Source organism: Shewanella sp. (assembly GCF_047975355.1).
GTDB lineage: Bacteria > Pseudomonadota > Gammaproteobacteria > Enterobacterales > Shewanellaceae > Shewanella.
Genome location: NZ_JBKEDJ010000045.1, coordinates 57,672 through 115,342 on the forward strand (window position 1 = coordinate 57,672; position 57,671 = coordinate 115,342).

Below are 57,671 nucleotides of genomic sequence, written 5' to 3' on the forward strand. Positions count from 1 at the left end.
CGTCAGCTATCGCAGATCCCGGTGGATCCGCGTTTAGCGCGTATGGTGGTGGAGAGTCATCAGCTGGGCTGTTTGCAGGAAGTGCTAGTGATCGCCGCGGGTCTGTCGATTCAAGATCCCCGCGAGCGTCCCATGGATAAAAAGCAGGCGTCCGATGAGGCCCATCGCCGTTTTGCCGACCCCCATTCAGATTTTGTTAGCTGGGTGAATCTATGGCAGCACTTAAAAGAGCAGCAAAAGGAATTATCCGCGAGCCAGTTCCGTAAAAAATGCCGCGACGAGTACTTAGCCTACCTGCGTGTGCGCGAATGGCAGGATTTATATACTCAGCTAAAACAAGCGGTTCACGATTTAAAGTGGCGCTTAAACGACACACCAGCCAACTACGATGCGCTACACCGTGCGCTGTTATCGGGTCTGCTCAGCCATATCGGCTTTAAGGACAATAACAACGAATACTTAGGCGCGCGCAATCGTAAGTTTTTTGTGTTCCCAGGTTCACCGCTGGCGAAAAAAGGCCCTAAATGGATTATGGCGGCGGAGTTGACCGAAACCTCTAAGCTGTTTGCTCGTTGTTGCGCCAAAATTGAGCCAGAGTGGCTCGAGCCGTTAGCGGCGCATCTGATTAAGAAGAATCACCTAGAGCCGCATTTTGAGGCGAAACAGGGCAGTGTGATTGCCTTTGAAAACCAAGTACTCTACGGTTTGACCGTAGTGCATCGCCGCCGCGTGCAATACGGGCCGATTAATCCTGTTGAAGCGCGGGAAATATTTATCCGTAGCGCGCTCGCCGAAGGGCAATTACAGACCAAAGAAGCCTTTTTTATCGCTAACCAAAAGTTATTGGAAGACGTCGAAGCACTCGAGCACAAGTCCCGTCGCCGCGATATTTTAGTCGATGAACAAGTGTTGATGGACTTTTATGAGCCGCGTATCCCCGAAGGTATCTATAACGCGCCTAAGTTCTTTAGCTGGTGGAAGGAAGCGCGCCGAACTCAACCCGATCTGCTCGATTTTAATAAGTCACTGCTCATGCAGCGCAGTGCCGATCACATATCGGCGCTCGATTTCCTCGATACTTGGCACAAGGGCAATATTCGCCTACAACTGAGTTATCACTTTGATCCAGCTGCGAGTGATGATGGCGTCTCTGTGCATATTCCGGTGGCGCTACTTAATCAAATCGATGATACCGATTTCGATTGGCTGGTGGCGGGAATGCGTGAGGAGAAATGCGTCGCGCTAATTAAATCCCTGCCAAAGGGGCTGAGACGTAACTTTGTGCCTGCGCCCGATTATGCCCGTGCCTGCGTGCAGGCGATGCAGCCCTTTAGCACCAGTTTACTCGACGCCATGTGCAAACAGCTGCTGCGTATGAGTGGCACCCGCGTCAATCCCGAAGATTTTGATGTTTCGCAGATGCCAGCGCATTTGCAGATGAACTTTAAGATTGAGGACGACAAGGGCAAATTAGTGGCACAGGGGCGGGTACTCGATACCTTGAAGGCCGAGTTACAGGGCGTGGTCGCGAAGGCGATTCGTCAAGTGGCGGATAAGGGGATTGAAAAGGAAGCGCTCATCGAGTGGTCCTTCGGCGACTTACCTAAGCAATTTGAGCAGCGTAAGGGTAACTATCAAGTGCGGGCTTTCCCCGCATTGATTGACGATAAAGATTCAGTTGCCATCAAATTATTTGATGATGAATTTGAGGCACAGGCAGCGCATCGTCAAGGTCTACGTCGCTTGTTGTTACTCAACATACCTTCACCCGTAAAACACCTGCAACAGGCACTGCCCAACAAGGCCAAACTGGCGATGTATTTCAATCCATTTGGCCAAGTGCAAATTTTAATTGATGACATTATTGCCGCAGCGGTGCAGCAATTGCTTGATGAAAAGGCGCTGGATGTGCGCGATGCCGCTCAGTTCGAGCAAGCCAAGGATTGGGTGCGCCAAGAGCTGAACCCTACAGCCGAGCAAATTGCGCTTAAGGTGGAACAAATCCTGACGCTTTATCAAGGCATTAAAAAGCGGACTAAGGGTAAAATTAGCTTAGATATCGCTTTTGCGATGAGTGATATTCAAAGCCAATTAGATCAATTAGTGTTCAAGGGGTTTGTCGAAGCCTGCGGTTGGAAGCGTTTAGCCGATGTGGCGCGTTACTTAAAAGCGATTGAAATCCGCATCGATAAATTACCTGTAGACCCGACACGTGACCGCTTGCACATGCAGAGTCTCACTAAAGTGCAGGAGGCTTTAGCGGCGCAGCTTGCTAAGGTGTCACGCTCACAGCCCGTGCCTGCGGCACTTATTGAAGCGCGGTGGATGATTGAAGAATACCGTGTGTCTTGCTTTGCCCAGGCGCTGGGAACGGCTTATCCCATCTCGGAAAAACGCATCTTAAACCATATTATGCTGAGCTAATGCGTAGACGTGATACTGATTGAATGAGTTGATTCAATAAGTTGAGCGTTACATTTCATCTGTAAAATCAAAAGCCGAACCTTAGGGTTCGGTTTATTAGCTGTGTTTTTCGCAGCTTTCACTCAGTAAAACCTATTTGCGATCAAACGCTTTGGCGGTGATGATTATTCACCACGGCACGATTAAAAGACCGCTTAGCCTAATGGGCATATACAAATTCTTTGCCAAACAGTTTGGCACAATTGCGCGTTTAACGACTTAAGATTGGACTGGTTATCGAGCAAATGAAATAGGGGATTTGACTGTAGTTTGACTGAACTTATCATGACGAAAATAGCCACTTGCTCGATGCATTAGGTCGATTTACTTGATGTTAGGGTCTTTCCTATACTCCTTTTACCTACCCCTTTGTACTCCTTAAGGTATATTTTGTTTAAAAAATACCCTTTCAGCTTGCGTAGTACCTATCATTTTCCCATGCTTTAGTAATTGGTTAATAAAAAAACATAACCAATCAATCGTTTTACAATCTAAAAAAACGCTTAAAAACCATGATCTAACTAAATCTATCGTCAAATTGATGATCTGGATCAAGCATCCAAGGGTTTACCGATTTGGAGGTATACAGTTTGTTAACACCTTAACGCTATGATCATTTTGTCGATCAAAGATGCAATAGAAATACCTATAAATCCTGCCTTGGTCAGAGTCTACATTGCAGGAACGAACCTCTTGGAGGACGCATGAGTGCTAACAGCGCAGCAGAAAAATCCTTAGAACTGAAGATCTTTATCTTTTTAACCGTATTTCTCGCCCCCCTCTTATCCGTGTTGATGGTAAGCGGGTTGGGATTCGCCATATGGTTTAGTCAAATCTTCACTGGCCCACCGGGGGCAGGTTGAGTCAGTACAGAATAATAACAACAGAATAAAACGGAGTGTCGGATGAGCAAAGAGCTTCATATCACGAGTCTGGTGGTGCAAGTCATGCCACATAAAATGGCGGATGTTAGGCAACACATTATGACGATTGAAAATGCCGAACTCTCTGTCAATAACGAAGTGAAACTCGTTGTCGTACTTGAAGGTGACTCCCAACGTGCCTTGATGGACGGTATCGAACAGATAAATGCCATTCCTGGCGTCTTGTCCGCCACTATGGTTTACCACCAGAGTGAAGAGCTCGAAGAGGGTGAAGAATGAACATGAATAGACGTGACTTTATCAAAGCAAATGCGGTGATTGCAGCGGCGGGTGCCGCAGGTTTAGCGCTGCCGGCATCGGCGAGCAACTTAATCACCAGCTCAGAGCAAACCAAATTAGAGTGGAATAAAGCGCCTTGCCGTTTCTGCGGTACGGGGTGTTCTGTGATTGTTGCGACCCGTGATGGCAAAGTGGTTGCCACCCATGGGGATGCCAACAGCGAAGTGAACCGCGGCCTTAACTGTATTAAGGGATACTTCCTGTCGAAAATTATGTACGGCAGCGATCGTTTGACCACACCAATGCTCAGAATGACCAACGGCAAATACGACAAACACGGTGAATTTACTCCCATTAGCTGGGATAGCGCCTTCGACATCATGGCGCAAAAATGGAAAGAAACCCTAAAAGCCAAAGGCCCAACCGCCGTTGGTATGTTTGGCTCGGGCCAGTGGACCGTTTGGGAAGGCTACGCCGCGGTTAAACTGATGAAGGCGGGCTTTGGCTCTAACAACATTGATCCGAATGCGCGCCACTGTATGGCGTCTGCCGTAGTGGGCTTTATGCGTACCTTCGGTATTGATGAACCTATGGGTTGTTACGATGATATGGAAGCGGCCGATGCCTTTGTGCTTTGGGGCTCGAATATGGCTGAAATGCACCCCATCCTTTGGACGCGTGTTACTGACCGTCGTCTGAGTGCACCCCATGTAAAAGTGGCCGTGCTTTCTACCTTCGAGCACCGTTCATTCGATTTAGCGGATATCCCGATGGTGTTCACGCCGCAAACCGACTTAGCCATCCTTAACTTTATCGCTAACTACATCATTCAAAACGATAAAGTAAACTGGGACTTTGTGAAGAAGCACGTTAACTTCCACCAAGGTACTACGGATATTGGCTATGGTTTACGTCCAACCCACCCATTAGAGCAGAAAGCCAAAAATGTGAAAACGGCAGGGGATTCTACTCCGATTGATTTCGATACCTTCAAGGCCTTTGTCGCCGAATATACGGTGGAGAAGGTCAGTAAGATGTCGGGTGTGCCTGAGGCTAAATTGATTGAATTGGCCAAACTCTATGCCGATCCTAATACCAAGGTCACCTCGTTCTGGACCATGGGCTTTAACCAACATACCCGCGGCGTGTGGTGTAATAACCTTATTTATAACATCCACTTACTGACTGGTAAGATTTCGACTCCCGGTAACAGCCCGTTCTCGTTAACCGGTCAACCTTCAGCCTGTGGTACGGCCCGTGAAGTGGGGACTTTCTCCCACCGTCTACCCGCCGACATGGTGGTGACTAACCCTGAGCATAGAAAACACGCCGAAGAAATTTGGAAGATCCCAAGTGGCATTATTCCGCCAAAACCCGGTTATCACGCCGTAGAACAAAACCGCCGCTTAAAAGATGGCGACTTGAACTGCTACTGGGTGCAAGTGAACAACAATATGCAGGCAGGCCCGAACATCAATGAGGAAGGTTTACCTGGCTATCGAAATCCCGCCAACTTTATTGTGGTATCCGATGCGTACCCAACGGTCACGACCCAAGCTGCGGATTTAATTCTGCCGACTGCCATGTGGGTCGAAAAAGAGGGCGCCTATGGTAATGCCGAGCGTCGTACTCAGTTCTGGCACCAGATGGTACAGGCGCCGGGCGAATCCCACTCGGATCTGTGGCAGTTGATGGAGTTCTCTAAGCGCTTCACCACAGACGAAGTTTGGTCGAAGGAAGTGTTAGAGGCTAACCCACAATTTAAGGGCAAAACCTTATTTGAAGTGCTGTACCAAAACGGCAATGTGGATAAGTTCCCACTGACAGATACCGATCCTAAGTATTTGAACAACGAAGCGAAACATTTTGGCTTCTACGTCCAAAAAGGCCTGTTTGAAGAATACGCGACCTTCGGCCGCGGCCATGGCCACGATTTAGCACCCTTCGAGGCTTACCATGAAGCCCATGGTCTTCGCTGGCCAGTGGTCGATGGTAAAGAAACCAAATGGCGTTTCCGTGAGGGGAGTGATCCCTATGTCAAAGCTGGCACAGGCTTCGAGTTCTACGGTAAGCCCGATGGTCGCGCGGTGATCTTTGCCTTGCCCTATGAGCCGCCAGCGGAGTCTCCGGATGAAGAGTTCGATATTTGGCTATCGACAGGCCGTGTGCTCGAACATTGGCATTCAGGTTCGATGACGCAGCGTGTCCCTGAGCTTTATCGTGCCTTCCCTGATGCCGTGTGTTTTATGCACCCAGAAGATGCGAAAAAACGCGGATTACGCCGTGGTGATGAGGTTCGAGTGATATCACGCCGTGGTGAAATCAAGACGCGAGTCGAAACCCGTGGCCGTAACAAGCCGCCTGTGGGCCTAGTATTTGTACCTTGGTTCGATGCCAGTCAGCTCATTAATAAAGTCACCTTGGATGCGACAGATCCACTGTCAAAACAAACCGACTTTAAGAAATGCGCCGTGAAAATCGTCAAGGTATAAGGAGTACAGGATGAAAACATTCAAATTAGTCTCAGCATTTAGTGCGCTTGCCTTCTCCACCCTGATGATGACAAGCGTGACTGCGGCGAACATTCCTGAGGATAAGATCGATACCTTACGTCAGGCGCCAATCAACGTTGAGCCAACGCCACCCGCGATGCAGGCGGTTCTGAACAAAGATATCAAAGAGATGCGTAACTATCCGATGCAGCCACCGGTGATCCCGCACAAGATCGACGGCTATCAGCTCGATCTTAAGGTCAACAAGTGTATGTCCTGCCATGCCAGACACCGCACGGGGGACTCCCAGGCGCCTATGGTCAGCGTGACTCACTATATGGATAGGGATAACAACTTCTTAGCCGAGCTTTCGCCAAGACGTTACTTCTGCACTCAGTGCCATGTGCCGCAACTGGATGCCAAATTACTGGTCGAAAACGACTTTGTGGATATGGATCATCTGATTAAAGCCAACACTGAGCAGAAAAAACACTAGGAGTCAGCATGTTAGATAAACTTAAAAAGATCTGGCAAGTTCTCAATCGTCCGAGTGTGCATTACAGTTTAGGGTTTTTAACCTTAGGTGGTTTTGTGGCGGGGGTGATCTTCTGGGGGGGCTTTAACACCGCGCTTGAAGCTACCAACAAAGAAGCCTTCTGTATCGGTTGCCATGAAATGGAAAATAACGTCTATCAAGAGTTACAGTCGACTATCCATTTCACGAACCGCAGTGGTGTGCGTGCGACTTGTCCTGACTGCCACGTGCCGCACAACTGGACCGATAAGATTGCCCGTAAGATGCAGGCATCGAAAGAAGTGTGGGGTAAAGTGTTTGGTACCATCAATACCCGCGAAAAGTTTGAGAACAAACGTCGCGAGCTGGCCGAACATGAATGGGAGCGGTTAAAGGCAAACGACTCGCTTGAGTGCCGTAACTGCCATAACTTTACCTATATGGACTTTACTAGACAGTCGCCACGCGCCGCCCAGATGCACTCGACATCCTTGGCCAGTGGTGAGAAAACCTGTATCGATTGCCATAAAGGGATTGCTCACCATCTTCCCGATATGGCCGGGGTTGAAGGCTTCTAAACTCGACTCACATACCATCTCCAGCCAAAGGCCAAGTGCTCTCCACACTTGGCCTTTTTTATGGCGTAGATAAATCGTATGTGGCATAAGGCGGGATTGAGTTCGCTATCGCTTTTTCTGACTCGCTTCAGCCCCATTGCGCGTTATTAGGGGACTACTGACAATTAACTCTGCAAGCTGTAAGTAGACCAAATTTTAGTAATGCTACTGAGTTTCGAAAGGATTATGACATTTATAATGTGTCTAACGGGCTAGTTGTCCCCGCAAAATGTTGGCCAAGTACATGTGTATAGATTTGTGTGGTACTAACGTCGTTGTGGCCCAGTAACTCTTGAACACTTCTTATATCACGACCAGCTTGAAGCAAATGGGTTGCGAAGCTATGCCTAAACGTATGGCAGGTGACGCGTTTATTCATTTGAATATTATGCACGGCATTCCCGAGCGCTTTACGAATAACACTTTGATGTAAATGATGCCTGCAAAGTGTTCCTGTATAAGGATTGATACAGGTTGTGCTGGAAGGGAAAATAAACATCCACCCGTGTTGCCTAAACGCATTGGGATACTTGCGTTCTAATGCATTTGGCAGAGATGGACCTATCCCTTGTAGGTTGTCATTCTGTTGAATTTTAATAGCCTTTTCAATATATGTAGTGAGCTTTTCTGCGCATCTATGGCTGAGGATGGTTTGCCTATCTTTATGTCCTTTACCGTCTCTAACGGTCAGCGAAGCTCTCTCAATATCAATATCTTGGATACGTAACCTGAGGCATTCTGAAACTCTTAGTCCACTACCATAGAGTAGTTCTATTATTAGCCTATCGCGGCCAACAAGTTCATTTAGTATTAGTGAGATTTCTGATGGGGATAACACAGTCGGTAAATGTCTCTGTTTAGTGGCATAGCAAAAACCTAAATCCCCAAGCTCATGGTGCAAATGTTTCTGATACAAATAGGCTAATGCGTTAAGTGCAATTTTTTGTGTGTTGATGGCCACATTTCGTTGATTGCCAAGGAAGGTTAAAAATTGTGTCACTTCTTTCGTTCCCATTGTTTCAGGGTGACGCTTGTCGTGAAAGTTAATAAAGGCCTTGATCCAATACAGATAGGTTTTTTCCGTTCTAATACTGTAACCACGCATACGCATTTCTTCTTGAAGGCCGCTTAGAAATGGGCTTTTTAGACTCATGATAACCCTTGCTCTTAAATACTGTTATTTTATACAGTATTATTTAAGATTCCCGGATATCAAGGAAAATAGTGAAAAAATTTTGCGCGTTTGCACGTGTGCTAATTCATATAATTATTTTATATCAATATGTTATGTGTTTGCGGTTTGAGATAATAGGTTTGGAAAACGCGCATGCGCATTTTTCCAGATAGTATATTTGAAGAGAAGCTGATAAGTTATTTGCAATACAAGTAGTTAACTGTGCGCGTTTTCACTGGTCCAACGAGGTAAACGCGCATGCGCACTAATAAAATGTTATGATTTTTATTGGAGTATATACGTGACAATTAGTTGGTTAGAAATCTTTTCAATTGTATCTTCTTTGGTCTCATTGATTATCGGTGGTTTTGCTATTTGGTTATCTGTGCAGTTTTACAAAATGTCAGCAAGAAGTTCTGAAAAACTAGAACAGTCTTCAAATAACATATCTAATGCCACTGAGCGCTTAGAGATGCTGTTTGATAAATTGTATTCTGATACATTTTCTATGGTTAAGGATACGATGAATGATATGAGGCAGCATGTATGGAACTCTGATTCTGTTTTGAGCAAAGAAGAAGATAGAATTAACAAATTAAGAGAAGACCTAACAAAGGAAATTAACGCAGAATTGTCCAAAAAGCTAAAGGGACAGAATATTCCAAATATTGAAAGTAAAATAGAGGAACTGGTTGGTAAAGCTTTGCACAATTCCGTTTCATATGAGAGTGAACAAGGCTCAGTACAGTTATTAGAAACTATTACGAGGTTTGCCAATATGGGAAGAAAGATTACATTAACTTCATTGTGCGATCATCTTTCTGTCGAGGAAGATTCAATCGTTGGAAAATTGTTCCACTTCAAGAAGCAAGGCGTTATAGATTGGAGTGGAAGTTCACTGAGTGGAAATACTCTGATAACGTTCACTGGTTCAAAATCATAACAAACGCCTCAAGAGGGACTGTCAACGCGTGGCGTTTCCAGTCCCAATGAGCCGCTGTGGTTGCAGTTGTTGTGTTTGAGTTTTGTGGTAATGCGTTGTCAGCCCCTTAGGCGGGCGTTAGAGGCCACATCAATGTCCGGCGTTTTCCACATCAGACTAATGTTCGAATGGGGCGGAGGCTCTTTGTGGTGTGGAAATGAAGCCGCACTAAAAGAATTTGATGTCGGCCCAGTGGAAGACAAATTACCCCTAAGCAATGCAATGCTCGAACGGTTAAATGCATTATCGCAATGGCACGACACCGCCTTAAATTGGGAATATCCACCCGACCCAGGCCCTTGAAGCACCGATGAATATGCAAAGTTTGAGGCCGAAGCACTTACTTTCTTATCGGAACTTCAGGCAGAGCTTGGCCCTGAATTTGAAGTAGTTTATGAACCGAGTTAAGTGGCATCTAACTAGTGGTTCAAATCGCTCGCTCCGCTCGCTGGGACGGGCTAAAGCCCGCCCCTTAACCAAACGTTAGGCACTATGAATACGCTCATCTGCGAATCCAGACTAATGATCCTTGCGAACCGTATAGGGGTAATGTCTCTAGACGAATTAGCTGCATGGGCGGATGAAAAAATACTGAATACAAACGAACCTCCTAGCTTCATCATAGATATTGCTTTAGGAGAAATACCCGAAAGCCCCCGGGAACTAGATATCGTTCGCAACGAAATGGGTGTACTTGAGTGCTCGCAGTTGGCACAGATGATTTCAGAAAAGCTTTATAAAAAAGAAATCGACCTAAACGAGTTTGGGCTTCAATGTTATAAATTAGCTCTAATCGCGAAAGATCGTCCTCGCGAATTACTTCATTGGATTTCGGACGAAATCTATTTATGCAATGAAGGGGTCAAGTCTTTTCCAGAATCTGAAGCAATGATCAAAGGCGCAATCAATGAAATCGTGGCAATTAGCGCCTAACAATGCGCTCAACTGCCGCTCACTTCGTTCGCTGGACAGCCAAAAGCTACGCTTTTGTCTGCCCGTTAGCTTAATCGTTAGGTATTTCTGGAGTTGGTCATTAAATTTTTAGTTCAGGCGATCCAAAATCAAAGAAACCTCCAGCCTAAATATTACAAAATTACATCTTATGTTGGTGCAATTGGCTGCGCTCTGGGGCTAGCTTTCTTTTCGTGGCAATTTGAAAACTTGTTCGCTGTACTTAACTTAGATACTAGTGTTCCACTCCGTCAAATGGCTTCTGGTGTTGTATTTACTGGTTTAGTCGTAATGATCGTAAGTTTCGCTTTTGCTGTTTATTTTGGCGCTGTATTAGTTGCATTAATCTTTTCATTTTTTGCAGTGCTTTCAGGTAGGTTTAATGTAAAGCAGGCATTTGATTATGTATTTCTGTTTAAATACCCAGAGTCGTGGTATAAAAATACCTAACAAGCTAATTAATAAGGACAAAAAACAGTTGGCTGTTTTCGTTCCTCAACATTTTAGCCAACAATTTTTTGCCCATTATTAGGGCGTTATGGTTACTAAGGAAGTTTCGTGCGAATTTTAATTGCTCTCTTGTTTTTACCTTTGGCTGTGTTAGCAGGCGAGTCTAGACTCGTGAAACAATTTTTTGGCCAAGATGGCATTAAAAATAAAAGAGAAGTATATGCCGGTGAAATGTTGGAACATTATCTGGATAGACCCACTTTGGGCGAGACTTTGCCCAAAGGTATCGAGGTTAGCCTGAGAGCGCTTGAAAAAAATCCTCAAAGAGAGATTTATGCTGTATTGCTCTCAAAAGATGGTAGATCTCAAGACTGGTATATCTATTTAGTAAATGACCAAAACAAATGGAAAATTTCAGCAGTCAGGAATCTAGCATTACCAGGTTTGTTCTTTATGGTTTTGCAAGAGGTACAAATCAAAGCCAATCGAACAAAAGAAGAGGAGCATCAATATCAGAATATGCTACTTACTTTGCAATTAGATTCCGAGCTTAAAGAATTCTTGCATAAAAATATTGATAGCCTAAATACGATAGCCTTGGAGGCTAAAACAAGCCAGGAAAAGGCTACTGAATCCGCCAAACATTTAAATCTTAATTTTGTAGGCTATGAGTCAACCAGCGGCATCGTTGACGTCAACATAGGTGGGATTCTGGATAATTCAGTTGGGTATTTGTTTGTGCCAACTGGAACCGAAGTGCCAAAAATGTCAGACGATAATTATATCTATATTGAGCATATCGTTGGAAATTGGTATGTGTACAAGACAACGTAACCATAACAAAGCCAGCCAGAGGGACAGCCAAACCGCTGCGCGCTTTGTCTGCCCCTGCTGGCGGCGTTATGGAGTAATGCATGAACGTAGCACGTGATCTTCATAATAGATGGCTTGGTGGTGAACAGATTGCAGGTGTGAAATTTTCAATGAATGACTATGTCGTGATTGCATCTGGACGCCACGCCGGTCTATCTGGGTCTGTTGTGTCTGTAATTAAATTTGAGCCTAACCCACCTTACGTTGTAGAAACAGAAAAAAATGGGGACATTGAGGTCAGGGAAAGTGAAATTCACCATCCATAACAAGCGGTTGCAACGCCGCTCCAGCGCTTCGCGCTTACAAACTGCGGTTGAACCGAACGTTATATGCCTAAGGAAAGTTATGGTTAGCCAGCAAGCTATCTGCGCTAAATTTGAAGCGGAATTTGCGCCTTGTAACAGCGGCGATAAGCTAGGTATTGCGATTGAAACTATCGGTAAATTTCCTATCAATGGTCTGCGCCACATAGCTGAAAATGGAACTTGTGGTTGGTATATTTGGTGTGGTGAAGAACTTAGTGATGATGCAGATTTCTTTAAACCTCTGCACGTAAGTCACATCAGTAAGTACTTACCGGAAATTGAACAGTATCTTGGCTTGCCTTCTGGATATAGGTTTTTGGTTGCTACTGGTGTTGAGGATGTATGGCATGATCCTTCGCTTATCGGCATATAACAAGTTACTAAATTTCGTTCCGGCCACAAACAGCGTGGCCTCCACGGGACTGCCTACGCTACGCTGCGGCAGCCCATTAGTAATGCGTTAGCTTATCGGATAGAACGATGCTTTTAGAAAGATTAGAGAATTCATTAAATAAAGCGCTGCAGGAATCTTTAAGCTCTAGTTATTCAAAACCAAGATTTCTTCATTCTGCTAGAAGTAAAGCTTGGGTTAAACACCTTGCAGATTCATTTCGAAATGACTATCAGAAGACAGAATACCGAGTTTTTTCAGCAGATTATTCTCATAACAGAGGTGAATTTAAACTAAACGAATTGCTTTTTGATATCAGTGTCGTGAAAGTAATGACTTTATCTTCGGCATCAGGCCATAAACAGCTATCGTGTGTTGAGAGCATGGAGTGGGCTATTGAAAGCGAATTTCAAAAGAATGATAGCCGTGCATCGATAATCGATTTTAGTAAATTGGTAATGGCGCGCTCAAAAAACAAGCTATTAATACTTCCCCAAAGTAGTCAGATCAAAGAGTGGGCACTTTTAATATTAAGTAAGGCTGTTCCAGAAGATGGGGATAACTACTTTCTTGCATTTGTACCTCATCCTGATAGCTGGGAATCAAACACTAGAATTGAATTGTATTGTCATGGTAAAGATGGCTGGGAAGGAATAAGCTAACAAGCGCGTGCATGTGACCTTCGGCATTTGTCACCAAATTTGCTGGCGCAAATTTAGCGCCAAATACCTCGGCCCGTGACGCGGGCGTTAACCCATAGACATTTTTACCCTAAATTCACCTGATACAGCTGACGTCCCGATACGCTTTTGTCCCTTTCCACGCGCTCTTGCTTCGGCTTGTATGACACTTGAATACGTGAGGCACGTTCTTATCCAACGCATTTTAGTGGCGAGTATAAATCTTTATTATTCAATGCTTCATCTTTGCTGTGAAAGATTGGGGGTATACGCCAAGCTAGGCCGAAACGTTATTTCTCTCCCACAAAAAAGGCGCTAGTGCGCCTTTTTTGAGGAATAAATCTGGGGAGTAAAACAGCTCGCTTAGCGTTTATCCTGCTCAACTTGGGTTGATTTATCGCCATTCTCATTCGCCACATCCGCAGAATTATCTGCCTCGGGTGAGGAATTCGCTCGATTATCGGTCTTCAACTGTTTCTCTTTATCGTGCTGACCAAACTGTGGCAGTTTGAATTTGGCACTGTATTTCAGTGCGGCAAGATTGCTGGCAATCACTCCGACCACCAAAATAATAATGATCCACACTTCTAAGCTCGACATGACAACTCCTTATTGAGCAACGCCCTGATTAATCAACGGCTAAACGTTGTTCACACTTACGAATATCTTCCGGCGTGTCAACTTCGATAGAGTCGAAGGCGCTGATGGCGACTTTGATCTTATGGCCATGTTCTAAGGCACGTAGCTGCTCTAATTTTTCCAGATCTTCGAGGCGACCTAAGGGGAGGGCGGCGAAGGCTTGCACGAATCTGCGGGTGTAAGCATACACGCCTAAGTGCTTGTAAACTGGATAATCTTTGGTATCGCGGCCGAAGGGAATACGTGCGCGGGAGAAATACAGCGCGTAATAGTCGTTATCGAACACCATCTTCACATGCATAGGGTCGTCAAGTTCGGCTTTGTTGACAATTTCATAGCCGAGGGTCGCCATTTCAAACTCGCCTGGATGGCGTTCGAAGAGGCTGATCACTTGCTCGATGGAAGTCGGGTCGATTAGCGGTTGGTCGCCTTGAAGGTTGATGACTAAATCGTCATCCTTCAAACCTAATTGGTTAATCGCATCATTGATACGGTCTGTGCCCGATGCTGCATCAGGGCTGGTCATGACCACTTTACCACCGAAGCCTTCAACAGCGCTTTTGATGCGCTCATCATCGGTTGCAACATAAATATTGGTGAGGCCTTTGGCTAACGACGCGCGTTCGTACACGTGTTGGATCATCGGCTTGCCGTTAATCGGGGCTAAGGGCTTGCCCGGGAAGCGGCTTGAACCGTAACGCGCCGGGATTAACAGAGTCACATTCATTAAATTATCCTAATTTATCAAAGATATGCAGTGTAGATAGACAAAAGGGCTCACAACGAGCCCTTGTCATCTGCTTGAGAGCTTAAATGCGACGGAACAGAGCAGTCAACATTTCGTCAGTGACTTTCTCTTCCCATGTTGGGCCGTACACGTTTGCCCATAATGGCCCCATGCTCTTAGTCACGGCAACCATTTTCGCGATGGTTTCATCTGGCAGATCTTTACAGATGTTCTTCGGCAGAGTGATGTTGTGCTTCTTCATCATCAGACGGAATTCAGCCACACCTTCTGGGTAGAATTCTTCTAACACGTCGAAGGCGATACAGTTACCGATACCATGGTGGTAGCCGAGGATGTAAGACAGACCATAAGATACCGCGTGGCATGCACCCACTTGGCTGTAAGCGATACTCATGCCACCCATAAATGACGCCATCATCAGCTTGTCGTCTTTTTCTGGGTGATCTTCTAAGTACACTTGGCGGCAAAGCTCCATGGCTTTTTCGGCGTATGACTTAGAGAATTCGTTTAAGAAGGTACCTTCTAATGATTCAACGCAGTGGATATAGCAATCCATACCTGTGTAGAACCATTGGTCAGTTTCAACACCTTCGATTAACTCAGAGTCCATGATGATTTGGTCGAACACTGTGTAATCTGAGTTCAGACCCAGTTTACGCACTGGACCACACAATACTGCTGTGCGTGACGCTTCAGCACCGGTACCTGAAATCGTTGGAATACCAATGTGGTGAACCGCTGGGTTTTTGATTAAATCCCAACCTTGGTACATGGCAGAGCCGCCTGGGTTGGTCAGCATCAGCGATACCGCTTTTGCGACGTCCATGGTTGAACCGCCACCTAGACCCACTACGCTAACCGGTTGTTTGCCGTTGAAGGCTTGCACTTGTTCGGTCAGGGTGTCGATTTGCACTGTGCTTGGCTCATCATCTACGTTAACCCAAATCAGTAAGTCTTGGGCTTTCACTGGGATGCGTGCTTCGAGTGGTTTGCCTTGGTGAACGTCATCGACTAAAAATACCACGAAGTCATCGTCGGCCTTACGCTGTGCAGCTAATACTTCGTCTAATTGTGCGAAGGAGCCACGACCGAAGATCATCTTTTCAACTACTTTAAAATTTTTAAAACTCATTGCAAAAACTCCCGTTTAATTATTGGGCAAATGCTTTCTTAATGTTTTCAATACGCTCGGCAATCTGAGCATCGGTCCAAGACAATTTAATGAGCATGGAAATAGTGCGGCTCATAATGGCATCAGATTTCGGCACAGAAATTTGAGTATAGTCAGGTCTGTCGGCGATTAATGTGATTGGCAACGCAGCAGGGGCCTTAAGCTCCTGAATGTGTTTCCAGTTTTTCAGATAATGCCAGTTGTTCACGTACCAGTAGAAGCAACCGTCAACGCCATTCTCAGCCAGTTTTTTGCTGATCTCTTGGGTACGCGCTTCTGTTGGTAACATAAAGCTTAAGAAGCCCGCTGAATCACCCTCTGGATCGGGGATTTCGCGGAAGCTGACTTCAGGAATGCTCGCCATCGCTTCTTTAATGACTTTTTTGTTTTTACGTTGAATGTCGATAATGGTATCGAGTTTACGTAATTGGGCCAAACCTAAGGCCGCGTTCATTTCAGAGATACGGAAGTTCAGACCCATAATTGGGTGTGACTCGGCGCCACGGTCTTTACCAATATGGTCATGGCCGTGATCGGAGAACATATGGGCGTGATCGTAAATTTCGGTGTTATTGGTGATCACCGCGCCGCCTTCACCACAGGTAATGGTTTTAACAGAATCGAAAGAGTAACAACCGACATCACCGATAGTGCCTAGGGCTTGGCCCTTGTAGCTACCGCCAATGGCTTGGCAAGCATCTTCTAACAATACGATGTTGTGCTTAGCGCAGACGGCTTTGATTTCGTCCATCTTGGCCATAGAGCCACACATGTGTACTAAGTTCACCGCTTTAGTACGTGGGGTGATCGCCGCTTCAATACCTTCTGGTGATAGACACAGTGTCTCGTCGATTTCGGCAAAAATTGGCACAGCACCAGCCATGAAAATCGCTTCTACAGAAGCAACAAAGGTAAAAGGTGGCACGATAACTTCGTCGCCAGCACCAATGCCTGCCGCCATTAAGGCTGTTTGCAGCGCAGCAGTACCGCTAGATAAGAGGTGAGCATGCTTAACATTCATTTTCTCGCAGAGCAGTTGCTCCATATCGCGAGTCTTCCAGCGATCATTACGCATATGGTCGAAGTTATAACGGAAGGTAAAGCCGTGCTCCATCACATCGGCGACTTCTTGCTTTTCTTCTGGACCAAATAATTCAAAACCGGGCATGGAAGGTATCTCCTTAGAATTTGTGGCGCATGGTCGCGCTGCAATTAACTGGCGGATTATAACTGGGCTAAAGATCCCTTGCGATGTTTTATTGATGAAAATAAGGTCATGTTGACGTTTCGAGCTTAGATTTTGCTCACTTAACACTGTGTTATTGCATGTGTTCGTGCTTGCTAGCCCGTAAAGCTCGATTTAGTGGAAGAGTCAGTGGGATAAGTGTGGAATAAAACAGATGCTTATTTTCATTAGGTCAATCTTGCTTGCAGATTTGGTTTTAGCTATGGATTGCCATTGATGTTGCATGCATCAAAACAAAAACCTGCACGGGGCAGGTTTTGATGGGTAAACCCAGCGCGAATCGCGCTTTGATACTGAGGCAAGATTAGAGCTTTTGCGCGCGATCGACAGTCACATCAAGATCGGTCAATAGGCCGTTATCTATACCGTAAATCCAGCCATGCACCGCCAACTCTTGGCCGCGGGCCCAAGCTTCCTGCACGATAGTGCTGCTGGTAACGTTGGAAACCTGCTCAACCACGTTAAGTTCGCATAGGCGATCAAAACGTTTAGCTTCATCCATCTGCATTAACTCATCGTGATGGAGACGATACACATCGCGTAAATGGCCAAGCCAATTGTCGATAAGCCCTAAGCGTTGATTCCCCATGGCGGCACGCACACCACCACAGCCGTAATGACCTACGACCATAATATGCTTCACCTTAAGCACATCGATAGCGTATTGCAGTACTGATAGACAGTTAAGATCGGTGTGGATCACCATGTTGGCAATATTGCGGTGAACGAAGACTTCGCCCGGCATTAAATCGATGATTTGGTTAGAAGGTACTCGGCTGTCGGAACAACCAATCCAGAGGTATTCAGGGTTTTGCTGTTTCGCCAGTTGTTCAAAAAAATCAGGGTGCTCTTGGCGAATGCGTCCGGCCCAGCGGCGGTTGTTATCGAATAAGGGTTTAAGTAGTTTCATTTTAACCTATTGTTTTATTGACATATTAAAATGTCTTTATTGCCCTAAGTGATGCAAGCAGCACATTTTTAGCAAGAGTATATCAGTAAATTTACGCTTGCTGGTCTATCCAATGTGCCACTGTGCGGTGGCACCATGCAGGTTCGTGCACAGTTACAACACGTTCGCTAAAAACTGACCTAAATGTTCAGTGACAAATTCGGCTTGTTCCAGACTGGAAATATGGCCAGCATTGGGAATGTGCACTAATTGACTGCCATCGATGGCATCACTCATCAGATAACTCTCAAGCACACTGCGGGCCTTGTCTTCGACCCCGACCATGACTAAACAGGGCAGAGTAAATTGCTCGGCAAACTCCATAGTATCGCGGCGGCCAAAAATAATTCGCCCAAGCTTAACTATGCTAGGGATGGTTTCTGGCGTTTGGGCTGCCAAGTAGGCTTCAAAACGTAGCACTAATTCGGGATTATTTTCTTTGGTATTATCGGCGAAAAACAGTGGCGAAATGGCGCTGATAAGTGGTGCAGGTATGCTGCCGGCTGCTTGGATCATGTCCAGCATGCCATAATATTTAGCGCGGGTGATCTCTGGCTCAAACCCAATAAAACTGTCGAGCATCACCAGTGCATTGACGCGCGAGGGTGCTTTAAGCACTAGCTCGGCGCCCCACATGGCGCCCACGGATAAACCGATCACCGCAAATTGCTCGATATCAAGGGCGTCCATCAGGGTCAGCATATGCTCGCTGATGTCTAAGAGACTGTTGCAGCTTTCTGGGACGGCGCCTGATTGGCCGTGTCCCCAAAGATCCGGCACGATGCAGCGATACTGTTTACTTAAGCGGGCAATTTGCGGCGCCCACATGGCGCTATCCCAGAGGTAACTGTGGCCGAATAACAGCGTTGGGCCTGAACCTATATCGAGGTAACTGAGTTGGCTACCGGCGATGTTGAGTTGTTTTCTGTATGAAGAAAAATCCATAAAACCTACTTTTTTAAGATGAGCGCCGAGTATAAGGCGCCATCAAGTTGTGTGAATTGCTAAACCTTAAGGCTTTGCAATTCGATGTACATATTCCGCCACAAGCACAGGTAAACGGGCGAGCACCGCTTCTTTTAGTAACATATCGCTCTGCTGGAGAACCTGCGCTAAGGCCTGCACCTCAAATTGGGGTAACAGGGTTTGAGACACAGGGAAATAGCTGATATGCCAAGGCTCGGCGCTGACGGCGCTTTTACCGCGCTGAAAGGGAAAATAAAACCCAAAGGTTTTGGCATGCTGGAGTAGCCATTGATGCAAGTGGGCGCAGGGGCCGCCGTCGGTGTATTCGGCTTCCACTAAACGCAGGGATTTTACCTCGATTTGCTTGGCATCAAACACATCGATATCAGTGCCCCAGTGATGGCGTGACGCGCCAGGCAGTGCCGACCAGAGCAAAATCAAATCGACTAATTCATCATCGCTCAGTGGACTGATATCCACGGGCTGTTCGTTGATATCCAGCACTGCACGCTTACCGCTGGCCTTGGCGTTCCAAATGGCGAGTTGCCGGTCAAAAGGGCGATAGGCCGAGCAAATCGCCAGCTTAATCCCATCTTTGGCGGCGCTGTCTGCCATCGCCTTAAAGGCGAGGGCGGTTTGAGCCTCCAGCATGAAGCGTGTTTCGCTCGGGTGATGGGGACTCAGCAGTTCGACTAATTGCAGTCTCTCCGCTGACTCTTGTGTTACATCAGCGGATAAGTCTGTATTTAAGCCCGTGTCTAAATCGCTTGCTATACCATTCTCTATTCCGCTCTCTATTCCACACTCTATTCCATAGAGCTGGGCAGTATTGGCTAAGCGTGGCGTGGCGTTTAACACAGTAATTGTTCCAAAATCACTTCGTAGCACAGGGCTAACTGCTCCAGATCATCGACCTTTACACATTCATTCACTTTATGGATAGTGGCGTTCACTGGGCCGAGTTCCAACACTTTGGCGCCCGTTGGCGCAATAAAGCGTCCATCTGAGGTGCCGCCCGTGGTTTGCGGATCGGTATCATAGCCAGTGACCTGACGAATCGCATGGCGAGTTGCGTCTAACAGTGGGCCTTCGCCGGTTAAAAAGGGCAGGCCGTTGAAGGTCCAGCTGATGTCATAATCCAGTTCGTGGGCGGTTAATAAGGCTTCTACGCGCTCGATTAATATCTCGGCGGTCACTTCGGTTGAATAACGGAAGTTAAACATCACCTCCAAGGCGCCTGGGATCACGTTCGATGCGCCCGTGCCGCCGTTAATATTGGCGATTTGCATGCTGGTGGGCGGGAAGAATTCGTTGCCATTATCCCAATGGGTTTGGCTTAACTCGGCTAAAAATGGCGCGGCTTTGTGGATTGGGTTATCTGCAAGGTGTGGATAGGCCACATGGCCCTGAATGCCCTTAACGGTTAAGTTGGCGGTGAGACTACCACGGCGACCATTTTTGACCACATCACCGAGTTTTAGGGTCGATGAGGGTTCGCCTACTAGCGCCCAAGTGATTTTTTCATTGCGAGCTTCTAGGGTGTCGATAACCCGTGTGGTGCCATTGATAAAGGGGCCTTCTTCATCACTGGTGATCAAAAACGCAATCGAGCCGGGATGATTGGGGTGCTTAGCCACAAAACGTTCGGTCGCAACGATCATCGCCGCCAACGAGCCTTTCATGTCGGCGGCGCCGCGACCATAGAGGTAACCGTCAATAATGGTTGGCTCAAAGGGAGGGGTATGCCAGCGGCTCAAATCGCCCGCGGGGACCACATCGGTATGGCCGGCAAAACAAAATACTGGGCCTTCATTACCGCGACGCGCCCACATATTGGTGGTGTCTTCAAAGACCATGGGCTCAATATTAAAGCCAATGGCGGCGAGGCGTTCGGCCATCAGGGTTTGGCAGCCTTCATCCAGCGGGGTGACCGAAGGGCGGGCGATTAACTCTTTAGTCAGTTCGGTAACTGGGTGGGTGTTCGAAGCGTGCGTCATAGGGAAAAGGCCTTCTTATATTCGGCTTCGTTAAAGCCCACCAGCACTTGTTCACCCACGGTGAGCACAGGACGCTTGATCAGCGTCGGGTGGGTGAGCATCAGTTGAATGGCTTTAGCTTGGTCGATATCCGCTTTATCGGCATCACTCAAGGCGCGAAAACTGGTACTGCGTTTATTAAAGACGGTTTCCCATCCTGCAATTTGACACCAATGCTGAAGATCCTTTTCTGCTAATCCATCTTCCCTAAAGTCATGGAAGTTGACCGAAAGTTGATGGGTTTCAATCCATTTACGTGCTTTACGCACTGTATCGCAATTTTTAATACCAAAAAGGGTCAAGATGATGCTCCTATCGCGGGGCGCCGTTGGCACGCATTGATTTTGCTCGCATTGTGGCATTGTGCGCTGGATGCCACAAGGGGGATATAAGGTTGTGTGGGCGGTAACTATTCAGAATACGGCTAGGAATAGCTGGGCAAACAGCGACGAAAGCTTAAGCGTCAGTTAAGTATTAGCTTCTAGTCTAAGTATTGAGCCTGTCTATTGAGCCTAAATCGACAAGGGGATCGCGATGAATATCAGTGCAAGCAGCCCAATGTTAGCGCATAGCTATGCCGCCAACCGTTTGTCTTCACCCTCTGTGTTACAAGCTCAGTTTGCACCTGCCAAAGTGGAAGAGGTGATTTAGACTGCCCAGGAGCGAACCCATGGGATGGGTAAAGGGGAATCGATTGATACCTATGCTTAAAAATGACATGAATAAAGAAAAGCCGAGCAGTTGCTCGGCTTTGTGTTTTAGGAAGCGATGCTAATCAAAGACATAAATCTGATTAGAAGCTCATCTCTACCGCTAAATAATATTCACGCCCAACAACGTTGTAGTAAGAACGTGGGTAGTGCGGCCAAGAGTTTTGGGTTTCGTCAATTTCAGGGCCTGCATCGAAGATATTATTAATCCCGCCAGAGAACTTAATCGCATCGGTTAACATATAGCTGGCGGCCCAGTTCACTTCGACATGGCTGTCGATAGTGACGGCATACTTGTCCGCTAAGCCATTGTTAATGAATGCCTCTTTACGCTGGCCATTCATGCTATCGGTGTACTTGATCAGCAGGTTGGTAGCGAAGTCATCGTAGTTCCAACCGAGATTTAAGTTACCACGGATTTGCGGGGCAGAGCCGTCACCATCGATCAGATCTAATGGCTCAGAATCCGGAGTTAGTTGCTCCTCCCATTTCAGCAGATAGGTGCCTTCTAAGCGTGCGCTTAAATCCCCAAGGCCTGAAGTTTCATAGCGATAGCCAACCGAGAAGTCGATCCCCGAGGTTTCTTGGGATGACATGTTGATGGCTTGAGTATTCACTTGAATTAACTTGCCGCTTGCATCGCGGAAAATCTTATCGGCGAAGGCGTCCGAGTGATCCAAGATATACTGGGCGCTTGGGCTATTGACTAGGTTGTCGATTTCAACAATCCAGTAGTCCAAGGTTAAATTGAGATCGTTATAATCCCAGACGATGCCAAGGTTATAGTTTTTACCGGTTTCCGCTTCAAGCTCAGGGTTTGCACCGATAGTAATTGGCAGTGAGTCAATCTTTTCACAAGCAGGGCCCGTACCACCTGCGGCTTCACAGGTTGGGGTGTCGATCACTGTGCTATAGGCTGCCGTTGGCTCACCAAATAAGCGCTGCATATCAGGCGCACGGAAGGTTTCGGCGTACAGACCGCGTAATAACAGATTATCAATTGGGCGATATTCTACCGCCACCTGTGGGCTAAATTGACCGCCGACATCGGATAAATCGTCATAGTAGTCGTAACGACCCGCAAGGGTGACTGTGAGGTTTTCGATCACAGGCACAGCGACTTCGGCATAACCTGCGTATTGCTCACGTTCACCCTGGGCGCTGCTACCGCCTTTGCCAATTACGCCACCATTACTGGTGAAACTATCGGACTTGTCGTAGAACCATTCTTTACCGTATTCGACACCCACAGCATAAGCTACTGTGCCTGCTGGTAATTCAAAGGCTTCGCCACTGATCCCCGCGTTAAGGTTCGACAGGGTGGATTGCCCCTTCTTGCCGCCTTGGAAATCCAGCATTGCGGCATCTTCCGCCGAGATCACATCCAGCAGCGAATTGCCGTTTGTGCCTGCGGTAAGGTAGTTCCACATGCTTTGGTAGGTTGGGGAGCCCTTAGTGGTGGAGTCTACCGTTTGGCGGGCAATCGACCATGAGGTGTCGTACTCGATAGTATCGGTGAGGTAACCTTTGCTGCCTAATAAGAAGGAGAAATTGTTGGTCTCAAAATCAGAGGTCCGCGGACCTAACTCAGACATACGGCGAGTGTAGTAATAATCACCATCGGCCGCTCCTGCAAAATCTCCGCCGAAGGCGGTATTTTTATCGAAGACTTGCGATAATCCATTTTGTTCATCAAGGATGGTGACGTTATTGCCAGACACGTTGAACATAAAGTCTTCGCCGACCGTTGCCGATTCAATCTCAGTGTAGGTCGAGGCGTGAGTGTAATCGAGGCGCGAGTATAGCTGATGATCGTCATTTAAATCTTTGGTGAGATTGATCATGGTAGAGTAGCGTTTCTGCTCAGGAGAGAAGTCACGCTGCGCTGAGCGATCATACCCACACTTACCATTGGCCATCATCACATAGCCGCGTGCATCACATTCTGCAGCGCTTAAGCTCTTGAGTAATTTGCCATTGCTATCCACAAGGTTGGCGCCATAGGAGCTGTAACCAGCATAGTAGTTACCAGGGACAATATCGGTTCCCCATTCTGGGCGGTCTGACGCTTTTAACGCTTGGCGATCTTCATATTCGGCGAAGAAGGTCAGGTTCGCTTTATCACTGCTGACACCCGTCATAAACGAGAATTGGTTATTCTGCAGGCCACCGTCGAAGGTATCTGAGTGACGGTATTTGAAGGTGCTTTGTTCAACGTCTTTTTTCAAGATGATGTTGATAACACCGCCCATCGCATCTGAGCCGTAAATTGCCGAGGCGCCTGTGGTTAAGATTTCAATACGCTCAATGGCTCCTAACGGAATATTAGCTGTATCGACAAAACTGTCGGTGCCGCCAGCGCCAAAGGGATATTTAGGCACACGTTTACCGTTGATCAGCGTCAGCACACGTCCGGCGCCCACACCACGCAGGTTGACGGCAGACGCCGCCGGGGTAAAACCGTGGACTTCCTGCTGCGTCATCGAGCCGCCTGAGTTTTGCGACAGGTTGCCTAATACATCTTGCACTGAGTTAAAGCCACCTTTTTCGATGTCCGCGGCGCTGACCACCACGATAGGGGAGGCATTCTCAAGATCGGTACGTTTAATGCGTGAACCCGTTACCTCGATACGCTCAACTTTATCATCGACAACAGCCGTTTCATCGGCGGCAAAAACCAACGGCGATAAGGATGTTGATACTAAAGCGAGTAAACTAAAACGAACCGCGCGTGCCACGGTTGTTTGCGTAGTCATATTTTCATTCCCTTTGTTATGCCGTGATGATCAGGAAGGTTTTCATCATGGCTTATATTTATTTGCAACTGCCCTCCATAGCCGGAAAATTATCATTAACAATTTTAATATCAACCGCTTAATTGTTGTTTAATGGCTGCAGTGGTGTTGCATTTGTAATATTTAAAAGGCTAATTAAGCGCAATTAAAAATAAAGAGTGGCGGTACGGCGTGCGAAATTGGCAGGTTGTATCTTAATGTAACTCAACATTGTCTTTACAATATCAGTTTTATAAATGAATGTTCGGGATTAAGCGGTTTTAAATAATGTGATCTATCTCAAGCTAGTATTGCAGCAGTAAATTTAAAAGGTCTTATTAAGTGTTTAAAAATGCACCTTAATTTAGGCTTAAAAATACAATTTAACATTTTAATTTTGCCAAAATGGTCAAATTTCTAAATTTCAAAACTCTCAGTTTTAAAATATTCGAATTTATCCATAAATCTGAAACACCCTGTCACGAATAAAGATAATTTGTATTTGACGATGTTGGGATAGTGTCTAAAAAAAATCGGTTTATACTTAAGCTGCTTAATTAATATCTAATTAATTAGCTATGCTTAAAAAGGCTGCTTTATTGCAAACGCTGCATCTTGATTTAGCTAGGAGCAAAAGGTCGATAAATCTGTTTGCTATCATGTATAGTGAGAACCATTACTGGGATAAAAACCGAGGTCAGCGGATCGGCGCGAGAGGGTATCGCTGATGGCTGGCAGATAGAACGAGGTGAATGTGAGAATTAATGATCTTAGGCTTTTTTTGTTGGTCGTTGAGCTAGGTAGCTTTGCCGCCGCAGCTAATTCGATTGGGATCCCAAGGGCTTCCGTCAGCCGGCGTATCGGTGAGTTAGAGGATGATCTAGGGACTAAACTGTTTACACGTACTACGCGTCAATTATCACTGACACCTACAGGCGAAAACTATCACCAACAGTTACTGGAAATTATTCCAAGGCTCGAATCACTCAATGAGTCGGTCAAAAATCAACGCAATATGCCAACAGGAACCGTTAAGTTGGGATTGGTTGGAGAGGCGGATGTGGTCACGCATAATCTATTACAGGATTTTTTAAATAACTATCCCTTAATTACGATAGAAACCCATGTCAGTAATCTGGGTTATCACGATATTTTAAATTATGGATTGGATGCCTGTATTCATATTGGCCATATTAAAGATAATTCTTTTGTGGCTCGTCCTCTAATGCGGATGTGTCGAAAGTTATACGCAAGCCCTGATTATATTGCTACCCATGGTATGCCAAAAACCTTAGAGGATCTTAATCAGCACGTACTCATGCTTCATCGTATGCAAAATGGAGAGTTAGAAGACCATTGGAAATTCAACTTAGGCGAATATCGAGTGAAAAGTCGGCTTATTTCCAACAGCAGTCATTACATTCGCCATGCCATATTAAAGGGGGCCGGGATCAGTTTATTATCCGAATTAAGTGTGAGTGAACATTTGCAATTAGGTAATCTGGTTGAAGTTTTACCCGAATATGAGGTTTATGTTGATGATGCCTGGTTGGTCTATCCTAGCCGCAAAGGCATGACCCATGCGGCTCGGTTGCTGATCGATAGCTTAATTCAAGAGGCGAGTAAGACACCTGATGTCACATTGTCACAAAATTCGTGACATTGATGTGCCTTTTTTGAGTATTGTCCACTAAATTCATCTCCTTTACTCTGTGCCACCTTAGTCGTAACTGGAAATTGTGGTGAACAGAGTGAAACCAATCAAAATCGGAACGGGTTTGTGTTGTGCAGGCATTGCATTAGTACTTGCTGGCTGTGGTAGCAGTGAAGACCAAACCCTTACAATCTCAAAGCGTCCGTTAGTGCAGGTGATGGAATTACCATCACCAGTCACGGATAAAGGTTATAAGTTTAGCGGTGTGTTGGAGTCGGAAAATCGTGCGGATTTATCCTTCCGAGTCCAAGGCGTACTTGCAGAATTACTGGCCGAAGAAGGGACTGAGGTTGCTAAAGGACAAGTGATTGCCAGACTCGATCCCCATGATTTTCAAGTCAGTGTTCTGGAGCTGACGGCTAAGTTAGATGAGGCGAAAACCGCCCATCAATTGGCAAAAATTGAGCTGCAAAGGGTCAAAAGTGCGATTAATGATCGTGCGATTGCCAGCGTGAAGTTAGACCGCGCTGTTGCCGCCGAAGCGCGTGCTAAAGCCGGAGTCGAATTAGTCAGCCAGTCTCTGAAAAAAGCCCAGGATGCCCTGCACTATACAGAACTGACTGCGCCCTATGCTGGCGTAGTGGGTAAAACCTTTGTGGATCAACATGAGCAAGTGAATGTTGGCACAAAAATCCTCACGATTCACCGCCCTGAATTACTCAATGCGGTTGTTGATGTCCCCGAGAGTCAGATCTGGAACCTTAAGCTTGGCTCTGAAGGGCAAGTGACTTGGTTTAAAGGCACTGAAGCCGTGCCCGCTGTTGTGGCTAAAATCGCGTCAGTACCCGATCGCTTAAAGCGCACCTATGAAGTGACTTTCAACCTCGCGCACGCGCCAAAACAGTTAGTTGCGGGTAAGGCGGTGAGTGTGGATGTGGCCCTGCCTTATGCCAGCAATAAGCCGATTTATTGTATTCCCGCCCTGGCGGTCGCGAGCCGCGATAGCCAACTTTATGTGAACCGCGTCATTGCCGAGCATGTGAGTGCTACCCCCGTCGAATCGGTGAGCCAGACCGACGACTCCTTATGTGTGACCGGCGGCATAACCTCCGGTGAGCAGATAGTCATTGCGGGCGGCGCTTTTGTGGAAGAAGGCCAAGCCGTCACCATTTTGGATGGGGCGTCAGTTAAATCATGAGTCTTTCAACCTTTGCGCTAAGGCAAAAAACGTTCATTATTTTCTTCACTGTGTTGTCGATCATCGCGGGGATTTATTCCTACTTTGATTTGGGCAAGTTGGAAGATCCGTCTTTTACCGTAAAAAGTGCGGTGATTGTGACCCTCTATCCCGGCGCCAATGCTAAGGAAGTGGAGCAGTTAGTCACAGATAAAATTGAAACTAAGCTCGAGGAGATGGAATCCCTCTGGAAACTACGTTCACTATCCCGTCCGGGTAGTTCGATGATCTTTGTCGATCTCAAGGAGAAAGTGAACTCAGAGGCATTGCCACAACAGTGGGATTTGATGCGCCGTAAAGTGGAAGACGTCAAATTAGAGCTACCAGTGCAGGCGCAGATCAGCATAGTTCAAGATGAATTCTCTGAAGTCTACGGCATGTTGTTTGCGGTATATGGCGACAATATGGAAATGGCTGAGCTGAAGGACCATGCGCGGGAATTACAACGCCGCATTAAGGCTGTCGATGGGGTGAAAAAAGTCCAACTGCACGGCATTAACGAGCAAGTGGTCAATATCCGCATTTCTGAGGAACGTTTGGCTGAAGCCAACCTCACCATGCTACAGTTGGTTGAGCAATTGCATAGCCAGAATATGCCTATCGTGGCGGGGGATTTCGATCTCGGCATCGAAAACCTGCGCGTGGAGCAGGGTGATACCTTTAAAAGTATCGATGATATTCGTAATCTCAGCATTCAAACGGGCTTAAATGGGCTGCAATCGGCGGTGATCCGCTTAGGGGATATTGCCGATGTGACTATGGAATATCAAGATCCTGCCTCAACTCTCAGCCGCTATAACGGCCAACAGGCGATTACTTTAGCCGTCAGCCCTGTGAATGGCATAAACGTGGTAAGCATCGGTGATACCTTGAAGAGTGTATTGACCGATTATCAAGCCAAGTTGCCGGATGGTGCGGGCATAGGGGTGATTGCCTATCAACCGGAGGAAGTACAAAAGTCAGTTAACAACTTTATTGTTAACTTGATTGAGAGTGTGGTGATTGTGGTTGTAGTGCTGCTGATCTTTATGGGATGGCGCAGCGCCACGATTGTGGGGGTGAGTTTGCTGCTCACTATTCTGTTCACCTTGATTTATATGAATCTAACCAGCGTAGATCTGCAGCGGGTCTCCCTCGGCTCCTTTGTGTTGGCGCTAGGGATGCTGGTGGATAATGCCATTGTGATCGTCGACTTGTTCCAAGCCAAGATCAAGCAGGGCATAGAGCGCACTCAGGCGGTCATCGACAGCATTAAAGAAATGGCTATGCCACTTCTTGGCGCTACTGTGATAGCTGCGATGGGTACGGCGCCAGTGCTGTTATCACAAACTGACTCGGCGGAGTTTTCACTCTCTATTGTGCAGGTGTTGTGTAGCTCGCTACTGCTCTCATGGATTATCGCCATGGTCGTTACACCGCTCATGTGTTGGTACTTTTTGGGGAAAACCAGCGAAACCGATGCTGAAAATGCGAAACCGCCTTCTCGCTACGTTCTGATGTATCAACAAGCGGTGGAGTGGGTCGTGGAAAACCCGAAGAAGACTATTCTCTTTACCGTACCTTTACTGCTGGGCACCTTACTGGTCGCACCGTTATTGAAAGTGAACTTTATGCCGTCGTCCGATCGCGCCATCGTGTTCCTCGATTATTGGCTGCCCAATGGCGGGCGTATCGAACAAACATCGACGGATATGCGCAAGATCGAGCAATGGTTATTGGCGAGACCGGAGGTGGCAAGTATCTCTAGTTATGTGGGCGAGAGTGCGCCGCGTTTCTCGGTCACTGTCGAGCCGGAGCCTTTGGATTCGAGCTACGGCCAAATCCTAGTCAATATGCGCAATTTTGAAGATATCGAAAACTTAATCCAGCAGGGCGATGCCTGGTTAGCCAAGGAGTTTCCTTATGCAGAGCCAAGATTTAGGGAGCTAAAGCTGGCGACTAAGGATAAATATTCGATTGAAGCGCGTTTTATTGGTCCGGATCCCGAGGTGCTGCATAGCTTAGCCGATCAGGCCAAGGACATCATGCGCCAACATCCGAACTTAAAGTACGTTCGTGATGACTGGCGTCAAGAGAGCAAAGTCATGACGCCACAGGTGGATATGCATGCCGCCCGTTTAGCAGGTGTGACGCGCACCGATATTGCCAATGCCATCAATCGTGTTACTGAAGGCACCAATGTTGGCACTATGCGACACGGTGACGATTTGATCCCGATTAAATTACGTAGCGCCGATGCCTCTTTGGAACATTTTGAAAATATTCCCGTGCGCTCATTACTCGGCACACACAGCGTGCCTATGGGGCAAGTGGTTGAGAGTATCGAGATCCAAGGTGAAGAAAGCATGGTATGGCGTCGCAACCGCTTACCTGCGATCACGGCTCAAGCGGGCGTGAGTGGCGATACTGCATCGAACGTGCGCCAGAGTATTGCGGCCGATATCGAGGCCATTGCACTGCCGGAAGGCTATCGGATGGAATGGGGTGGTGAATACTACGATGAGCAGCGCTCGATTGACGACTTGATGCAGCAAAACCCTAAGGCCACGCTGTTGATGGTGATTATTTTGGTGGCGATGTTTAACGCATTCCGTCAACCAATGATCATTATGATTACTCTGCCATTGGCGGCGATAGGCATAGTCTGGAGCTTATTGTTACTGGACAAACCCTTCGGCTTTATGGCGATTGTCGGCATGATCTGTTTGTCGGGAATGATCATCAAAAATGGCATTGTATTAATGGATCAGATTGAGCTCGAACGACGTAATGGTCGCAGAATTGCCGAGGCGATTAAGGCGGCGACGCTCAACCGCACCATGGCGATTTCGATGGCGGCCCTGACTACGGCGCTTGGGATGATCCCTTTGTTGACTGACAGACTGTTTGACCAAATGGCCGCGACCATTATTGGCGGTTTGACCGCAGCATCCGTGCTGTCCTTATTTGTGATGCCTGCCTTGTATCGACTCTTTTATCGTCGGGATGAGCGTGAGGAAGATGCATTACTTGACGCACAAACGGACAACACACATTCGGTTATTAGCAGTGCCAAAGAGGTCTGATCATGAACAAACATCTATTAGTGGCCTTTACGGCAATGAGTTTGCTAGGGGGATGTAGTCTGTCTCCGGACTATGCACCGCCAAAGCTGAAAGTCAGTGAGTTGTATTTAAATGCGGCGACTGAGGGTGTAAGCCAAAAAGCATTGGCTTACCAAGCCTGGTGGCATCAGTTCAACGACCCTCAGCTCAATGCGCTGGTGGCAAAGGCGCAGCAACAAAATATTAGTCTGCAAATCGCCAGTGAGCGTGTACGTGCCGCACGGGCCTATCAAGCGGCGGTTTCATCGTTAAAAGTGCCTACTATTTCGGTGGGCGCGGGTTACCTCGATATGCGCATCAGTGAAAACGATCCGCTGATGGGGAGTGCGGTTGGGGGAATAGGCCTGCCCGATAGTTTAGGTGGCGGTAACCTTAAGTTGATGAATCGCGATCCGAACAGTACGACAGTGGGCGCGACTATTGCTTGGGAAGCCGATTTGTTTGGCCGGATTGCGAGTTTAAGTCAGGCTGCTGAAATCCGTGCCGAACAGGCACAATTGTATCGCGCTAATCTGACTACCCTAATGACTGCTGAGGTCATCGATAACTACCTGCAATACCGTGGTACGCAGGAGCGCATTGCGATCGCAAGGCAAAACATCGCCGAGCAAGCTGAAGTGTTGGCCTTGGTGGAATCATTGGAGCGTAATGGTTATGGCTCTCCACTGGATGTCGCCAATGCCAAGGCGGCACTTGCCGCCAGCGAGGCCATGTTACCCATGTTAAGTTCCGCCGAGCAGGCGCACTTGCATCGATTAGCGATTTTATTGGGGGAAAGTCTTACCGATACATCAGGGCGCCTAAGCGCGGCTGCTTTGCCCGCGATGAAGCAACTCATCCCAACGGGCGTTCCTTCAGAGTTACTGACACGCCGCTTAGATATTGCGATTGCAGAGCGTGAGATGGCCGCTAAAAACCAAGAGCTTGGCGCAGCGATTGCGGCTAAGTATCCGAGCTTCTTCTTGACGGGAGCACCAGGATTATCGGCCGATCATATCGGCGATCTTTTCTCATCGGATTCCCTTACCTGGGGTCTAGGTGCGGGCGTGAGTTGGAATGTCTTCGATGGCGGTCGTACACAAGCCATGGTGGAGATACAGGAAGCGGGCTTTAAGACCGCAGCGCTTAGCTATCAGCAGGCGGTAAATAATGCCATCAATGAAGTCGAAACCGTGCTAAAGCATTATGGCAATAACCAGCAATATCATCGCTTTATTGCTGAAGCTGAGATGCAGTCTGAGGTTGCAGTGCAAAAAGCGACGTCGCTTTATCGCGCCGGGTTAGAAAATCACTTGAGCGTACTAAATGCGCAAAATGTGAAAAACAATATGCAGGATGCGGAGGTGTTAGCCCGTCTACAAACGGCATCGAGTGTGGTATCGCTCTACAAGGCCTTAGGTGGCGATTGGACACTGGCAAACGATATGGATTAAGGGTGCATGAGGATGTTCCTGCAGTTGGGAGATCTCCCCACTGCAGGAACGCTTTATCAGCATTTCGGTTAGTTAGTCGCTGAAAATATTCTTTAATCTGAGCCAGTGTTTTAGGAGTTGTCGTGTCAAAGTGTCGTTCTTCCCCCCAGCATGAGGGGGTTTTACAGGCCTGTGAGGAATGTGGTTTAGTCACGCCTTATATAGAGCCCAAACCCGGCTATCGCGCCCATTGTCCAAGATGTCAACATAGTTTGCAGTCCGCATTAACCACACCGTTTCAGCCTATTTGGGCCTATGGGATCGCTACCCTAATGATGTTGGGCCTGAGTCTGGGGTTCCCTTTCTTATCATTCAGTGTGCAGGGCTTATCCCAAGAGGCGAGTTTGTGGTCGGCGCTGATCAGCATGCATTATGCCAGCAATAGCCTGTTGGCCATGCTTATCTTGTTGTGTGTGATGATATTGCCATTAATTTATATCAGTTTTTCAATGTTTATTTATTGGCAAGCCTACTTAGTGCAGCAAGGAAAAACGATTGAGCTTAAGTGGCTCAAACCTTGGAGCAAGCGGGTATTTCAATTTGAGTCTTGGCTGATGGCAGATGTGTTCCTCGTGGGGATATTAGTCGCCATGGTGAAAATTCTGTCGCTGGCAGAAGTCGGCTTTGGCCCGTCGTTTTGGGCTTTTTGTGTGTATACCTTGTTATTAGTGAAGTTTGTCAGCCTAGTCGATAGCTCGTGGGTATGGGATAAATTAACCCCCAGAGAGGTGACACCTTATGTGAGGGTGGGTGAGTCGCACTTACAACATAATCATTCAGTGTGTCCTATCTGCGGCCAGTTAAATGCCATCGATGCTTCGGAATGTTGCCGCTGCTCAGGGCCTGTACATAAATACTTACCCGCAACCAGTATGCAGGCCGCATGGGCCTTTTTGCTCGCGGCGGCCGTGTTTTATATTCCGGCAAATTTCTATCCGATTATGTACACCACTAGCGTGGGGCAAACAGAGGCTTCAACGATTATCAGCGGCGTTGTGCTGTTATGGCACTTGGGATCTTATCCTGTGGCCTCGATTATCTTCTTTGCCAGCATCGTAATCCCGACAGCCAAAATAGCCTCTTTGGCTTACTTATTCCGCCAAGCAGGAAAATCTAATTCACCAGAGCAAACCATTAAAAATCAACAGCTTTACCGAGTGACGGAATTCATCGGTCGTTGGTCGATGATTGATATTTTTGTGGTGGCCTTATTGACAGCATTGGTGCAACTCAATGAATTAATGGCGATTAAACCTGGCCCAGCCGCGCTGTCCTTTGCCATGGTCGTGATCTTAACCATGCTGTCAGCCATAACCTTTGATTCTCGAGTGTTGTGGCGACAATCCTTCAGCACAAATCGATAGATACTACCCATTTAAAATGAGTAATAACATGATAAATAATGAAAATATCCGAGCTAAAGAGTCTAAAGTTCGGCAACTTTCCCCCGTATGGATGATCCCTCTCATCGCGGCCATGATTGGCTGCTGGATGTTATATAGCTATTTCAGCCAATTGGGTACCGAAATCCAACTGCATTTAAAGACCGCCGAGGGCATTGAAGTCGGTAAAACCTTTATAAAGTCCCGTAATGTGAATGTTGGGGTGATTGAAAGCATTAAATTAAGTGATGACTACAGCGCCATTGTGGCGACGGCGCGGATCTCAAACGATGCCAAGCGCATGTTAAAGCAAGATGCACGTTTATGGGTGGTGAAACCGCGGATCGGCATGGAAGGTGTTTCGGGGTTAGATACCTTGCTCTCGGGCGCTTATATCGAATTAGAGCCGGGTAAATCTGGCGCGCCCCAGTATGAATTTACCGTGCTGGATAATCCACCTGTGGCTTCGGCCGACGAGGAGGGGATTCGGATCACCCTGAGTAGCCCGCAAGCAGGTAAGCTAAGTGTGGGCGATCCTGTGCTCTATGAAGGTTTTCGAGTGGGCCGAGTAGAAACCCTAGGATTTAACACCGAGCGTCGCGAAGCGTTCTACCAGTTGTTCATCAATAAACCCTACGATGAGCTCGTTCGTGATAACAGCCAGTTTTGGCTGACCTCTGGCATCAATATGCAGCTCTCGGCCAAAGGGTTAAATCTACAGGTGGGATCGCTAGAAACCTTGCTCTCAGGCGGTGTGAGCTTCCGTTTGCCCGAAGGGCGTCTCGCGGGAGCCAAAATCACTGAGGAAGGCAGTGAATTTAGGTTGTATGACTCACAGGAACTTGCGAGCCAAAGCGTGTACGACAAGTACTTGGAGTTCGTGATGTTATTCGATGAGTCTATTCGTGGATTACACGACGGTGCAAGTGTGGAGTTCCGTGGTATCACTATAGGCGAAGTGGTGAAATCACCGCTCACGCTACAACAACTCGATCCCCATTTTGGCCGCTTTAGCAATGGTACTATTCCCGTATTGGTCAAAATCGAATTAGCACGGGTATTTGAGCATGCTGAACAGGTAGGGCTGGATAATTTACGCGCTGAAATCGAGCGTGAGTTGCACTCGGGTCTGCGTGCGAGCCTAAAAACGGGCAATTTACTCACGGGTGCCTTGTTTATCGATCTGGATTTATATGCAGATGCTAAGCCTTATCAAACCACTGATTTTATGGGCTATCCGGTGTTCCCGACGCAGCGCGCAGGTGTGGCTGAGATCCAAAAACAAGTTGGACAGCTTATTAGCAAGCTTAATAACTTACCGCTGGAAAAAACCTTCACTGAGGTGAATACCACGTTACAGAACACCGCCAGTGCACTAGCGCAATGGGATAAGGTTGGCGCCAGCTTAGACCAAGTGTTGCAACAACAAGAAACGAAGTCACTGCCCGCAGAAATGCAGGAAACCTTGAAAGCCGTAAGTTTGACGGCGAAGGGATATGGGCCAGAGTCGAGTGTTTATGCTGAGCTTCAGGCCAGTCTGCAGCAACTGCAAACCTTGATGAAGGAATTAGCGCCTTTGTCGCGCCAGCTAAATCAAAAGCCAAACTCACTTATTTTAGGGGCTGATCTGCCCGCAGATCCAATCCCAGTAAAAGGTAACTAATATGCGTATTTTAGTGTTATTTATTGCATTTTTGATGACGGGCTGTAGCAGTCAGCCCGCGCCTAAAACCTATTTTATCGCCCTGCAACATGCTGCTGGTTCAGCTACAAGTACCGGCGTTATAGGTCCCAGTGAGTCGTGCTCGTTAAGCGTTAATCAGGTGAGCATGGCTGACTATCTCAATAGCAATGGCTTGGTATATCAAACGTCGCCGCAGGAGCTCGTTGTGGCACGCCAGCATTTATGGGCCGGCTCTCTAGCCGAGCAAATTCAATTTCGGCTTAACAATTTGCTGAGCCAGTCATGTACTTTACCTACTAGCTGGACTTTGCCAGCTAACAGTCCCGCTAAACCCGTCCAACTCGCCCTCACAGTGACGGAGTTTTATGGCAGCTATATAGGCGATGCAGTGATTGGTGGCCAGTGGCGCCTTTTGGATGGTATGCAACAAGTGTTGCTTGAGCAGCCATTCCAATATCGGATCCCCTTAACCGAAGAAGGTTATCCCGCATTGGTCAACAGTATGGATAAAGGGCTGATACAGCTTGCTGGCGATATCCGTTTAATGGCGGCGCCGCATATGCAATCTCAACTATCGTCAGCTCAATAGGCAAAAATATTGCGTTGGCAGTAAGTAAGCGCCTTGAATATAGGCGTTGAAAGCTGCGCATAAATAAGTTTGCAGATATTTCTTGGCTTGCTTCACTTTCAGGGGACTAAGGCGAAGTACTGCCAAGGCGACATTTAGCTGAGCTTAGGCTTGCTGAGTCTAAGCAAGGGTTGCTTAATGTCGCCTTCATCTTAAGGTTTGTCGTTGGAAAAGCATGTTAATGCTTCTGGGGGAGAGTTAACTAATCCATCCTAGTAAGTGCCACCAAAGATAGTCCAATGGAATCAACACCAATAGCGTGATTAGCGTCAAGGGTAAGGTGATCTTCAATAGATTAGTGAGTGACTCCTGAGATAGTTGCATCGCCAAAATCAGCGGCGGCGCTTGATAGGGGAAAATCACCGTCGAAAAGCCGATCACTTGGGTCATCAATACCGCAGGGAGAGAAAACCCTGTCGCATTCGCCAAGTCGGCAGCCATTGGGGTTAATACCGTGGGCACGCCAGGCACGGTTGCCACTAATCCAGTTAAGGTCGATATCAGTGATAAGGACATAAAGTTGAGGAAAGAGGCATCTTGTGACAAGGGAAGGTATTGACTGAATACTTGGCCGAGTTCGCTGCCAAGCCCTGATTGATTGACTAAGACGCCTAGTCCGAGTGCGGCGGCAACAAAGATAACCGTTGAAAAATCAACCGATTGATTAAAACGCTTTGGCTCAATAATGCCCCATTTCGGCAGCAAAAGGATGATGGCGGTCGTTAGCCCCACCCATGCAGGATTGATCCCATGCCATGAGTCTGTTATCCAAAATAACAGGGTGATGATGAGTAACACCCCGAGTTTAATTTGCTTGACCACATCATACGCCTCGATATCCGTCGCTGTCGCCATCTGGGTTTTATCAATCTTGGCCGGAAACAAATACACCACGAGCGCCACTATTATGGCCGATTTGAGCAGACCCAAAATCGGAAAGTGCAGAAACAGATATTCAGCATAGCCAAAATGCACGTTAAACAGATTTTCGCTCGCACCTGCCAAAATCATGTTGGGAATATTAGCGGGCAGCACCGCAAGGCTGGGCATATTACAGGCGAGTGCTAGGGCGGTGGCTATGCCTATTCGGCCATTGCTGCCACGGCTAAACCCGATCTGCTCGGCCAAGGCCATGCCGATGGGCAGCATCACAACCGCGCGCCCAACGGAGGATGGCATCACAAATCCCAGTAACATCGCGCTGATGACCAGTCCTGCAATCATGCGCGGATAACTCATGGTTAACGCGGGGGCGATAAGGGCGGCGAGCCGGCGACTTAATCCCGACTCTGAAATGGCGCTGCCAATCACAAAGCCGGAGATGATTAACCACACCGCCGCCGAACCGAATCCCGAGAACAACACACTGGGATCAATCAGCTTGAAAATGGTGGCCAAGGCAAAAAAGATCAGCCCCGCCATAAAGGGCGGAATAAAACCTGTGCTCCAAAATAGCAGGGTGATGAGTACGACAGATGCGCTGTAGGAAAAAAGTGCTGGGTGCTGCTCGAATGGAAACATGGCCAACAAAACGGCGACGAGCATGGCGCTAAAGATCAACCATTTTTTAATACTTAACTTACCCATAGGGGATCACCTTAATATTGCGGGCTTTGATATTGCGGCCTAAGATAGCCCAGTTGATATGGCGTTTTAAGGTGGCAATGTGCCAGATGTTATTTCTAAAGCGACAATGTTGGCACCCAGCCAATTTGCGTTCACGTTAGACGCAAATCGTCCCGTATTGAGTAATGCGCGCAATCTCGAGGCCGAAATGGGCGTCGAGCCCCATTCTCACCCTCGGGGGCAGTTACTTTGGGCGGCAAAAGGGATTTTACGGGTTCAGAGCGATAATGCGGTTTGGGTGGTGCCATCGACCCATGCCGTGTGGCTTCCCAGTGGGTGCCGACATCAAATTAACTGTGAAACCCAAGCTCATCTTCGCAATTTATATATCGATCCCAGTTATCGCGTTAGAGTGCAGGACACGCAGGTGGTGATGGTTACTATGACGCCGCTAATGCGTGAAATGGTGCTGAAGCTATGCCAAGACGCCACAATGGAACCAGCCAAGTATTTTCGCCTAGGCTTAAGTGCCATAGACGAGTTAGATGCGCTAGACAGTGTGAATACCTATTTGAATGCGGGCTCGGATCCGCGTCTTGGTCGAGTGATCCAACTGTTGATCAAAAAACCGCAGGCGGAGTATACCTTGGCCGAATTAGCCCAAGGCGCGGGGGCGAGTATTCGAACCATAGAACGACTCTTTAAAGCCGAAACCGGACAGACCTACAGGCAATGGCGCCAAAGATACCGATTACTCAACTCCCTTGAGCGGTTAACCCAAGGGGAGAGCACGACGGGTGTGGCCCATAGACTTGGGTATTTGAGTGTCAGTAGCTTTAGCGCAGCATTTAAAGCCCTATTTGGTTGCACGCCACAGGAATACGCCCAAAAAAGCGTGCAAGCCACAGCCCTAAGTAACAGGTCTACAGCAGTCTAGTGATGAGCTGGGCTCTTTGTGGCTCAAGCTCATTCAAACCTTGTTGATAGCGGTCAAATGGTGGAATGCTAGAGCAGAGGACAAATTTACCTAGCGGGTTATACATAAACTGACCGACGACAGCGATAGACAAATGAGCAGGGCAAGTCTGCAGAGGTGTTGTACCATCTAAAATCGCCGCGTAGCGATTCGCCGTGTCTTGATGTTGCATTAACGGTGTCAGTAACCATTGCGTCACTGTTGCAGTGATATCTTCACCATCAATTGCCTGTAATGCTTTGGTCATGCCTGTAAAGTAATACCATTCACCCGCTTTCGTGCGCTCAAACGACATCACAGCTGAAGGAACAGGCATCTGCCAGCTAACGGGAATAGCGCTGCTGAGTTGAGCGTGTGGTAATTGCTTTAAGACCAATTCGCCAAATTTCATATTTGTTGTGATGCCGTTTTGACTAACGGTTTTTATCAGTAGCACATGGGTGTTGGCTGCTACGCGTTGCCAAAACAACATATCTTGATTAATCACATCGGCAATCTGCTGCGCAGACATGGTATGAGCGTGAGCCAGTAAATCGATGAAGTAGAGTTTCTGTGCCGTGAGCAGATGTGAAAGTGATGGAGAAGACAAAAAGACATTAAACTGGCTGCCTTCTTGCCAAGTATCTAACTGAATTAATGTTTTATATCGCGCGATTAATTCGGCGTTTGTTACGAGGAGTTCGTCAAAAGGCGTTTGTTCTGCCAGTACAGGAAGACAACTGGACATAAAATCATCACGGTTAATGCACTCGTTGAATGGTGTTTGCGGTTTATCTATAGGAGTTGTGTTTAGTGTTGGGGAACGTTCCAAAATGCCAAGCTGTTGTATGGTTTTGAGTCGAGAAATCCCGGCATCCATAGGTGAGCCGCCACTATTCACATCAAAGCCCAGTGCATAGAGATACGCATTCTGAGCTTGGTTGTCGGCTAACGCCTTATCACTCTTTTGAATTTCGTCTAGGTAGGCTTTAGCCTGTTCTGAAGCTGGGCTATCTTTCATGTTGATGACGACAAGGATCAGATAAAGACTCACTGGCACCAAGAATAGCGTGAGCAAAATCCATTTGATTGCGGTTTTTAAATGTTTCATCAAAACTCCATTTATCGATAAATTAACAAAATCGCAAACAGGTTAACATTTAAGCCGACTTCTGTAAGTCAATTTTTTATTTAAACAACTGCAATAAAAACAAGTATTCACGTAAAAATCAGAGAATACCTCAACTGTGTACAGATGGATGATGTGGGCGAATTGAAGGTATTAAGTCGGTTCTGAATGAAATGCAGCTTTGGATCATAAAGCCCGCAAAACTGAGGTTTTGCGGGCTTTACTTACTGGGATCAGCCTTAAAAACTATTTCAATGCTTCTGGGACTATAGGGTAGTTATCCCATACTTGACCGTCGCTCATTGAACGCACCAGCTTGATATATTCAGCGTGGGTCCAGGCGAGCGGGGTGGCGGAGTTAGTGCCTTGGCCGAGTTGATATTGGTAACGTGTGGTGTTACCCACACCGTCCCATGCTTGCTCGGGGAGCATTAGCCCCGCGTTGGCGAAGGTTTCCATCCCTTGCACATAGGTATTGATAAGCTGCTGTTTGGTTTGCTGCGCGTGAGCACCGCTTAGCTCTCCCTTGGCACTGGCAAGGGCCAGCTCAAAATGGCCACGTTCACCGGTGAAGAAGGGCCAGACGCGGCCGCGTTGGTTGTCGCTATTACTGCCCGATTCGGCGTAGTTTGCGCCAGTGAGAGTATCTTCACCGTAGCCATCGTTACCGTAACGCCTAAAGCCGGGAACGCTGCTGCCATCTTTTGCAGTAAAGTTGTATTTGAGGCGTAAATTGTCCTCAAGCTCAGTATTATCCACCAGTGCTAGGCTTTGATTAATCAGCTTATCGGTGGCGCCACGCACGCCATAGCGCACCAACTCTAAAAAGCCGCCATCGAGGATCTGACGTTGATCTAATCCCGCACGACCATTATTAGCGGCGAGTTGCTCGGCGGTGTTTGGCTCACCGTTGGGGCTTAATCGCAGATAATAAGGCGCCTTTATGCCTTGACTATCTGTAAGCAAACCTTGAGTCGTCACTAAGTGTTTTTCAAGTTGTTGATTAAGCGTTTTGGCGGTTGCGAGATAACGCTGACTGGCATCGCTATCGTTTACAGCCTTGGCAATATCACTCGCGGCCACTAAACCTGCGATCACTGCGGCCGTGGTGGAAGGCGAATAACCAGCTTGTTCTTCCCAACGTTCTTGTTGGGTTTTCGGTGGCGTAATTTGCGTGTGATTCCAGTCAAGATTCACCTCGCCGCCGCTGACTAAAAAGTCCGCCGCGGCTTTTAGCATCTCTTGATACCAATGGCTCAGTTCCGCTTGGTTGAGTACGCCTGCCTGCCAGAGTTTCCAGCCGAGCATGATCGGCATAGCCGTTTGGTCGAGCTGCACGCCCACCCATTCGATTTGGCCATCCACATGGGTCTTTTGTAAAAACCAACCGGGTGTGCCGCTAAAACCTGGAGTTTTGTCGCTCACTTGCACCTTTTTAAGGTACTCAAAGGCGACTTTAGGCGTTTGTGTATCGCCCATGGCGAGAAATGCCATGGCGCACTGGTAAAAGTCTCGGGGCCAAACGGCCTTGTAGCCCGTGCTGGGTGTGACAGCAGGGACTGTATCGCCCCAAGGATTAGAAAGCGACGCGATAAGGGCGCCCGCGTAGGTTTTATCTTCCTGCGCCTTGAGTACCATGGCACTGGTATACAGCAGCTTGCCATTATCTGTGGTGCTTTGCGCCATATCAGGCATCGCGGGTAACGATTGTAAATAACTGTGCCAACTGGCGTTGTATTGACTGAGCACAGCGTCATACCCCGCCGTTAAGCTGGCGTTGGCACTGGCTAAACTGCTGGCCTCATCCTGGCCAAAACCAATCGCTAAATTCACATTAAGAGGTTGATTAGCTTGGAGTGCTGGATAACTGGCGGTAAAAGCAATGTTGCCTTGAGTAGGCTTCTCGGCGTTGCTGGTGGCCTGATACAGCGTATCGAGCTTGCCGTTATCGGCTAAATCGGCCAAACCGTCGGATACACCGACAAAGCCCGTGGTCGCCTGCGTAAAATCGATATCCGATTTAACCGTCATCACGCTGCTGTGTGGGTCAGCGGTGCGAGCGATAAGGGCTTGATGATCGATTCTGCCAATATCATTCGCGCCCGCATTATCGATATGGGGGTTAACGTATAAATGTGGTGTGATGCCTGCTTCAAAGGCGGTAAACGTCACGCGCATCATCAGCGTATCGCGGTCGGGATCGGTAAAGATATGTTTTTCTATCTGATACTTACCTTCAACGTCGCGATTGATAATCTTATAGGCCAAGGATAGTGGGCGGCCATTGGCGTCGGTATCTAAGTATTCAATGCTGCTGATGGTGTTGTCTTTCTCGGTATCGACAAAGCCATTGCCGGTGATCACAAATTGCAACTCTTTGAGCTGAGCATTGTGAATAAGGCCGTACATGGTCTCGGTTAAAATCCCCTGCGCGACGGAGAACCACACTCGGCTAATGGGACTTTGGGCACTATCTTGATATTGACCTTGGGTATAAGGCTCATAGGAGGTGCCTATGCCGGTTTTGCCCGAGAACGCCCAAGTCGGTGCTTTACCCGGTGCGCCGGGGGCAATCTGTGCGTTCGCGCCACTGTCTTTGGTTATGGTCGGTGCAGAAGCGTCTGTGCCTGTTTTGGGAGCTGAGGGTGAACAACCGCTTAAACTGGCTAAGCCTATAAGGCTCGCTGCGATCGCAAGCGCAATCGGCTTACGGGTTAAGTTGCTGCGAACCTGTTGCAGACTTACTGTTGTCGATGTCATATCAAAATCTCCCCAGTCAAAAGTTGGTGCTAATTGCGATTTATTCTAGTTGTAAGCTATGTGGCTAAGTCTTGGCGTTTGAGTCGCTCAAACGCCAAGCTTGCCGAGCAAGTAGGGTAAACGGTTTGGATTAGGTGTGCTGTGTATACGCTTTAGGTTGCTCAACAAAGAGCACCGCAATCCCGGCGCAGAGCATCAGAACGCCGCCGGTGATCAGGGCATAGATGGGCTGACCATCAAATAATCCATTAAGAATTAAGCCTAAAACACTGGCTGCGAGCAGCTGTGGGATCACGATAAAGAAGTTAAAGATCCCCATATACACGCCCATTTTTTTCGGGGGTAAGGCGCCGGATAACATGGCGTAGGGCACGGAGAGAATCGAAGCCCAAGCGATACCCACGCCAATCATGGGCAGCCATAACAGACTGGGGTCTTTGATAAAATAGAAACTGACCAACCCAAAACCGCCGCAGAACATATTAAAGGTGTGAGTCAGTTTGATGCCGATACGTTTAGCAAGCAGTGGGATAAACAGGGCAGCAATGGCCGAAAACCCATTATAGGAGGCAAACAGCACACCCACCCAATCGGCGCCATCGTTATAGGGCTTAGACAACACATCGCTGCTGCCGAAATGGTAGGACGTCACCGCCGAGGTGGTGTAAATCCACATCGCAAATAGCGCGAACCAGGAGAAAAACTGCACAACAGCCAACTGATGCATGGCCTTAGGCATATGGAATAAATCGTCGACCACATTAAAGACAATACCTAGTTGCGAGCGTTGTGAGAGCGTTGATTTGCTTAAACGCAGGGCGCAGTAAAGTTGCAATGGGCCAAAGGCAAAAATCCCTAAGCTTAAAATATACAGCTGTTTATCTAAATCCTGCGTCCACACCGCAAGAGTCAGTAGTGCACCTACGGCCATCCAAACGATAGCGGCAAATTGATAATTCTTATGGGTGCGAGTGCGCGTTTGGTTCTCTTCAGAGTTAGAGTCTGTGTTGCCATGAAAGGCGGCAAGTTCGTCGGGGGAATATTCTTTTGTGGAGATAACAGTCCAAGCAACGCTCAGAAACAGCACTGCGCCACCAAAATAGAAGGCATAACGCACCGAATCGGCGATTTCGCCCGCGGGCGCCGTATTGGCAACATTAAAGAAGTTGCTGAGAATATAGGGCAGGGCCGAGGCAACAACAGCACCGATGCCGATAAAAAAGCTTTGCATGGCATAGCCTTGAGTGCGCTGTTTTGGGGGTAAATTATCCCCAACAAAGGCACGGAAGGGTTCCATGGCAATATTGATTGAGGCATCCATAATCCACAGCATGCCTGCGGCAATCCATAGGGTGGGGGAATGCGGCATCACAAAAATTGCGAGAGTGGTACAAATGGCGCCGATTAAAAAATACGGCCGGCGGCGACCTAAGCGCCCCCAAGTGTTATCGCTCAGATAACCAATAATAGGTTGAACCAGCAGACCCGTTAACGGTGCGGCAATCCACAGGATAGGAATATCATCGATAGAAGCGCCAAGGGTTTGGAAAATGCGGCTGACGTTGGCGTTTTGCAGCGCAAAGCCAAATTGGATCCCCAAAAAGCCAAAGCACATATTGAAGATTTGCCAGAAATTCAGCTCGGGTTGCACCCTATGCACGGCGCGCAGCGCCACCTTGGGCGAGAAATTCTCTAATGGGGTAACCGTTTGTTGATCCGCGGACATGCAACTTCCCTTCAGTAGCGGGCAGCGGGGCTGCCTTGAGTCATTTATCGTTATAATGTGTGGCCTATCTGTGGCCCTTTGCTCAGTTTTACGCGTGTTGTGCTAGTGTCAAAAAATGCATCACCGCTTGGCCGTGTAGGTGAAAAAATGGCGAATATACCTCTCCCTCAGAAGCATATTCGCCAATAAATTCATTTTCATACTCTATGATGCAAATGCTCAGTAGCAGAAAAGAACCTAAGCCTGACAGCTATCCTCAAAGGCAACCACCAGAAACGACCTCACAGTGTTCAACCCCACAAGCAGAGGGTGAAACTAGCGAATTTATAGTAGCCGCAGCGTCGATTGACACACAACCGCTTACATACGTATTCATCATTCCTTGGTAACTCGGGATAAACAGCTGTGTAACCTACTGCCGATTTTACACTCATATGGAATGGCCTGGATATCTAGCGATTAGACAAAGTTGTAAGCTCAGCATTTACTGAGCTTATATTATTGATACAGAACAAATAATAGATCAGTATGGCAACGGGCTCTCTTAAGTGGCCATTATTGGCACCGCTAAAAATATATTATGTTTTTGAATATAAAGGATATCTATGTTTGTTATCACCTTAACCTATAAAAAGCCGCTCGCAGATGTTGAGCTGCACTTAGCCGCACACATTGCTTATCTCGATGAGTATTACGGCAAGGGCGTTTTCATCGCCTCAGGCCGTAAGGTACCCCGTACTGGCGGTGTGATCCTTGCCAAGGCAGAGTCGCGCGATGCCCTAGAGGCAATTTTGCAGCAAGATCCATTCTACAGCGAAGCGGTGGCCGAGTTCGAAGTGGTAGAATTTGTGCCAACGAAGACGGCACCAGGATTAGAGCAACTCCTTGAAGTGCTTTAACGATGATTTGCTGAAGGGAAAACTCGGCTTTGTGTCCCTTGGTTATATCGATTATCCCGCTTATCTGGCATAGCTTGGATAAATAGCTTAGATGAATTGCTTAGATAAATAGTTTGGATCGAGGCTATGGATACATAGGCAGGCGCTAAGGGAAAGTCGCCCTTAGTGTCTTATGTTATAAGTGTTTTATGTTAAAAATTGGTATCAAAGCAAGACATAAGAATGCCAAACGCTATCAATCCTATGGCTTGGAAAAGGATTAAAACTAACCTGCATGCTCCGTCTATGATTGAATGTTTGGGGGAATTTATCCAATATTTTGCCGTTGAGTTTGGTATCATGCTATTTTCCCCTAGAAGCCTGACGCAGGTTTCCGCTGTATGAGTCCCGCTTTTTATGTCTATTCAAACGCTGTTATCGACGGCTCTGGCCAAGCGCCATGATTTTTTACTGCAAGCAGAACAAGACCATACCGATTGCTTTCGGGTGTTCCATGGCACAGTCGAAGGTGTCAGTGGTTTGAATGTCGATCGCTATGGCGATAATTGGTTAGTGCAGAGTTTTCACCAAACCTTAACCGCTGCGGAATTAGCTGAAATTGTGGAAGTGCTCACCCAAGAAGTGGCTCTGCCTGTGGTGTATAACGATCGCTCCGCTGGTCATTCCCGCGTGCTCAATGTATTAAGCCCTGAACTGGATGATATTGCTTGTGCCGAGTTGGTGATGCAGGAAAATGGGATTAAATTCACCACTAAGCTGCGCCACGAAGGACAGGATCCGCTGCTATTTCTTGATATGCGTATTGGTCGTGAGTATGTGCGGGCACACAGCCAAGATAAAACCGTGCTGAATTTGTTTTCTTATACCTGTGGTATCGGAACCGCAGCTGCCATGGGCGGCGCAGAACGAGTTGTGAATGTTGACTTTTCCTCCTTTGCACTCGCCGCTGGCCGAACCAATGCCGAGTTAAACCAAGTGTCAGAGGTATGTGAATTTGTGCAGAGTGATGCGTTTCCGGCCCTGCGCCAATTAGCTGGTTTAAATGTGGGTGGACGTCGCAATCAAAAATTGCCGAGTTACCCTAAATTGCCGCAAACTCAGTTTGATCTGGTGTTCCTCGATCCTCCTCGTTATGCCAAGAGTGCCTTCGGAATTGTCGATTTAGTTAATGATTACCAAGGGTTATTTAAACCCGCGTTATTATCAACCAAGGCCGGTGGCACAATCGTGTGTTGCAATAATGTCGCGAAAGTAGACCGACAAGATTGGTTTGATAGCCTAGTACGCTGCGTTGAAAAACAAGGCCGAGGTGTGACTGAGCACACTTGGCTCGATCCCCATGAGGATTTCCCGTCGTTCGATGATAATCATCCACTTAAAATTGTTGCGTTGACCTTAAGCTAACGGCATAGCGATACGAACGACACAGTGATATCAACAAGCAGGGCACCCGATTCGGTGCCCTGTCTATTTGTCGATTTATGCGCCGCTAGATGGGTTGTAAATGGAAGGCGATCGCGATGCGGTTCCAACCATTAATGGCGATGATGAGACAAGTGAGATCGACAATCTCCTTCTCTGAATAATGCTCGGCGAGCGCAGCGTATTCACTGTCGTGCACCGGCGATAGGGCGACGCGAGTTAAGGTTTCCGTCCAGCGTAGCGCAGCTTGCTCTCGTGCATCAAAGAGATCATCGACCTCGTGCCAAGCGGCCAGTAAATCTAAACGGCGCTGGGTTTCACCGTCGTGGCGCGCTTCCTCGGCGTGCATTCGCTGACAAAACGCGCAGCCATTGAGTTGCGATGCCCTCAGCTTGACTAAATGTACCAATAATGGCGAAAACGCCGAGTCAGCGGCCGCTTTATCTAGGCTAATGAGTGCCTTGGCGAGCTCGGGTTGGAGTTGGTAAATCTGTTGGCGCGGAATACGTTCTGACATAGAGCCTCCTGTAAGTTGAGGCTTGAATCTAAGGGATTAATCGTCCTTGATATTGGAGATTTGCGACATCTTACGTTTTTTATATTGTCCCGGTGTTTGCTGCATCACCCGTAAAAAGTGCTGATGTAGATGGGCTTGATCGTAAAATCCACAATCGAAGGCCACCTGCGCGAGACTAAGCGACGGCGATTGACTCAATAGGTTGCGGGCAATTTTTACTCGATTCAGCTGCAATAACTGCGCGGGCGATAAACCCGTTTCCTGTTTAAATTTGCGTTCATATTGGCGTCGACTCATGGGGAGTTGCCCGTAAAAGGTATCCAAATTGGCTTGGGTTTGGATGAGTCGAGGCAGAGTTGCCGGCACTAGGCTCATGCGCGTCGATAAGCTTAAGTCTAATTGCTGCGCTCGTTGCAATAGCCAACGTTCCACGAGGGCGATACGCTCGCAAGGTGGTGGCGTATCAACGAGTTGGTATAAGAGCGTTGTTAAACCAACAATGGGCCACTGGGTCACATCGATAACGCTTGCTGTCGTATCGGCCTGCATGGCGGCAAGCTCAACCCCTAGTAAATGGAAGGCGCCACCGGGCTGAAAACGCACCGTAATTTGCTCGGTACCCGGTGCGAAGCTGTGGTAATGCCGCTGCTGGCCCGAGTAAAAATACACCGAAGGCGCGTCGCTAATGTCGGGTGATGGCAAATAAAAATGCAGGCTTGTACCGCCATCGGGATAGAAGGTTTGGTCGATTGGCTTAAGTAAATCCGCCGCGACACGCAAATGAAAATAGCGCTGCACCCAAGGGCGCAGTGGGGCAATGGCTTGAAAATGATTAAAGCCTAAGTGGACAAATTGGGTCTCGAAACGCTTAAAACTGCGCATTTCGAGTTCATTGGCCGTGTATCGCAAGCTAGGCACCATTAAGCGTTTGGGGAGTTTAGCTTAAGCTAACTTTCGATGATTTGCATCCGTATTGAGTGTGATTTGGTGGTGGAGGGCGTGGTCCTGCTCAAAAGAAACCTGCCAACGGTTGTTAGGTGCTGTAACTGAAGCTAAGTAACTTAAGCAAAGTAACGAAGGTGTATATTCCGCCCTAACACAGCCACGATTACGAAACAGATTGTCCACCATTCCGAAAAAAGTTGTCCAGTCTTCCGCTGGAAACCGGCCATTATAAAGTTGATTTGTCGTTTACTTAAATCTAAATAGCTTATGGATTAATCCAAAAACTACCCCATACGAAACAATAGCCTCAATTGCAATCGATAGTAGAAACAAAATGACATTTAAGTAGCCAATTTCTGCAATTGGTACATTTTCATTTTGTTTGAAACCCATATATTGCCCAGTAATATTTAAAAACAATACGAATATAAAACTAGCCAAACCTGCCCCTAAGGTATATATCGAATATCTAAATAAATCATTATTGTTTTTCATTTAGTTTTTTTGCCCCTGCATCTCCCGTAGCTACACTGGCAGCCAAAGGCTGCGCCTGCTTTTATTTCTGCTACAGCTCGATTCCCCGGTGTTGTACTCAAAGATTTTGACCCCTCTAAAACCCTTTGAGATGATGATGCTGTCATATTATGGGTAGCTTGTGTAGCCGAATTATTAGGAAGTCCTCTAGCGGCAAAAACCTTGCAAGTGTTTTATGAGCATCCCATGTGGGTAGCGCTGGCAGAGGGACCACTCGATGCAGACTATTGGCAACGCTTTTATCAATCGCTTCCGATTTCCATACAACAACTGATTTTTTAAACGCAATCCCAGTGGTTCTCAGCCAAAATCATTGAAGATCATCAGAGAAAGTACCGTGCAACGGCTATTAAGAATATGGAATTATGACGCCTTTGCCTGCCTTCTCGCACTTTGCCGCGATAAGTGCGTTACTGTTGATTTTCAAGCACAGCAAAGTCTGTCCTTCGTCATACACAAATACGTTTAATATCTGCTTATCAGTGATTTCAGCCATATCCCATGTTGTTGTGGACGTACTTTGAGCAAGTGATTGTCGAAGACTCACGTTTATCACAATGCCATTTTGGATCTATGGTAAGGAGGGGGTGAGCAGAACTTTAGCTATGCGCAAGCCATGCTGAATTTTCTACTAGCCGCAGAAGATTTAGGTATTGTCAGCAGTCTTAAATGCCAACAGCTCTTTTTGTATTGGAAATTACAAGGGGGAACTCAACTGATAAGCCAAGAGTTAGCGCAGGCCTTCAATGATCCCCATTGCGTGCTACCAGAGACTAAGTTGGGGCTGAATTGGCTCATCGCAACGAGGAACAAGCACTTAGCCAAACATCAACAAGTGAGCATAAGGCACTAACCAAGTGGCCAATCATTAACGGAAAGCTGGCCAGATTGTTTTGACACTGCTGGCCAAACAAAATCGGAAAGCTGGTCAAAAATGGCGGAATATACAGAAGGGACTCAATAATAAGAAATAGTCACCAAGAACGGGTTCTCGGTGACTATTGTAATGACCAATGTCGCTACGATTACGGTTGCAATAGTGACTGTCGCTCAAGGCTTTTAAGCGTCCATTATAGCGCTTGAGGTTACAGTGCTTTAAAGCGGATCGCTGTGCCGCCACTGCTGGCTAACTGTAATGTCAGGCTATCCTTGGCGCTAACCTCTTTGGTTTCAATCACATAATCATAAGGATTGGTTTTCCAATCGGCTTTAGCGCCATCACGGTAGATATGTGCTTGATAGCGTTTGTTTGGGTCGAGGAAATCCAGTTTTACCTTGACTTCGCGGGCATTTTCATCGGTCAGCGCGCCTAAGTACCAGTCCTGTTGATCCTTGGCTTGGCGGGCAAACACCACATAGTCACCCACTTCGCCAGCCAGTGCGATACTTTGATACCAGTCTGTTGGTACATCGCGAATAAATTGGAAAGCATCTATGTGTTTTTGATAATTACGCGGTAAGTCGGCGGCCATTTGGATTGGGCTATAGAGCACTACATACAGGGCGAGCTGCTTCATCAAGGTAGTTTGCACACGGTTTTCGGCATCTAAGCCCTTAGGCGCTAAGTCAAAAATCCCTGGGGTAAAGTCCATAGGGCCTGCCAGCATGCGGGTAAAGGGCAGCATGGCGGTGTGCTCTGGGCTATTTGGTGGGCTGCCCCAGGCATTATATTCCTGTCCACGTGCGCCTTCGCGGGCAAGCCAGTTCGGATAGGTGCGACGAAGCCCAGTATCTTTAATCGGCTCATGGCTGTTGATGCTGATATGGTGCTTTGCTGCTTCAGTCACGCTGTGCAGATATTCGCCTACCATAAACTGACCGTCGTGCCATTCGTGACGGGTAATACCGTTCTCATCGATGCGTTTGATTTGTCCACCGTCAGCCACATAGCCGGTTTTGACTTGGGTGACGCCATGTTTTTCATACAGGGCGAAGGCATCATCCATTTGATTACGGTAATGGGTTACTGAGCCTGCGGTTTCATGGTGACCAATTAGGCGCACGCCTTTTTTCGCGCCGTAGGCGGTAATGGCCGGTAAATCGAAATCATCATAGGCCTTGGTAAAACTGAATTGGTCGCCATTATGGAACCAATCACCATCCCAACCTTGGTTCCAACCCTCAACCAAGACACCATCAAACTGGTACTTGGCGGCGAAATCCATATAGCGCTCTGTTTCGCTAGTGGTTGCGCCGTGTGTTGGGCCCGAGCCCCAAGTGTTTTCATTGAGGTGCATCCCCCACCAAATACCGACATATTTGCCCGGTTTAACCCAAGAGACATCCCCCAGTTTATTGGGCTCGTTCAAGTTGAGGATAAGGTGCGAATTAAGCAGTCCCATGGCCTTGTCGGCGATTTGGATCGTGCGCCAAGGGGTATAAAAGCCCGCTTGGGTTTTAACGCGAATACCATCTGACCAAGGAGTGAGATCGGCCTTGAGGTTGCCATCGCGCTGTTGATCGAGGGTCATCGAGGCAAAATCAACTAACGCCGCCTCGTGAATGCTTAAATGGGTGCCATCGACCAGTTTAAAGGTAAAAGGGGTGTGGGCTCGGTCGACCTGATTGAGCGCGCTGGTGCGATACAGATATTCGTAGCGGTTCCATCCACGAGAAGGGATCCACCAGGCGGTGGCTTTATCACTCTGGCCAATATTAAATTCGGTGAGTTCATCGGTAATGGCAAGCGGTGTATTGGTCGGCAGTGCGTTTTGGGCTGCTAAGTGATAACGAAAACCGATGCCATCGTCAAAGGCTTTAAACTCGAGGTTTAATTCGATTTTACCGTCGGTTAATACCACGTTCAGTTGATTGTGTTGATCCTTTATCCACTCTTGTTCACCCCAAGGTTGTTGCCATTTTTCATCGGCGCTGGCGCTGTGGCTCGATTTGATGCGAAGACCTTGGCCTAATTCACCCAATGAAGCAAAGACTAAGCCTAAGCGGCTTGGTTCGATAATCGACTTGCCATGAAACTGGACTTGGTATTCGGGACGGCCGGTATCATCACTCAGACTCAAGACGATTTGCTTATCGGGTGAGCTTAGGTTGAGGGTCTGTGCTGTGGCACTGGTGCTGAGCAGGCTGCCAATGCTGAGTGCTAGCAAGCAGGGCGTGAATAGGCTGGCGGCCCAATGGCGGCTATTTCGTGTTGGCGAGTTGATGTGGCGTGCGTGGGTAAGAGGATTGCTGAACATTCCCTGATCCTTGTTTTTATAGTGAATATGGGTCAATGCATACTAGTGGCGATGGCTTTTTGCTCGCAATGGTTTGCATACGTATTCACCAGTGTGATCTAGAGGCTGCCAACCTGATGACAAAGCCTAATAGAGATGGGTTTTGCCCGCTGACTCGGGTAGAATGCACGGCTTTATTGCGTTCAAGTTTGTATGGGCGCGCTTTTGGGGATCTCAGCGGTGAAAATCAGTCAGCGATTACAGCAGATCAATCAGATGGTGGGTCCAGGATACGATCATATTTGGGACTGCTGCTGCGATCATGGTTTACTCGGCATGCTGTTACTGCAAAGAAATGCCGCACCTAAGGTGCATTTTGTCGATTGTGTCGCGCCCTTGATGCAGCAACTGAGCATCGAGTTAGCGCGGTTTTTTCCGCAGCAGCATGAAGTTGAAAATACAGACATCCCCCAGAGTGAATGGCAAGTGCATTGCCTCGATGTGGCAGCATTACCACTGGAGCAGTACGGAAAGCAAGCCAAGCACTTAGTGATTATTGCGGGTGTGGGTGGTGAGTTATTGGTTGAACTGGTGCGCAGTATTGTGGTGCGTTATTACGCCTACACGCTCGAGTTTATTTTGTGTCCCGTGCATCATAATTATCATGTGCGCAGCTCGCTGGCTGAGTTGGGATTATCCCTAAAATATGAATATTTACTCGAAGAAAACCAGCGTTTCTACGAGATTCTGCATTTAACTCATTCGAATGCCGCTTCAGGGACCAATGAAACGGCACTTTTAAGTTCGACTGGCTCAATGATGTGGCAAGGGTTAGATGCGGATAAAACCAGGCTGGCTAAGCGTTATCTTGGGCAGACAATCGGCCACTACCAGCGTATCCCCGAGAGCCGTTTGCCTAACAAGCCGCAAATTGTGGCGGCCTATCAGCAAATCTTGCTGCAACTAAACAACTGAATTAACAAATTTCAAGCGCACGTTTTGTCGAGCGTTTTACTTGAAAACGGTTTTGCTCTGTAAATCCATGAAGTTGGTTTATGCTAGTAAGCCGTTAATCTTGAGTCTTATTATGCGTTTATTGAAGTCCACCCAAGCTGCCAATCTAAATCTTAATCAGGCGAAGATCTTTTATCGTCAAGCCGCACGCGCCATTGTGCTGTCGGGGGAAGATATTTTGCTGCTCTATACCCAAAAATATCGCGATTACGGTTTGCCAGGCGGTGGGGTAGATAAGGGTGAGAGCCTCGAAGTCGGACTTATCCGCGAGTTACAGGAAGAAACCGGCGCCATTGCCGCTAGAGTGTTAGCACCCTTTGGCCGTTATGAGGAATATCGTTCCTGGTTTCGCGAGGACGCAAACGTAATGCATATGGACTCTTACTGTTATCTATGCGAAATCGATATGAGCCAAGGCAATCGCGGGCTGGGTGAGCCAAAGCTCGAAGCCCATGAGATAAAAAATGGTATGCGCCCCGAGTGGATCAATATCCATCAAGCGATTGCCCATAATGAAGAGATCCAACGGACGTTTGCCAATAAAGGGCAATCCATCGACAGGGAAACCTTTCTGCTTAAACGGATAGTCGAAGAGTTGTTGTAGATAAAGGCTTGTTTGATAGCCTTGTTGGTTTTGCGACATAATAAGCCACCCAGAGGATGGCTTGTATACTAGATCACCGTTAAATAAATACAGAAGAAATGGCTCATCGCCCCCGCCAGCACAAACAAATGCCAAATCGCATGGTTATACGGAATGCGTTTGCCCACATAAAAGATCACCCCTAGGGTGTAAAATAATCCACCCAACAGCAGCAGATTAAATCCCAGCGGAGTCATTGCCGCGGTCAGATCGCCAATTACAGTTACGCACAGCCACCCCATCGCCAAATAGACCACGAGACTGATTTTTTTAAAGCGATGAATAAATAAGGTTTTAAATAGAATACCACCGATGGCCAGTGACCAAATCGCCGTGAGGATAATAGTCGAAAGCTGCCCCTGCAGACTGATTAACATCAGTGGGGTGTAGGTGCCCGCAATCAAACAATAGATAGCACAATGGTCGGCAATCTTGAGTCTATGTTTCCAGCCTAGATGCGTTACGCTGTGGTACAGGGTGGAACTTAAAAACAGCAGGATAAGGCTTGTACCATAAATAATAACACCTGTGAGCTGAATATTTGTGAGGTGGTCGGCGCCCTTCAGAATCATAAACACTAAGCCTACCAAGCCCGCAATCACCCCTAGGCCATGGCTGATGCTATTGGCTATCTCTTCACTAAGGCTATACGCACTGATATTCAATGGCTTTTCATGACTCATTTGCGGCTCTATCAAACTCTGGCTTGGCATGCTGTTGATCCACTCGATGGCGATATTGACTGAGTCTATCAGTAGATAAATGGGAAAGCTATAATTAGCTTACACGTGTAAGCTAATTTATTAAGCACCCTTGCCATCGACTATCACTTTTACGAGTCCTGTTTTAGTTGTACCAGATTATGGCACCTGTTTACGACATTATTAATGTCAGCGCCTTGGAACTTTGTTCGACCCGCTTTCTCTAATCCCCCGTAAGATGTCATGGATTTGTTAAGTACTTTATTCACTAAGTACTAAGGGATAGATTTTGCCTATTCGATCGAATATTGCCCCAGAAGATGACCTTAGTTTTGATGCGCAGGGCTGTGCTACAAACGATGAGGATATGCCATTTTCAGCTACGCCTTTTAGCACAAACAATGTGCCTTGTGATAGTAACGCCTCCAGGGATAACAACAACCTCAATTTAATTGAAGTTAATGGTCGTATTTCTCAACAACCATTCCACCAAAGCTCTCGAGAATGGTCGCATTATTTCAATCTTAAGCTATTGCTTTGGGTCATCTTGGGCCATGGCTTACTACTGTTTTTATTAGTTTTTTTATGGTGAACCCAATCAGAACAGTTAGGTTTTTCTTTTACAGAATCTTCAACTAATGCACCTACTGCGACGAAAGCGTTAAAAGCTTATTTTATTTACGCACCGAAAACACAAACCTCGGGAGAGCATTCATTTCAAGATAAATCAGTGAAAGAACCTGTTACTGCGAGCGAGCTGATTACTGTGCCACCAAATCCTGCATCGCCGACAGCTGGTATTGAACAGGCCGCGAAAGTGCCGTCAAAGCCAACTGTAAAACCGACTCCCAAACCGGATGAGCTGCGTGTGAAACCTCCTGAAGTCAGCGCCCAAGCATCAAAAAAATCAGTATCAAATTCATCTGCACAGCGCCAAATCGCGCAGAGTACAAAAGAGTCTGTTAATACGCTGACAAAAACAGAGGTTCAAATAAGCCCAGCCCAAGCGACAAGCACTCACCAGTCAGCTGCCGATGAGCAAAGCGGCGGGGCTGCTGGCAGTGTGGGATTATTTACCCAGCGTTATTTTGAACGTCAGCGTGAGCAAGCCTTAGATGATTTAGTGTTAGAGCAGGCAAATCATTACACTAAACGATCGACTATGTCTGAAATGAGCCCCGAGATGGAGGTGTTGATTGTGCCCAATGCCGACGATTTTAGCGGCCCCACCAGTTTAGATTTAGAACTGGATCCCAATCGAATTGTCCGGAAAGGGGATACCTGCTATCGGGTCGTTAAAGTCGGCACCCAAATTAATCCCTATGCTGAGAATTTAGGGTTCCCCTTCGATTGCAGTGGCAAGAAAATGAATCAAGAAATTGACGATGCTATTAAGGCGCAACTGGATAAAATGATGGTAAAGCGGCCAAAAGGTTAAAAAGTAGTGATGATAAATTTTCACTGAAAATGATGTATATTGTGGATTGTAGAGTTTATTTGAATTAAATTTGTTTTTATACAATATCTTATTCATTCTTTATTTTTGATTGGTAATTTGATTTTTGTCTTGAAATTACGCTTGTTTGTTCGCAGCGCTTCTGCCTATACTTTTGCCCATCTTGTCGGAGTGCCTCTTGGCTGAGACCGTTTATTCGGGATCCGTTGAACCTGATCAGGTTAAAACCTGCGAAGGAAACAAGCATAATAACATCCATTAAATCGTATCAGTGGCAACCTTTTGCCCTGTATTAACCCATCGATTTAGTCGTTATTGAGTCCGCAAATCCACTTAGGGTTTGCAAGGCTCAGCTTCAACACTCAAGTCTCCAGACAAGCAACTCCATTTTTATTTGTTAAAGTGAGATTGCTTATGTCCAGTTTAGAATCGTCCTCAGAATCGATTGCCGTGAACACCCAAGGGCAAACTAGCCGCCGTGCGGCGCGAGCCCAGGCGCAAGCCTTTATCGATACCCTTAAACCATTACAACACCCTAATTCGCAAAAGTTGTATTTGCAGGGGAGTCGTGAGGATCTCCGTGTAGGGATGCGGCAAATTCTGCAAACCGATACGCGGATTGGCGGTACTACAACTGCGCCCATAGTCGAGAAAAATCCTCCCATTCCGGTGTACGACTGCGCAGGACCTTATTCCGATCCGGCTGCGCAAATTAACGTACGCCAAGGCTTAGCCAAACTCAGATTACCTTGGATTATTGAGCGCCAAGATACCGAAGTGCTCGATTGTGCGACCTCAGATTTTACCCAGCAGCGCCTGAAGGATGATGGCTTAGATCATCTGCGCTTCGAAGCCGGCTCAAGTGCGATTGTTCGTCCTCGCCGTGCCTTACTGGGTAAACGCGTGAGCCAATTACACTATGCACGCCAAGGGATCATTACCCCAGAAATGGAGTATGTGGCGATTCGGGAGAATATGGCGCTCGCCGAGGTGCAAGATGAAATCTTAAACCGTCGCGGCCAAGGTGAATCCTTCGGCGCCGTAATCGGTAAACCTATTACCCCTGAATTTGTCCGCGACGAAATTGCCCGTGGGCGCGCCATTATTCCGTTAAATATCAATCACCCTGAAGCTGAGCCCATGATTATTGGCCGTAACTTTCTGGTGAAAGTGAATGCCAATATCGGCAACTCGGCGGTCACGTCTTCCATTGAGGAGGAAGTCGAAAAGTTAGTCTGGTCAACCCGTTGGGGCGCGGACACTGTGATGGACTTGTCCACGGGACGGTATATCCATGAAACCCGCGAATGGATCATCCGAAACTCGCCAGTGCCGATTGGCACAGTGCCGATTTATCAAGCACTGGAAAAAGTCAATGGTGTTGCCGAGCACCTGACCTGGGAAGTGTTTCGCGATACCTTGATTGAGCAAGCGGAGCAGGGCGTCGATTACTTTACCATCCATGCGGGCGTGTTATTGCGTTATGTGCCCATGACTGCCAAACGGGTGACTGGGATTGTGTCCCGCGGCGGATCGATTATGGCCAAATGGTGCTTGAGCCACCATCAGGAAAACTTCCTCTATACCCATTTCCGCGAGATTTGCGAGCTGTGCGTTGCCTACGATGTATCGCTGTCATTAGGCGATGGTATGCGTCCTGGCTCCATTGCCGATGCCAATGATGAGGCGCAGTTTGCCGAGCTTGAGACCTTAGGCGAGCTGGTCAAAATCGCCTGGGAATACGATGTGCAGACCATTATCGAAGGGCCTGGGCATATCCCGATGCAGCTTATCAAGGAGAATATGGATAAGCAGCTTATCCACTGCGCCGAGGCGCCGTTTTATACCTTAGGGCCACAAATTACCGATATTGCGCCGGGTTACGATCATTTCACCTCTGGGATCGGCGCGGCGATGATCGCATGGTATGGCTGCGCCATGCTCTGCTATGTGACGCCGAAAGAACACTTAGGTTTACCCAATAAGCAGGACGTCAAACAAGGGCTGATTGCCTACAAGATTGCCGCCCATGCGGCCGATATTGCTAAAGGTCACCCGGGCGCGCAGATCCGCGACAATGCGTTATCTAAGGCGCGCTTTGAATTCCGTTGGGAAGACCAATACAACTTGGGGCTCGACCCTGACACCGCGCGTGCCTATCACGATGAATCCCTGCCACAGGAGTCGGCCAAGGTTGCGCATTTTTGCTCTATGTGTGGCCCTAAGTTCTGTTCGATGAAGATCACCCAAGATGTACGCGACTATGCGGCAAGTTTAGCGGCGGGTACGTTGTCAGTGGCTTCGTCAAGCCAAAATGTTGAGAGCGCTGAAGCGCTTGCATCGATAAATTCTGCTCCACAAGGGCAATCGAACACAGAAGCAATCCAGCAGATCACAGTCAAAACTCGAGATGAATTAGCGGCGGCCATGGCGCAAAAATCGGCCGAGTTTGCGGCCTCGGGTGCCAAACTGTATCTACCGCTGGGTGATGCTAATACAGCCAATACAGCCAATGAATCGACAAAGCATCAGGATGGGACAGAGCTCAAACCCACAGCACAGGTTGCGGAGGTTTGATAATGACCCCTGCTAAACATGTTAGCCACTTAGCGCCTCAACCTATCGTCTGGACCATTGCGGGTTCAGACAGCGGTGGCGGCGCGGGGATCCAAGCCGACTTAGCCACCATCAAGGATTTGGGCGGCCATGGATGCAGCGTGATCACCACATTAACGGCTCAAAGTTCGGTGGCGGTGGATTTAGTTGAGCCTGT

Annotated in this window: 51 protein-coding genes and 1 riboswitch (2 of these 52 cut by a window edge); of the genes, 31 read left to right on the forward strand and 20 right to left on the reverse strand. The window is 47.5% G+C overall.

The features are described 5' to 3' along the window. From hrpA to ACK5NH_RS13430, 6 genes are all read left to right on the forward strand, one after another. Nucleotides 1–2,424: the 3' portion of an ATP-dependent RNA helicase HrpA gene (hrpA, locus tag ACK5NH_RS13405; protein ID WP_416920814.1), read on the forward strand. It extends 1,452 nt beyond the left edge of the window; 2,424 of the gene's 3,876 nt are visible here — the last part of the coding sequence; the start codon falls outside the window, past its left edge; it ends in the stop codon at nucleotides 2,422–2,424. Nucleotides 2,425–3,167: 743 nt separating this feature from the next. Beyond that, a complete protein-coding gene (locus ACK5NH_RS13410) occupies nucleotides 3,168–3,326 on the forward strand; it encodes a periplasmic nitrate reductase, NapE protein (protein WP_416920816.1) in 159 nt (52 codons plus the stop codon). A 42-nt stretch (nucleotides 3,327–3,368) separates the two neighbouring features. Continuing rightward, complete coding sequence (locus tag ACK5NH_RS13415) at nucleotides 3,369–3,626, forward strand: chaperone NapD (RefSeq protein ID WP_011622612.1); 258 nt, start codon at nucleotides 3,369–3,371, stop codon at nucleotides 3,624–3,626. A gap of 2 nt (nucleotides 3,627–3,628) precedes the next feature. Continuing rightward, a complete protein-coding gene (napA, locus tag ACK5NH_RS13420) occupies nucleotides 3,629–6,118 on the forward strand; it encodes a nitrate reductase catalytic subunit NapA (RefSeq protein WP_416920904.1) in 2,490 nt (829 codons plus the stop codon). A gap of 10 nt (nucleotides 6,119–6,128) precedes the next feature. Beyond that, a complete protein-coding gene (locus tag ACK5NH_RS13425; RefSeq protein ID WP_416920818.1) occupies nucleotides 6,129–6,614 on the forward strand; it encodes a nitrate reductase cytochrome c-type subunit in 486 nt (161 codons plus the stop codon). Between the two features lie 8 nt (nucleotides 6,615–6,622). After that, a complete protein-coding gene (locus tag ACK5NH_RS13430; RefSeq protein ID WP_011626281.1) occupies nucleotides 6,623–7,210 on the forward strand; it encodes a cytochrome c3 family protein in 588 nt (195 codons plus the stop codon). 232 nt (nucleotides 7,211–7,442) lie between these two features. Here the strand turns inward: ACK5NH_RS13430 and ACK5NH_RS13435 are convergent, their stop codons facing one another. Continuing rightward, nucleotides 7,443–8,402, reverse strand: coding sequence for an integron integrase (locus ACK5NH_RS13435; RefSeq protein WP_416920821.1), 960 nt, complete (start codon nucleotides 8,400–8,402; stop codon nucleotides 7,443–7,445). A gap of 322 nt (nucleotides 8,403–8,724) precedes the next feature. Between ACK5NH_RS13435 and ACK5NH_RS13440 the strand changes: the two genes are divergently transcribed. From ACK5NH_RS13440 to ACK5NH_RS13475, 8 genes are all read left to right on the forward strand, one after another. Beyond that, complete coding sequence (locus ACK5NH_RS13440; protein WP_416920823.1) at nucleotides 8,725–9,366, forward strand: hypothetical protein; 642 nt, start codon at nucleotides 8,725–8,727, stop codon at nucleotides 9,364–9,366. Between the two features lie 183 nt (nucleotides 9,367–9,549). Further along, a complete protein-coding gene (locus tag ACK5NH_RS13445; RefSeq protein ID WP_416920824.1) occupies nucleotides 9,550–9,708 on the forward strand; it encodes a hypothetical protein in 159 nt (52 codons plus the stop codon). A 189-nt stretch (nucleotides 9,709–9,897) separates the two neighbouring features. Further along, on the forward strand, nucleotides 9,898–10,338 hold the full coding sequence (locus tag ACK5NH_RS13450; protein WP_416920826.1) for a hypothetical protein: 441 nt from the start codon (nucleotides 9,898–9,900) through the stop codon (nucleotides 10,336–10,338). A gap of 93 nt (nucleotides 10,339–10,431) precedes the next feature. Next, on the forward strand, nucleotides 10,432–10,806 hold the full coding sequence (locus tag ACK5NH_RS13455; protein ID WP_416920828.1) for a hypothetical protein: 375 nt from the start codon (nucleotides 10,432–10,434) through the stop codon (nucleotides 10,804–10,806). 108 nt (nucleotides 10,807–10,914) lie between these two features. Further along, on the forward strand, nucleotides 10,915–11,640 hold the full coding sequence (locus ACK5NH_RS13460) for a hypothetical protein (protein WP_416920830.1): 726 nt from the start codon (nucleotides 10,915–10,917) through the stop codon (nucleotides 11,638–11,640). An 80-nt stretch (nucleotides 11,641–11,720) separates the two neighbouring features. Further along, nucleotides 11,721–11,945 carry a hypothetical protein gene (locus tag ACK5NH_RS13465; protein WP_416920832.1) on the forward strand — a complete coding sequence of 75 codons (225 nt, stop codon included), beginning with the start codon at nucleotides 11,721–11,723 and terminating at the stop codon, nucleotides 11,943–11,945. A 79-nt stretch (nucleotides 11,946–12,024) separates the two neighbouring features. Beyond that, the gene (locus ACK5NH_RS13470; RefSeq protein WP_416920834.1) at nucleotides 12,025–12,357 is read left to right on the forward strand and encodes a hypothetical protein; all 333 of its coding nucleotides are present in this window, start codon (nucleotides 12,025–12,027) and stop codon (nucleotides 12,355–12,357) included. 107 nt (nucleotides 12,358–12,464) lie between these two features. Then, nucleotides 12,465–13,037: a hypothetical protein gene (locus ACK5NH_RS13475; RefSeq protein WP_416920836.1), complete on the forward strand. Its 573-nt coding sequence runs from the start codon at nucleotides 12,465–12,467 to the stop codon at nucleotides 13,035–13,037. A gap of 381 nt (nucleotides 13,038–13,418) precedes the next feature. On the opposite strand, the gene ACK5NH_RS13480 is transcribed toward ACK5NH_RS13475, so the two are convergent. From ACK5NH_RS13480 to ACK5NH_RS13525, 10 genes are all read right to left on the reverse strand, one after another. Continuing rightward, on the reverse strand, nucleotides 13,419–13,655 hold the full coding sequence (locus tag ACK5NH_RS13480; RefSeq protein ID WP_416920838.1) for a DUF2897 family protein: 237 nt from the start codon (nucleotides 13,653–13,655) through the stop codon (nucleotides 13,419–13,421). A gap of 28 nt (nucleotides 13,656–13,683) precedes the next feature. After that, the gene (gene kdsB, locus ACK5NH_RS13485) at nucleotides 13,684–14,421 is read right to left on the reverse strand and encodes an 8-amino-3,8-dideoxy-manno-octulosonate cytidylyltransferase KdsB (RefSeq protein ID WP_011622622.1); all 738 of its coding nucleotides are present in this window, start codon (nucleotides 14,419–14,421) and stop codon (nucleotides 13,684–13,686) included. 82 nt (nucleotides 14,422–14,503) lie between these two features. Continuing rightward, on the reverse strand, nucleotides 14,504–15,574 hold the full coding sequence (kdnB, locus tag ACK5NH_RS13490; RefSeq protein WP_011716905.1) for a 3-deoxy-alpha-D-manno-octulosonate 8-oxidase KdnB: 1,071 nt from the start codon (nucleotides 15,572–15,574) through the stop codon (nucleotides 14,504–14,506). Between the two features lie 19 nt (nucleotides 15,575–15,593). Continuing rightward, complete coding sequence (kdnA, locus tag ACK5NH_RS13495; RefSeq protein WP_011716906.1) at nucleotides 15,594–16,781, reverse strand: 8-amino-3,8-dideoxy-alpha-D-manno-octulosonate transaminase KdnA; 1,188 nt, start codon at nucleotides 16,779–16,781, stop codon at nucleotides 15,594–15,596. Between the two features lie 382 nt (nucleotides 16,782–17,163). After that, nucleotides 17,164–17,769 carry a carbonate dehydratase gene (gene can / locus ACK5NH_RS13500; RefSeq protein ID WP_416920841.1) on the reverse strand — a complete coding sequence of 202 codons (606 nt, stop codon included), beginning with the start codon at nucleotides 17,767–17,769 and terminating at the stop codon, nucleotides 17,164–17,166. A 153-nt stretch (nucleotides 17,770–17,922) separates the two neighbouring features. Next, nucleotides 17,923–18,753 (reverse strand): alpha/beta fold hydrolase, encoded by an 831-nt coding sequence (locus ACK5NH_RS13505; protein WP_416920843.1) that lies wholly within the window; start codon nucleotides 18,751–18,753, stop codon nucleotides 17,923–17,925. 66 nt (nucleotides 18,754–18,819) lie between these two features. Next, complete coding sequence (locus ACK5NH_RS13510) at nucleotides 18,820–19,632, reverse strand: M15 family metallopeptidase (protein WP_416920845.1); 813 nt, start codon at nucleotides 19,630–19,632, stop codon at nucleotides 18,820–18,822. Further along, a complete protein-coding gene (gene dapE / locus ACK5NH_RS13515; protein ID WP_416920847.1) occupies nucleotides 19,626–20,771 on the reverse strand; it encodes a succinyl-diaminopimelate desuccinylase in 1,146 nt (381 codons plus the stop codon). The genes ACK5NH_RS13510 and dapE overlap by 7 nt, the downstream gene beginning before the upstream one ends. Next, nucleotides 20,768–21,172 carry an ArsC family reductase gene (locus ACK5NH_RS13520; RefSeq protein WP_416920849.1) on the reverse strand — a complete coding sequence of 135 codons (405 nt, stop codon included), beginning with the start codon at nucleotides 21,170–21,172 and terminating at the stop codon, nucleotides 20,768–20,770. Before ACK5NH_RS13520 ends, dapE begins: the two co-directional genes overlap by 4 nt. 431 nt (nucleotides 21,173–21,603) lie before the next feature. Continuing rightward, nucleotides 21,604–24,276, reverse strand: a complete 2,673-nt coding sequence (locus ACK5NH_RS13525) for a TonB-dependent receptor plug domain-containing protein (protein WP_416920851.1) — start codon at nucleotides 24,274–24,276, stop codon at nucleotides 21,604–21,606. Between the two features lie 772 nt (nucleotides 24,277–25,048). On the opposite strand from ACK5NH_RS13525, the gene ACK5NH_RS13530 reads away from it, so the two are divergent. The 7 genes from ACK5NH_RS13530 (at nucleotide 25,049) to ACK5NH_RS13560 (ending at nucleotide 35,416) form a co-directional block, all read left to right on the forward strand. After that, the gene (locus tag ACK5NH_RS13530; RefSeq protein ID WP_416920853.1) at nucleotides 25,049–25,954 is read left to right on the forward strand and encodes a LysR family transcriptional regulator; all 906 of its coding nucleotides are present in this window, start codon (nucleotides 25,049–25,051) and stop codon (nucleotides 25,952–25,954) included. Between the two features lie 91 nt (nucleotides 25,955–26,045). After that, complete coding sequence (locus ACK5NH_RS13535) at nucleotides 26,046–27,146, forward strand: efflux RND transporter periplasmic adaptor subunit (RefSeq protein ID WP_416920855.1); 1,101 nt, start codon at nucleotides 26,046–26,048, stop codon at nucleotides 27,144–27,146. Further along, nucleotides 27,143–30,250, forward strand: coding sequence for an efflux RND transporter permease subunit (locus ACK5NH_RS13540; protein ID WP_416920857.1), 3,108 nt, complete (start codon nucleotides 27,143–27,145; stop codon nucleotides 30,248–30,250). The genes ACK5NH_RS13535 and ACK5NH_RS13540 overlap by 4 nt, the downstream gene beginning before the upstream one ends. A 2-nt stretch (nucleotides 30,251–30,252) precedes the next feature. After that, a complete protein-coding gene (locus ACK5NH_RS13545; RefSeq protein ID WP_416920859.1) occupies nucleotides 30,253–31,722 on the forward strand; it encodes an efflux transporter outer membrane subunit in 1,470 nt (489 codons plus the stop codon). Nucleotides 31,723–31,844: 122 nt separating this feature from the next. After that, nucleotides 31,845–33,125, forward strand: coding sequence for a PqiA/YebS family transporter subunit (locus tag ACK5NH_RS13550; protein WP_416920861.1), 1,281 nt, complete (start codon nucleotides 31,845–31,847; stop codon nucleotides 33,123–33,125). A gap of 28 nt (nucleotides 33,126–33,153) precedes the next feature. Further along, entirely contained in the window at nucleotides 33,154–34,806 is a 1,653-nt protein-coding gene (pqiB, locus tag ACK5NH_RS13555; protein WP_416920863.1) for an intermembrane transport protein PqiB, read from the forward strand. A 1-nt stretch (nucleotide 34,807) separates the two neighbouring features. Then, a complete protein-coding gene (locus tag ACK5NH_RS13560) occupies nucleotides 34,808–35,416 on the forward strand; it encodes a PqiC family protein (RefSeq protein WP_416920865.1) in 609 nt (202 codons plus the stop codon). 237 nt (nucleotides 35,417–35,653) lie between these two features. Here the strand turns inward: ACK5NH_RS13560 and ACK5NH_RS13565 are convergent, their stop codons facing one another. Beyond that, nucleotides 35,654–37,042 carry an SLC13 family permease gene (locus tag ACK5NH_RS13565; protein ID WP_416920867.1) on the reverse strand — a complete coding sequence of 463 codons (1,389 nt, stop codon included), beginning with the start codon at nucleotides 37,040–37,042 and terminating at the stop codon, nucleotides 35,654–35,656. Between the two features lie 106 nt (nucleotides 37,043–37,148). On the opposite strand from ACK5NH_RS13565, the gene ACK5NH_RS13570 reads away from it, so the two are divergent. After that, on the forward strand, nucleotides 37,149–37,958 hold the full coding sequence (locus ACK5NH_RS13570; RefSeq protein ID WP_416920906.1) for an AraC family transcriptional regulator: 810 nt from the start codon (nucleotides 37,149–37,151) through the stop codon (nucleotides 37,956–37,958). Here ACK5NH_RS13570 and ACK5NH_RS13575 read toward each other — a convergent pair. The 3 genes from ACK5NH_RS13575 to ACK5NH_RS13585 all read right to left on the reverse strand — a co-directional run bounded on the left by ACK5NH_RS13575 (nucleotide 37,945) and on the right by ACK5NH_RS13585 (nucleotide 43,591). Further along, on the reverse strand, nucleotides 37,945–39,087 hold the full coding sequence (locus ACK5NH_RS13575) for a hypothetical protein (RefSeq protein WP_416920869.1): 1,143 nt from the start codon (nucleotides 39,085–39,087) through the stop codon (nucleotides 37,945–37,947). The genes ACK5NH_RS13570 and ACK5NH_RS13575 overlap by 14 nt on opposite strands. A 264-nt stretch (nucleotides 39,088–39,351) precedes the next feature. Then, nucleotides 39,352–41,865, reverse strand: coding sequence for a glucan 1,4-alpha-glucosidase (locus tag ACK5NH_RS13580; RefSeq protein ID WP_416920871.1), 2,514 nt, complete (start codon nucleotides 41,863–41,865; stop codon nucleotides 39,352–39,354). A gap of 130 nt (nucleotides 41,866–41,995) precedes the next feature. Beyond that, complete coding sequence (locus tag ACK5NH_RS13585; protein ID WP_416920873.1) at nucleotides 41,996–43,591, reverse strand: MFS transporter; 1,596 nt, start codon at nucleotides 43,589–43,591, stop codon at nucleotides 41,996–41,998. 605 nt (nucleotides 43,592–44,196) lie between these two features. On the opposite strand from ACK5NH_RS13585, the gene ACK5NH_RS13590 reads away from it, so the two are divergent. Both ACK5NH_RS13590 and ACK5NH_RS13595 read left to right on the forward strand, forming a co-directional pair. Beyond that, the gene (locus tag ACK5NH_RS13590; RefSeq protein ID WP_416920875.1) at nucleotides 44,197–44,490 is read left to right on the forward strand and encodes a YciI family protein; all 294 of its coding nucleotides are present in this window, start codon (nucleotides 44,197–44,199) and stop codon (nucleotides 44,488–44,490) included. 396 nt (nucleotides 44,491–44,886) lie between these two features. Then, complete coding sequence (locus ACK5NH_RS13595) at nucleotides 44,887–45,894, forward strand: class I SAM-dependent rRNA methyltransferase (RefSeq protein WP_416920877.1); 1,008 nt, start codon at nucleotides 44,887–44,889, stop codon at nucleotides 45,892–45,894. A gap of 85 nt (nucleotides 45,895–45,979) precedes the next feature. Here ACK5NH_RS13595 and ACK5NH_RS13600 read toward each other — a convergent pair whose 3' ends face one another. The 3 genes from ACK5NH_RS13600 to ACK5NH_RS13610 form a co-directional block, all read right to left on the reverse strand. Further along, entirely contained in the window at nucleotides 45,980–46,429 is a 450-nt protein-coding gene (locus ACK5NH_RS13600) for a carboxymuconolactone decarboxylase family protein (protein ID WP_416920879.1), read from the reverse strand. A 36-nt stretch (nucleotides 46,430–46,465) separates the two neighbouring features. Further along, nucleotides 46,466–47,350, reverse strand: a complete 885-nt coding sequence (locus tag ACK5NH_RS13605) for a helix-turn-helix domain-containing protein (protein ID WP_416920881.1) — start codon at nucleotides 47,348–47,350, stop codon at nucleotides 46,466–46,468. A gap of 270 nt (nucleotides 47,351–47,620) precedes the next feature. Beyond that, nucleotides 47,621–47,869 (reverse strand): hypothetical protein, encoded by a 249-nt coding sequence (locus tag ACK5NH_RS13610; RefSeq protein WP_416920883.1) that lies wholly within the window; start codon nucleotides 47,867–47,869, stop codon nucleotides 47,621–47,623. A gap of 655 nt (nucleotides 47,870–48,524) precedes the next feature. On the opposite strand from ACK5NH_RS13610, the gene ACK5NH_RS13615 reads away from it, so the two are divergent. Then, the gene (locus ACK5NH_RS13615) at nucleotides 48,525–48,761 is read left to right on the forward strand and encodes a hypothetical protein (protein ID WP_416920885.1); all 237 of its coding nucleotides are present in this window, start codon (nucleotides 48,525–48,527) and stop codon (nucleotides 48,759–48,761) included. 232 nt (nucleotides 48,762–48,993) lie between these two features. Here the strand turns inward: ACK5NH_RS13615 and ACK5NH_RS13620 are convergent, their stop codons facing one another. After that, a complete protein-coding gene (locus ACK5NH_RS13620) occupies nucleotides 48,994–51,105 on the reverse strand; it encodes a glycoside hydrolase family 97 protein (protein WP_416920887.1) in 2,112 nt (703 codons plus the stop codon). Between the two features lie 219 nt (nucleotides 51,106–51,324). Between ACK5NH_RS13620 and ACK5NH_RS13625 the strand changes: the two genes are divergently transcribed. Both ACK5NH_RS13625 and ACK5NH_RS13630 read left to right on the forward strand, forming a co-directional pair. Continuing rightward, nucleotides 51,325–52,059, forward strand: a complete 735-nt coding sequence (locus ACK5NH_RS13625) for a tRNA (adenine(22)-N(1))-methyltransferase (protein ID WP_416920888.1) — start codon at nucleotides 51,325–51,327, stop codon at nucleotides 52,057–52,059. A 112-nt stretch (nucleotides 52,060–52,171) separates the two neighbouring features. Next, a complete protein-coding gene (locus ACK5NH_RS13630) occupies nucleotides 52,172–52,702 on the forward strand; it encodes an NUDIX hydrolase (RefSeq protein ID WP_416920890.1) in 531 nt (176 codons plus the stop codon). Nucleotides 52,703–52,770: 68 nt separating this feature from the next. On the opposite strand, the gene trhA is transcribed toward ACK5NH_RS13630, so the two are convergent. After that, nucleotides 52,771–53,454: a PAQR family membrane homeostasis protein TrhA gene (gene trhA, locus ACK5NH_RS13635; RefSeq protein ID WP_416920892.1), complete on the reverse strand. Its 684-nt coding sequence runs from the start codon at nucleotides 53,452–53,454 to the stop codon at nucleotides 52,771–52,773. Between the two features lie 277 nt (nucleotides 53,455–53,731). Here trhA and ACK5NH_RS13640 point away from each other — a divergent pair, with 277 nt between their 5' ends. The 4 genes from ACK5NH_RS13640 to ACK5NH_RS13655 form a co-directional block, all read left to right on the forward strand. Further along, on the forward strand, nucleotides 53,732–54,034 hold the full coding sequence (locus ACK5NH_RS13640) for a hypothetical protein (protein WP_416920894.1): 303 nt from the start codon (nucleotides 53,732–53,734) through the stop codon (nucleotides 54,032–54,034). A 138-nt stretch (nucleotides 54,035–54,172) separates the two neighbouring features. Beyond that, nucleotides 54,173–54,880 (forward strand): hypothetical protein, encoded by a 708-nt coding sequence (locus tag ACK5NH_RS13645; RefSeq protein ID WP_416920896.1) that lies wholly within the window; start codon nucleotides 54,173–54,175, stop codon nucleotides 54,878–54,880. 175 nt (nucleotides 54,881–55,055) lie between these two features. Beyond that, nucleotides 55,056–55,154: riboswitch (TPP riboswitch) on the forward strand. Between the two features lie 158 nt (nucleotides 55,155–55,312). Continuing rightward, nucleotides 55,313–57,475: a phosphomethylpyrimidine synthase ThiC gene (gene thiC / locus ACK5NH_RS13650; protein ID WP_416920898.1), complete on the forward strand. Its 2,163-nt coding sequence runs from the start codon at nucleotides 55,313–55,315 to the stop codon at nucleotides 57,473–57,475. 2 nt (nucleotides 57,476–57,477) lie between these two features. Next, the coding region annotated (locus tag ACK5NH_RS13655; protein ID WP_416920900.1) for a bifunctional hydroxymethylpyrimidine kinase/phosphomethylpyrimidine kinase crosses the window boundary (this coding region is incomplete at its 3' end): on the forward strand, nucleotides 57,478–57,671 show 194 of its 372 nt. The annotated region continues 178 nt past the right edge of the window.

What these genes read in the sequence shown, in the direction of transcription:
- ACK5NH_RS13410 (WP_416920816.1), top strand. Translation starts at nt 3,168, where the DNA reads ATGAGTGCTAACAGCGCAGCAGAAAAATCCTTAGAACTGAAGATCTTT.
- ACK5NH_RS13415 (WP_011622612.1), top strand. Translation starts at nt 3,369, where the DNA reads ATGAGCAAAGAGCTTCATATCACGAGTCTGGTGGTGCAAGTCATGCCA.
- napA (WP_416920904.1), top strand. Translation starts at nt 3,629, where the DNA reads ATGAATAGACGTGACTTTATCAAAGCAAATGCGGTGATTGCAGCGGCG.
- ACK5NH_RS13425 (WP_416920818.1), top strand. Translation starts at nt 6,129, where the DNA reads ATGAAAACATTCAAATTAGTCTCAGCATTTAGTGCGCTTGCCTTCTCC.
- ACK5NH_RS13430 (WP_011626281.1), top strand. Translation starts at nt 6,623, where the DNA reads ATGTTAGATAAACTTAAAAAGATCTGGCAAGTTCTCAATCGTCCGAGT.
- ACK5NH_RS13435 (WP_416920821.1), bottom strand. Translation starts at nt 8,402, where the DNA reads ATGAGTCTAAAAAGCCCATTTCTAAGCGGCCTTCAAGAAGAAATGCGT.
- ACK5NH_RS13450 (WP_416920826.1), top strand. Translation starts at nt 9,898, where the DNA reads ATGAATACGCTCATCTGCGAATCCAGACTAATGATCCTTGCGAACCGT.
- ACK5NH_RS13465 (WP_416920832.1), top strand. Translation starts at nt 11,721, where the DNA reads ATGAACGTAGCACGTGATCTTCATAATAGATGGCTTGGTGGTGAACAG.
- ACK5NH_RS13470 (WP_416920834.1), top strand. Translation starts at nt 12,025, where the DNA reads ATGGTTAGCCAGCAAGCTATCTGCGCTAAATTTGAAGCGGAATTTGCG.
- ACK5NH_RS13475 (WP_416920836.1), top strand. Translation starts at nt 12,465, where the DNA reads ATGCTTTTAGAAAGATTAGAGAATTCATTAAATAAAGCGCTGCAGGAA.
- ACK5NH_RS13480 (WP_416920838.1), bottom strand. Translation starts at nt 13,655, where the DNA reads ATGTCGAGCTTAGAAGTGTGGATCATTATTATTTTGGTGGTCGGAGTG.
- kdsB (WP_011622622.1), bottom strand. Translation starts at nt 14,421, where the DNA reads ATGAATGTGACTCTGTTAATCCCGGCGCGTTACGGTTCAAGCCGCTTC.
- kdnB (WP_011716905.1), bottom strand. Translation starts at nt 15,574, where the DNA reads ATGAGTTTTAAAAATTTTAAAGTAGTTGAAAAGATGATCTTCGGTCGT.
- kdnA (WP_011716906.1), bottom strand. Translation starts at nt 16,781, where the DNA reads ATGCCCGGTTTTGAATTATTTGGTCCAGAAGAAAAGCAAGAAGTCGCC.
- can (WP_416920841.1), bottom strand. Translation starts at nt 17,769, where the DNA reads ATGAAACTACTTAAACCCTTATTCGATAACAACCGCCGCTGGGCCGGA.
- ACK5NH_RS13505 (WP_416920843.1), bottom strand. Translation starts at nt 18,753, where the DNA reads ATGGATTTTTCTTCATACAGAAAACAACTCAACATCGCCGGTAGCCAA.
- dapE (WP_416920847.1), bottom strand. Translation starts at nt 20,771, where the DNA reads ATGACGCACGCTTCGAACACCCACCCAGTTACCGAACTGACTAAAGAG.
- ACK5NH_RS13520 (WP_416920849.1), bottom strand. Translation starts at nt 21,172, where the DNA reads ATGCCACAATGCGAGCAAAATCAATGCGTGCCAACGGCGCCCCGCGAT.
- ACK5NH_RS13525 (WP_416920851.1), bottom strand. Translation starts at nt 24,276, where the DNA reads ATGACTACGCAAACAACCGTGGCACGCGCGGTTCGTTTTAGTTTACTC.
- ACK5NH_RS13540 (WP_416920857.1), top strand. Translation starts at nt 27,143, where the DNA reads ATGAGTCTTTCAACCTTTGCGCTAAGGCAAAAAACGTTCATTATTTTC.
- ACK5NH_RS13545 (WP_416920859.1), top strand. Translation starts at nt 30,253, where the DNA reads ATGAACAAACATCTATTAGTGGCCTTTACGGCAATGAGTTTGCTAGGG.
- pqiB (WP_416920863.1), top strand. Translation starts at nt 33,154, where the DNA reads ATGATAAATAATGAAAATATCCGAGCTAAAGAGTCTAAAGTTCGGCAA.
- ACK5NH_RS13560 (WP_416920865.1), top strand. Translation starts at nt 34,808, where the DNA reads ATGCGTATTTTAGTGTTATTTATTGCATTTTTGATGACGGGCTGTAGC.
- ACK5NH_RS13565 (WP_416920867.1), bottom strand. Translation starts at nt 37,042, where the DNA reads ATGGGTAAGTTAAGTATTAAAAAATGGTTGATCTTTAGCGCCATGCTC.
- ACK5NH_RS13570 (WP_416920906.1), top strand. Translation starts at nt 37,149, where the DNA reads ATGTTGGCACCCAGCCAATTTGCGTTCACGTTAGACGCAAATCGTCCC.
- ACK5NH_RS13575 (WP_416920869.1), bottom strand. Translation starts at nt 39,087, where the DNA reads ATGAAACATTTAAAAACCGCAATCAAATGGATTTTGCTCACGCTATTC.
- ACK5NH_RS13580 (WP_416920871.1), bottom strand. Translation starts at nt 41,865, where the DNA reads ATGACATCGACAACAGTAAGTCTGCAACAGGTTCGCAGCAACTTAACC.
- ACK5NH_RS13585 (WP_416920873.1), bottom strand. Translation starts at nt 43,591, where the DNA reads ATGTCCGCGGATCAACAAACGGTTACCCCATTAGAGAATTTCTCGCCC.
- ACK5NH_RS13590 (WP_416920875.1), top strand. Translation starts at nt 44,197, where the DNA reads ATGTTTGTTATCACCTTAACCTATAAAAAGCCGCTCGCAGATGTTGAG.
- ACK5NH_RS13595 (WP_416920877.1), top strand. Translation starts at nt 44,887, where the DNA reads ATGTCTATTCAAACGCTGTTATCGACGGCTCTGGCCAAGCGCCATGAT.
- ACK5NH_RS13600 (WP_416920879.1), bottom strand. Translation starts at nt 46,429, where the DNA reads ATGTCAGAACGTATTCCGCGCCAACAGATTTACCAACTCCAACCCGAG.
- ACK5NH_RS13605 (WP_416920881.1), bottom strand. Translation starts at nt 47,350, where the DNA reads ATGGTGCCTAGCTTGCGATACACGGCCAATGAACTCGAAATGCGCAGT.
- ACK5NH_RS13610 (WP_416920883.1), bottom strand. Translation starts at nt 47,869, where the DNA reads ATGAAAAACAATAATGATTTATTTAGATATTCGATATATACCTTAGGG.
- ACK5NH_RS13615 (WP_416920885.1), top strand. Translation starts at nt 48,525, where the DNA reads ATGCTGAATTTTCTACTAGCCGCAGAAGATTTAGGTATTGTCAGCAGT.
- ACK5NH_RS13620 (WP_416920887.1), bottom strand. Translation starts at nt 51,105, where the DNA reads ATGTTCAGCAATCCTCTTACCCACGCACGCCACATCAACTCGCCAACA.
- ACK5NH_RS13630 (WP_416920890.1), top strand. Translation starts at nt 52,172, where the DNA reads ATGCGTTTATTGAAGTCCACCCAAGCTGCCAATCTAAATCTTAATCAG.
- trhA (WP_416920892.1), bottom strand. Translation starts at nt 53,454, where the DNA reads ATGCCAAGCCAGAGTTTGATAGAGCCGCAAATGAGTCATGAAAAGCCA.
- thiC (WP_416920898.1), top strand. Translation starts at nt 55,313, where the DNA reads ATGTCCAGTTTAGAATCGTCCTCAGAATCGATTGCCGTGAACACCCAA.